Here is a 57,671-nt window from a genome sequence, read left to right on the forward strand (position 1 = left end):
ATCTTCCAAATGGCGATGTTGGAGCCAACCTTGTCTATTTTGGATGAAACTGACTCTGGTTTGGATATCGATGCATTGAGAATTGTGTCCAATGGTGTCAATCAATTAAAATCAGACAAAACAGCTACGATCGTAGTTACCCACTATCAGCGACTATTGGATTACATTGTTCCTGATTATGTACATGTGTTATATAAGGGAAGAATCGTAAAATCGGGTAGCAAAGAGTTGGCCTTGGAATTGGAAGAAAAAGGATACGATTGGATCAAGGAAGAAGTTGAATCTGCCTCTGTATAAATCTAAAACCAATGATGACGACAGCGACAACAAGTAAATTATTTACACAGGTTCAATCTTTGTTTCAGGCTTCGGGAGGTTTTGCTTCCATCCGTCAGCAGGCGGTAGAAAGTTTGGAAAATCAAGGCTTTCCTGTAGCTAAAGCGGAGGAATATAAGTTTACCAATCTTAGCAAGAAACTGGAGAATGGCCTGACTAATGCAAGTTTTGCTGAGCCTTTTTCCATCGATCAAGCAACAGTGGATGCTCATATCTTCGCAGATTTCGATGGGGACGTATTGGTATTTACCAATGGTTCTTGGAATAAAGAACTCTCAAAAGTTACCCAAGATTACTCTGTAGAGGTAATAAGTGAAGATGGCCTGTTAGGAGCTATTTCCAAGCCGGGAAAAGATGCATTTGCTGACCTTAATACAGCTGCTTTCCAAGAGGCTATCAAAATTTCAGTAGCAAAAGGAAAAGTAATTGAAAAACCAGTACTTCTGATTCATTTCAATCAAGCAAATGAAGGTCAGATAGTGATGCCTCGATTGTTAGTGCAGGTGGATGAAATTGCTCAGGTAACCTTATTGGAGTATGCCGTATGTTTGGATGAAGAGGTCTATTTCTCCAATGCCTTGACAGAGGTAAAGGTAGCGGCTGGTAGCTATGTTAAATTTTTCCGTTTGCAAAATCAGTCCTCCAAAGCTATCCTAATGGATACAATGGAAACGGATATTCATAGAGATGCTGTATTTACTTCAGTGAAAATCTCTTTGGCGGCGGATATGATTCGTAATAACCTGACGTTGAATTTGTTGGATTCAGGTTGCGAAGGGAATATGTATGGTTTGTATTTGTTGAATGGCAAAACCCATGTGGATAATCATACCAATGTAGACCATACTATGCCTCATGCAGTTTCCAATGAATTGTACAAAGGAATTCTAACAGATAGTTCGCGCGGGGTATTCAATGGGAAAATTTTCGTGAGACAGGATGCCCAGAAAACCAATGCATTTCAGCAAAATAATAACATTTTGCTTTCCGAAAATGCTATCATCAATACCAAGCCGCAATTAGAAATTTGGGCAGATGATGTAAAATGTTCCCACGGATGTACTACAGGTCAGTTGGATGAGGAAGCTTTGTTCTATTTACAGGCGAGAGGGTTGGATAAGACGCAGGCAAAAGGCATGTTGCTTTATGCTTTCGCAGGAGAGGTGTTGGAATTTATTTCCGATGAGCCATTCAAAGCTCACATTACCAATTTGGTAATGGAGCGATTGGGAACTCAGTTTTAAGAGAAATGTCATTAAATATAGAAAAGTTAAGAGGCTTGTTCCCTATACTTCATCAAGAAGTGCATGGCAAGCCTCTTGTTTATTTTGATAACGCGGCTACCACGCAAAAGCCTCAAGCGGTGATTGATGCCTTGACAGGATATTATCAGCATGACAATGCCAATATTCATAGAGGTGCGCATGCTTTGGCTGACCGATCTACCCAATACTTCGAAAGTACTCGGGAAGCAGTTCGGGATTTTATACATGCCAAAGAAGCCGCTGAAATTATTCTGACCAAAGGAACTACCGAGAGTATCAACTTGGTTGCAGCAACCTTTGGGAGGAAATTTATCGGTGAAGGGGATGAAATTATCATTTCCACCCTAGAGCATCACTCGAATATTGTGCCTTGGCAGATGTTGTGTCAGGAAAATGGGGCTATACTTAAGGTAATCCCTATCAATGATGCAGGGGAGATTGAATATGATGAGTTTCTAAAATTGCTCTCAAAGCGTACCAAATTGGTGAGCATCGTGCATGCGTCCAATGCTTTGGGTACCATCAATCCGGTGAAAGAAATCATTGCCAAAGCTCATGAAGTAGGAGCAAGGGTATTATTGGATGGTGCGCAATCCACTTCTCATTTGACTGTAGATGTTCAGGCATTGGATTGTGATTTCTTGGCCTTCTCTGCACACAAACTTTACGGGCCAACCGGACTTGGCGTATTGTATGGTAAAAGAGAAATCTTAGAATCCATGCCTCCTTATCAGGGTGGTGGAGAAATGATCAAGGAAGTAAGTTTTGATGGAACTACCTACAATGAGATTCCCTTCAAGTTTGAAGCAGGCACTCCCAATATAGGGGATGTGATTGCCTTTAAAAAGGCCTTGGATTTTATTCAGGACTTAGGAAAAGATGCGATCAAAGCCCATGAGGACGAACTGCTTCAATATGCAGCGGAGCAGCTTTCTGAAATAAAAGGGTTTATTCCGGTTGGAGTTGCCAAAGATAAGGTGAGTGTACTTTCATTCTGTATCAATGGTATGCATCCCTTTGATGTAGGGGTGATGTTGGATGCAAGAGGAATAGCCGTACGGACAGGACATCATTGTACGCAGCCTTTGATGAAACGATTGGGCTTGGAGGGAACTGTTAGAGCTTCCTTTGCTGTTTACAATACCAAATCCGAAATAGATGTTTTGGCAGATGCTGTTCAAAAAATCGCACGAATCAAAAACAAATGATGGATATCAAAGAAGTTCAGGAAGAAATCATCAGTGAATTTGACATCCTAGGGGATGATAAGGAATCCACCATCTTCTATATCATGGAGTTGGGAGGTAATTTGGATGCATTTCCGGAGGAACAAAAAACAGAAGAAAATATCATCAAAGGGTGTCAATCCAAAGTTTGGTTGACAGCTAGCGAGGAAGATGGGAAAGTACATTTTCATGCAGATTCCAATACAGATATTACCAAAGGGCTGATCAGTTTATTGATCAGGGTCCTATCTGGTAGGAAACCATCAGAAATTGCCTATGCTGACCTTTATTTTATTGATAAAATCGGTATGGGTTCCATTATAGGTTCACAGCGTTCCAATGGATTGGCCGCTATGATCAAACAAATGAAATTATATGCTTTGGCTTTTGATGCCAAATTAAACGCAGGAATATAAGATGTCAGAAACCGCCACAACCGTAAAAGAGATACCTTCTCAGGAGTTAAAAGAAAAGGTGATTGCCGCAATCAAGCAGGTATATGATCCCGAAATTCCTGTGGATGTATATGAATTGGGATTGATTTATGAAATCAGTGTTTACCCTGTTAATAATGTGTATGTGCTGATGACGCTTACTTCACCCAATTGTCCTTCCGCAGAATTTATTCCTTCGGAGATCAAGGATAAAATACAGCATATTCAAGGAGTCAATCATGTGGAAATGGAGTTGACTTTTGATCCTCCGTATTCTCAGGATATGATGTCTGAAGCAGCAAAATTAGAATTAGGATTTCTTTAAAAATAAAAATACCGTAGCATATGTACCCAGAGGATTTAATTGCCCCTATGCGTTCTGAATTGACCAATGTTGGTTTTGAAGAATTCAGAACTGCCGAAGATGTAGAAAATCATTTGAAAGAGCATAAAGGAACTACCTTTATTGTCATCAATTCTGTATGCGGTTGCGCAGCAGGTGCTGCAAGACCGGGTGTTCGCTATGCGCTAGAACAATCTGACGCTAAGCCTACAACGTTGGCAACCGTTTTTGCAGGAAACGACCGTGATGCCGTAGCAAAAGTGAGAGAGATGCACATGCCATACCCTCCTTCTTCTCCTTCCATGGCTTTGTTTAAGGATGGTGAATTGGTTCACTTCATCGAAAGACACCATATTGAAGGAAGAAATGCTAAAATGATCGGCGACCACCTAGTGGAGGTTTTTGAGCATTTCTGTAAGTAATCAGAGCCCTTCGGGGCTTTTTTTATGCTAAAAAACTATAGCAGTCCCTTAACCTTTTTAAGAGAGATTCGTTGGTTAATTGGTTTGCGTAGCTTATGAAATCAGCTAAATTTCGCTGAAATCAGCAGGTTTGTTGGAGACTCAGCAAAACGTCAAAAATAGGTGAGTTTTATACTTGTACACAGATGTTTGTCACTTGTGTAATTAATCGTGTAAAAAATACCCGATTTTACTAACTTAAGGGCTCAGATTAAGTTAAAGTATCAGGAAAACAATAAACTGTAAATAAACAAAACATATATGTCTGAATTTGCTAAGATATCTTATGCAGGCAAGGAGTACGAGCTCCCTGTTATTGAAGGTACGGAAAATGAAAAAGCGATCGATATTGGAAAGCTTCGTGCACAGTCCGGATTAATCACCATTGACCCAGGTTTCAAAAATACGGGTTCAACTACCAGTTCCATTACTTTTTTGGATGGAGAAGAAGGAGTTTTACGATACAGAGGTTACAGAATCGAGGATTTGGCTGAGAAGTCTTCTTTCCTTGAAGTAGCTTACTTATTGATCTACGGTTCATTGCCTACCCAGCAGGAATACGAAAAATTCAGCAGAGATATTACCACACATACCTTGGTGCATGAGGATATCAAGAAGATTTTGGATGGTTTCCCTTCCAATTCTCATCCAATGGGTGTATTGTCTTCTTTGATTTGTTCCCTGACCGCCTTCTACCCAGAGTCTTTGGATCCAAATAGAAATGAAGACGCAGTGAATCTAAGCATCATTCGTCTATTGGCTAAAATGCCAACGTTTGCTGCTTGGGCATACAAGAATGAGGTAGGTCACCCAGTAAATTATCCAGACAATAGCTTGGACTACTGCTCCAATTTCTTGAAAATGATGTTTGCGTTACCAGCAGAGCGTTATGAAGTAGATCCAGTTGTTGCCAAAGCTTTGGATCAGTTGTTGATCTTGCACGCAGACCATGAGCAAAACTGTTCAACTTCTACCGTTCGTATAGTAGGATCTTCCCAGGCTAGTATTTATGCAGCAATTTCTGCTGGTATCAACGCTTTGTGGGGTCCTTTGCATGGTGGTGCTAACCAAGCTGTAATCGAGATGTTGGAAGCGATCAAAGCAGATGGTGGAGATGCTCAGAAATACTTGAATAAAGCAAAAGATAAAAATGATCCGTTCCGTTTGATGGGCTTTGGACACAGAGTTTACAAAAACTTTGATCCAAGAGCAAAAATCATCAAGAAGGCCGCTGACGATGTGTTAGGTAAACTTGGCGTAAATGATCCAGTATTGGACATCGCTAAAGAGTTGGAGTATGCTGCGTTGAATGATCAATACTTCATCGATAGAAACCTGTATCCAAATGTTGATTTCTACTCTGGAATTATCTACAGAGCTTTAGGTATCCCAACTGATATGTTCACGGTCCTATTTGCTTTGGGTCGTCTTCCAGGATGGATCGCACAGTGGAAAGAAATGAGAGAGAATGGAGAGCCAATCGGAAGACCTCGTCAGATTTATACTGGAGAGACAGAGCGCGATTATGTTTCCATGAACAAGAGATAATAATGCTTTGATAAGCAAGTCTTTCACTTTAAAAAAGAGACCGGTTGAAAAACTTGGTCTCTTTTTTTGTTAAAGAGGTGTTTGATGCCGTGAAAAAATCTTTTTTATGTATATTTGGAAACCCAAAATTAATAAATGAGTTTCTTATGAGCGCAACTAGTTTAGATGAAGCAGTAGCTTTAACCAAAAAATTCACCAGCAAACCAAGTAATGAAGAATTGCTTAAATTATACAGTTTGTACAAGCAAGCTACAGAAGGAGACAATACAAGTGAAAGACCGGGAGGTTTTGACTTCGTGGCAGCTGCCAAGTATAATGCTTGGTTAGCCTTGAAAGGAAAAGAGAAAGATGAGGCTTCTTCCGAGTATATTGAATTGGTCAATACGCTTGCAGGTAAGTACATGTAATCGGAATTTTTCATTTCATGTAATGAGTATATCCAACGATAGCTTAATAAAATTCCACAGAATATTGTATCTCAGTAGCTCTGTGGGATTTTTGGATTAACAGAATAATTTGATTGTTTTTTGCGTGTCTTTCTGAAATTATATTTTGTATTGCTGGAGTAAAAAAGGAGAGAATCCGAATTTTATCAAAAATATTCAGAGATTTTCCCTACATTATTTCAAAAACTTTTAGCTAGGATTTGGTTTTCCAAATTATTTCCCAGATCTTTGCACCCGATTTAAACAATAACATTTTTCTAACCGTGGTTTCCTTACTGTCGCTTGACTTGGGTTACTTCAGGAGCTCATGGTTCAGAAAAGTAAGGCAAATTTCATGGAAAAAGAATTATTATTCTCAGACCTTGGGGTATCTGCAGAGATCCTTAAGGCCGTGGAAGATATGGGCTATACCCATCCTTCTACTATTCAATCACAATCTATCCCTTTGTTGCTTAGTGGCCGTGATGTCATTGGACAGGCGCAAACTGGTACTGGTAAAACAGCCTCTTTTGCGATTCCAATCATCGATCAGGTTGATACTGACTTCAACAAACCACAAGCGCTTATCTTATGCCCAACGCGTGAGTTGGCTGTTCAGGTAGAAGGTGAGATTGTTAAACTAGCAAAATACAAAAGAGGACTTTCTTCTACCTGTATTTATGGTGGAGAAGCCATCGACAGACAAATCAGATCTTTGAAAAAAGGTGTTCAGATTGTCGTAGGTACTCCAGGTCGTATCATGGACCATATGGAGCGTGGTACCTTGAAATTGGATCATGTTGGCATCATTGTATTAGATGAGGCAGATGAAATGTTGGATATGGGTTTCAGAGACGATATCGAAACCATCTTGAGTGAATGCCCGGATGAAAGACAAACAGTGTTTTTCTCTGCAACGATGGCCAAGCCTATCATGGACTTAACCAAAAAATACCAAACTAATCCAGAGATTGTTAAGGTTTTAAGAAAAGAGTTGACCGTAGAGAACATTTCTCAAGTGTACTACGAGGTTAAACCTGCTCTGAAACTGGAATTGATGTCCCGTTTGATCAACTTGAATCAGTTTGCGTTAAGTGTTGTATTTTGTAATACAAAACGTACGACAGACGAAGTTACCGAAGAGTTGATTGCAAGAGGTATTATGGCTGAAGCTTTGCACGGTGATTTGTCACAGGCACAGCGTAGCAAAGTAATGTCGAAATTCCGTAAAGGTCATGTATCTGTGTTGGTTGCTACAGATGTAGCCGCAAGAGGTATTGACGTGGATAACGTGGAGGCAGTATTCAATTTTGATTTGCCTTTGGATGAGGAAAATTACGTTCACCGTATCGGTAGAACAGGTAGAGCAGGTAAATCTGGAGCTGCTATCAGCTTTGCTACCGGTAGGAAAGATATGTTCCGTTTGAGAGACTTGGAAAAGTTTATCAAAACTTCTATCACCAAAATGTCTCCTCCGTCTGTGAAAGACTTGATCGAATTGAAAAAAGATCAGTTGATCAAGGATGTATATAGACAATTAGGCAAAGAAGAAGATAACAGCTTCTACGAAGAAACAATTGGTCAATTATTGGCGGAAGGTTTAAGCATGGAGCAGGTGATGATGGGTTTGATGAAAATCCAGATGGCCGATGCAGTTCATGAGTTAGAAGATCAAAATTTCGAATTGGATCTAGGAAGGGAAAGAAGTGGTAGAGAGCGATCTGAAGGGCGTGGTAGAGAGCGTGACCGATTCGAAAGAGGTGGAAGAGATCGTGATAGGGGTGAAAGAGGTCCACGTCGTGAAAGATCATCCAGTGATCGTGCTGACAGAGGCGGCGAACGCTCCGAAAGAAGAGGTTCACGTGAGAAAGGTGTGAGAGAACCAGGAATGGCTCGCTTGTTCATCAATCTTGGTAAAAAAGACCGTGTAAGACCAAATGATATCGTAGGTGCCATTGCAGGTGAAGCAGGTGTACCAGGAAGAAGCATTGGTGGCATCGATATCTTTGATAACTTCTCATTTGTAGATGTTCCTTCCAAGGATGCAGACCACATCATCAAAGTGATGAAAAACAATACCATCAAAGGTAAGTCTGTAAACATGGAGATCTCCAAAGGCTAAGAAATTCATAATAGGTTAATTAGTTTATAAAGGTTAGTGATGGAAAGCGCAGCTCCGCAGGGGCTGTGCTTTTTTTATCCCTTAATTTGATTGGCACTCCCGACTAGACTATGTAAATTTAAAACTCAATACCTATTATCAATATTAAAACCCAACTTTATACCTGAAATACAGCTTATGCAGCTTTTCTACCACGAAAAAACCTTGGAGAGTACCTTTGACTTGGATGCTGAGGAGTCCAAACACCTCATAAAAGTGCTTCGCAAGAGTAAAGGAGATAAAATACAGTTTACGGATGGAAAAGGCTGCCTTCTTCATGGCGCCATCATCGATGCCAACCCGAAAAAGGCACGAATACAGGTAGAGCAACGCCACTACCAGCCCGAAGATGACTTTCATATTCACTTGGCCATTTGTCCTACGAAGAATCTAGATCGATTGGAGTGGATGCTGGAAAAAATCACAGAAATTGGAGTCCATGAGGTTAGTTTTATAGAATCCAAACATTCGGAGCGGGGATTTCTTAAAATGGACCGATTGGAGAAGAAAGTTATTGCAGCGTGTAAACAAAGTCTGAAATACCATTTCCCCAAGATAAATGGTTTAAAACCCTTGGAGGAAGTATTGAAAGAGGCACGCTTTGATGCATATCAGCGATTTATTGCCTATATTGATGAGGAAAACACGAGACATTTGTTTGAGAAAGCAGAACCAAATCAATCCTATATTGTATTAATTGGACCAGAAGGGGATTTTTCCAAAGAGGAAATAGCGATGGCCTTGGAATATCATTTTCTGCCTTGCTCTTTGGGGAAAGCCCGTTTGCGCACAGAAACTGCGGGCCTCGCAGCAGTGCATTCCTTGCAACTTAAAAACACACTACAAATACCATGAAAAAACTTGTACTCGCAATTATTACGTTGGCGCTTTTTCAATTTTGCCAAGCACCTCAGACCACAGATTCTACATCCTCTCATGGAGAAGATGGATGGCTCACAGGCACCAATGAAGAAAAATTTGATGAGATCGCCCATCAATTGGGTGGATTTAGTAAAACGATGGTGGAGGTTTCTTACCGATATTCAGAATTATACTGGGCCGGTATGGATGAAAATTGGGGTTATGCTGAGCACCAAATTGAACACATCATTGAAGCGATGGAAGATGGCTTGAAGAGAAGACCTGTGCGAGCGGAGTCTGCAGAAACATTTATGGAAGAAGCAATTCCTGCTATCGAGGAGATTATTGAGCAGAAAGATAAAGAAGCGTTTATTATTGGCTTCAGAGCATTTACCTCGGCTTGCAATGCTTGTCATGCCAAAGAAGGGGAGTCATATATTGTGATTCAAGAACCATTGCAAAGACTTTCTCCTGTCAGATTCTAATTGAAAAATTTCACCCAATAGTACTAATTCATGTTGCCAGATAGTCAAGAGCCTATCCATTCTACCGAATTCGAGGGGGGGTCAGCCGATTCCTTGACCATTCTACTTCAAACAGATGAGGATGACCATAGACCTGTTTACCTTTCGGGAAATTTCAATAATTGGCAGACCCAGGATAGGCGTTTTATGATGCAGCGCTTGACCAAAGGCAAGTATAAGTATCAGTTTGCGCCCGATTTCAATTATCCAGAGGAATTGGTATATAAATTCACGAAAGGTGATTGGTCAGAAGTAGAAATCGATCGCTACGGGAACAAAACTCCCAATCGCTTCTGCCAAAAGACTGTAGGGACCCAAGAAGAGTTTGTGCCCCGCTGGAGGAAAAACTGGTTGCCTTACAGGCCTTCACAGTTGCCTCAGGTTCATTTGATTTCGGAGGAATTTGAAATTCCTCAATTAAATAAAAAACGTAAAGTATGGGCCTTGTTGCCGCATGATTACGATACTTCAGATGAGCACTACCCAGTCTTGTACTTGCAGGATGCCCAAAATTTATTCAATGAAAATTCTCCCTATGGAAATTGGCAGATAGACAAAAAACTTGCCGTAATGTCTGATTACGGTATCGGTAAAATCATCGTGATTGCCATAGAACATGCCGAAAAGGAGCGTATTGTAGAGTATAATGTGGGGAAAACACTCCTTGGGGAGGGGCAAGGGAAGAAGTACATGCGTTTTTTGGCAGATACCTTAAAGCCTTTTGTAGATAAAAACTTCCGGACCAAACCTGAACGTGAATACACGGGGATAGGGGGGAGTTCTATGGGAGGCTTGATTACTATTTTCTCTGGGCTGATGTATCCTGAAGTATTCAGCAAACTGATGGTATTTTCTCCATCCTTGTGGGTAATTCCTAAACTGAAATTTTCCTTTTTAGATTTTTTTGAACCCATGGAAACTAAAATCTACCTGTATGCAGGTGGAGATGAATCCGAGACCATGGTCAAGCATGTGAAGAAATTCCGCAAAAAACTGCTCAAACATGAGGCCGCACAGTCAAAAATGAATATTCAATTGTCCATTAATATGGAGGGGAAACATTCTGAAACCTATTGGTCCGATGAATTCCCTAAGGCTGTGGAGTGGTTGTTTTTTGCAGATAGGGCAGGGGACCTTCCGGAAGATTCCGAGGAAGAATAATTAGCTATTCAACTAAAAAAAATTCTATATGAAATTTTCAATTCAGTCGGCAAGTGCCTCTCTCGATATTTCAGGAGTGATTGTGCCATTTTTGGAGTCAGAAAACATTCAGTTTTCTTGGGAAGAGACCTCTTTTGTGATCAATAAAAACCTTTTTGCAGGTAAGAAGGATAGTATGCACGCTTTTGAGTCAGCGGGGAAACTTTTTGTATTGGTTGGCTTAGGGAAAGAACCTGATTTCAAGTCCGTTCAAAATAGTTTTCGAAGATTAACTGCGAAAAATTCCGACTTACTCAACGGAACTCTTTTACTTGATTTGTCTTCTATTTCAGATGCTTGGGTGCTTGAAGCGATCGTAACAGGCCTTAAATTAGGAACCTATCGTTTATCTCACTTCAAAAGTGGAGATCTAGGCTTGAAGGATTGGAACTCCTTGAGTTTTGGGGTCAAAACTCAATTATCGAATGCCAAAGCATTGTTGATTCAAGCAGAAAAGATAGCAGCAGCCCAACTGGAAACTTTTCGAATGGTAGATTTACCTGCGAACACCGTGACTCCACAGTTTTTGGCAGATTGGGCGCTTAACCTTGGTAAGCTGGCAAATGTTTCTGTGCAGGTTTTGGACGAGGTTCAGGCAGCAGAACAGGGCCTGAAAGCTTTCCTTTCTGTGGGACAGGGAAGTAAGCGGGCACCGCGATTTATCATCATAGATTATCATCCCTCCGATGCCAAAAAGCATGTAGGTCTTGTAGGAAAAGGGGTAACCTTTGATACCGGAGGTCTGAATATCAAAACCCAAGGCATGGTCCACATGAAATGCGATATGGGAGGTGCCGCTACTGTTTTGGGGGCGGTGCAATTGGTAGCTTCTTTGCAAATGCCACATCGGGTTACGGCGATCGTTCCTTGTGTAGAGAATGCTGTGGATGCCAATGCTTACCTACCATCGGATGTTATTGGCAGTTACAGTGGAAAAACAATCGAGGTGATAGATACGGATGCTGAGGGGCGATTGATTTTGGCTGATGGTCTGACTTATATGGTCAGGAATTACAAGCCTGAGCTATTGATTGACTTTGCTACCTTGACTGGAAGTGCTGTGGGAACATTTGGATATTCCTGCGCTGCTCTGTTTTCTAAGAATGAAGTATTGCTTAAGCAATTGCAAGAGGCGGGGGATACTGTAGGTGAGCGCATGTGGCCCTTACCGATGTGGGATAGCTATCAATCAGAGATGGACTCGGATATCGCAGATATCAAAAATTACCATGGAAAGCCCTTTGCGGGGGCAATTACAGCAGCCAAATTTTTAGAGTATTTTACGGAAGGTCATGGGGCTTATGCACATATAGACATTGCGGGTACAGCTTTTGGTGATTCAGAATTTGCAAAAACCAAGCATTCAACTGCGTATGGTGTACATTTATTCCTTAAATTGTTGGAAAATCTTTAAACCATGAGTAACAAACCTAAAACCTTTTTGTGCATCTCTAACTATTTTAAAGGGGGTGCCTTCTTGACTTCTTTGAAAAAAGCCGGGAACAAAGTATTCTTGGTGACTTCTGAAAAATTACGCGACAGTGCTTGGCCGCACGAATATATAGATGAGATTTTCTATATGCCCGGTCAGGATTTGGACTGGGATTTGGATCGTCTCTTGATAGGAGTAGCAGGGGTTATGAAGGCCAATAAAATCGACGCCATCGTAGCGTTGGACGATTACGATGTGGAGAAGGCAACTTTTCTAAGAGAAAGCCTTAGGATTCCAGGCATGGGACAAACTACCGGGCGCTATTTCCGTGATAAGTTGGCCATGCGTATGAAAGCCAAAGATGAAGGTGTCTTGGTTCCGCCTTTTTCGCCTTTGTTCAATGATGAAGAAATCAATCATTTCGCAGATACTGTCCCGGCTCCTTGGGTTCTCAAACCTAGATCAGAGGCTTCTGCTCACGGAATTATCAAAGTACATGACAAGGATAGTTTATGGGCCAATATCCATGAGCTGGGAGATAACCGAGTTCGCTATTTAGTAGAGCAGTTTATGCCTGGGGATGTGTATCATGCGGATAGTTTGAATTTGGATGATAAGGTGATATTCTGTGTGGTTTCACGCTATTTGGCGACGCCTATGGAGATTTCGCAGGGTGGAGGTATCTTCCGCAGTGCCAATATACCGTATGGGTCAGCCGATGACAAGGCCATTCAAAAAGCCAATAAGCAAGTGATGAAAGCCTTTGGGATGAAAAGTGGTGCTGCCCATACTGAATTTATCAAAGGTCGGGAAGATGGGAAGATTTACTTCTTGGAAACCTCCTCTAGAGTAGGAGGGGCGCATTTGGCAGAAATGGTTGATGCTGCTTCTGATGTGAATCTGTGGTCCGAATGGGCCTTGATTGAAGATGCCAAAGCAAAAGGTTTAGCTTATCAATTGCCATCCGTGAAAAAAGGCTATGCGGGTATTGTACTAACGCTATCTAAGTTTCAAGATCCGGATCTTTCTGGTTTTAATGATACCGAGGTGTGCTTCAGAGTGCCATTGGACTATCATGCGGGCCTGATTGTCAAGTCGGATTCCAAGGAGCGTGTGCTACAACTGTTGGATGAATATGCAGAGCGATTAAGTAGGGACTTTTCTACAGTAGCGGAGCAAGAAAAAGTGAAGAAGTTTCATTAAAAAATTTGATATAGGCTATTTGAAATATGGGATTCTATAGCGTATTTGAAAAAAAATATGTGCTATGTCAACGAAAATAACTGTTAATCCCAATGGCTCTCTAAAGATTGAGGGAGACTTTGAAGTAGTCGATAATCAAGGAAATGCTTATGGTCTTCAAGGAAGAACAGTCCTAGGTCTCTGCCGCTGCGGACTTTCCAATAACAAACCATTTTGTGATGGCTCTCATCGCAATGGTTTTGAACATACTGCCGTAGCATTCGATTTACCTCCTAAAAAAGTTTGATCAACAAAAAATCCCAAGTTATCAAAACTTGGGATTTTTTTATGGGAATCTAGTAGACCGCTCAGTCAAACTTCATTTCAGGAATTTCTCCTTCTATAATCAGTTTGCCTTCTGTCTTGGCAATGATTTCTTCTACGCTGATCCCAGGTGCTCGCTCCAATAATTTGAAACCTCCCTCAGGAAGTACATCAAGCACTGCTAAATCGGATACAATTTTCTTTACACAACGGATACCTGTAATTGGAAGGCTACATTCTTTCAGTAGTTTGGATTTACCGTCCTTACTGCAATGCTGCATGGCTACGATGATGTTATCCGCAGAGGCTACCAAATCCATAGCTCCACCCATACCTTTGACCATTTTTCCAGGGATTTTCCAGTTGGCAATATCTCCGTTTTCAGAAACTTCCATTGCTCCTAAAATCGTCAACTGTACATGACCACCACGAATCATAGCAAATGACTCCGCTGAACTGAACAAAGCAGAGCCTTTGACCATGGTAATGGTCTGCTTCCCTGCATTGATCAAGTCTGGATCTATTTCAGCTTCCGTAGGAAATGGACCGATACCCAATAAGCCATTTTCTGACTGTAAAACTACCTCTAAGTTTTCAGGAATGTAGTTGGCAACCAAGGTAGGGATTCCAATGCCAAGGTTGATATATTGTCCACCCTTCACCTCTCGGGCGATGCGCTGGGCTATTTGATCTTTTGATAACATGGCTCTTAGGATTTTCTGATGGTTCGTTGTTCGATTCTCTTCTCGTAGTTTACACCTTGGAATATGCGTTGTACATAAATCCCAGGGGTATGGATTTGATTAGGATCCAACTCGCCAGCAGGAACCAATTCTTCCACCTCTGCTATCGTTATTTTTCCCGCAGCAGCCATCATTGGATTGAAGTTTCTGGCTGTTCCTTTGAAAATCAGGTTGCCGGAGGTATCTCCTTTCCAAGCTTTCACAAATGAAAAATCGGCTCTCAGCCATCTTTCCATCAAATATAATTTTCCATCAAACTCACGAATTTCTTTTCCTTCAGCCACTTCTGTACCCACACCTGCCGGAGTAAAAAAGGCAGGAATGCCAGCACCTCCTGCACGTACTCGTTCTGCCAGCGTGCCCTGAGGAATCAATTCCACTTCTAATTCTCCACTCAGGAGTTGACGTTCAAATTCAGCATTTTCTCCCACATAGCTAGAGATCATTTTCTTTACCATGCGTTTTTTGAGCATCAGACCGATACCAAAATCATCCACGCCGGCATTATTGGAAATACAGGTAAGACCGTTGAGGTCTTTTTCTAGGAGTGCAGCTATGGAATTTTCCGGGAGACCGGACAATCCAAAACCGCCAAACATCAGCACAGCGTCGGAGAAAACATCTTTCACCGCCTCTGCTGCATTCGCTACAGTTTTATTGATCATGTGTTATTTGGATTTAGTTAAATGATTGGTCAATACTTGCAATGCTGCTATCCTGTCCTGCTCCAATTGAGCTTTTAATGAATCCAATCCTTCGAATTTAACTTCAGAGCGAAGATAAGCTTTTAAAAATACGCTTACACGTTTATCATACAAATCTCCGCTAAAATCAAATATATTTACTTCAATTGTCCGTGTATCTCCGCTGACTGTTGGACGGTTACCGATATTCAGCATGCCTTGAAAGCGTACACCTTCTATGCTGACCTCCACCGCGTATACTCCATCGGCGGGGATTAGCTTATAATCATGGGGGATATGGATGTTGGCTGTAGGAAAACCAATCGAACGGCCTAATTGCTGTCCTTTGATGATGATGCCATTGAGCTCATAATCTCTTCCTAAGTATTCATTGGCGATATCCACCCGCCCGGATTCCAAGGCTTTTCGGATTTTTGTGCTTGATACCCCTACATCATCCACATCTTCTCTCGCAATTTCCTCCAGTTCAAAAGGATACTTTGCCAAGTTAGCTTTCAAATAATCAAAGCCACCTTCTCGGTTTTTTCCAAATCTATGATCATATCCTATCACCAATCGCTTGGTTTGGATTCCTTCAATCAATACTTTTTGAATAAATTCCTCAGAAGAAAGATTGGAAAACTCTTTGGTAAAAGGAATGGTAAGTAAATGGTCAATCCCTGCCTCTCGGAGTAATTTCGCCTTCTCTTCAAATGTGCTGAGCAAGCGCAGCTGATGATCATCGGGCTGTAAAACCAAGCGTGGATGAGGCCAAAAAGTAATCATGACCGTCTCACCCTGAATCTCATCTGCGATGTTACGGATGCGTCGAAGGATTTTTTGATGACCTAAATGAACACCATCAAAGGTGCCACTAGTGACCACAGCATTGGTGACCGGAGAGAAATCAGCTAATCCTTCGTATATGTTCATGCAGTGCGTTCCTTAATTTTTGTTATCAGTTCGGGTAATTCTTCACTATCTTCCAAAAGAAATTCTCCTATTCTTGTTCGGCACAAAGAGGCCATGTAAGCACCCACCCCCAACAATTCTCCCAAATCCCTGGCAAGGCTTCGAATGTAGGTTCCCTTGCTGCATACAATACGAAAATAAATAACAGGGTTTTCAAATTTGGTGATTTCGAAGACTGAAACTTTGACAGGTCTAGCTTCAATGATCACTTCTTGTCCTTTTCGGGCTGCTTCATATACACGCTTACCACCTACTTTGATAGCAGAGTGCATAGGGGGAACTTGCATGATGTCACCAGTTAAGTGAGCAGCGGCATCTATTACTTTTTCTAAGGTAATATGAGCCGGATTTGCAACAGGGATCACTTCCTTTTCCAAGTCAAAACTCTCGGTAGTGCTCCCAATGACGAAGGTGCCTGTATATTCCTTTTCTTGCCCCATAAAAGTTTCTATGGATTTGGTCATCTTGCCGGCGCATACGATCAGTAAACCTGTTGCTAAGGGATCTAACGTTCCCGCATGCCCCACTTTTTTAATTTTGAGGGCATTGCGTACTTTTTTGACCACATCAAAAGAAGTCCATTCCAAAGGTTTATTGATCAAGAAAACTTCTCCGTAGGGGGCTTGTTCCATTAAATAGGGGAATTGAAATTAGTTGAAATATCCGGCTGCAATCGCAATCAAACCGACAATAGTACAGTAAATGGCGAAGTAGGTCAATTTGCTTTTGCGAACCAAGGCGATCATGACCGTACAGGCAAAGTAGCCCGAAATAAAGGCAGCCACAAATCCAACGGAAAGATATCCAAAGCTATCACTGTTATAAGCAAGTGCACCATCCAAAATATCCTTGGCCATTTTGCCCAAAATCAAGGGGACAACCATCAGGAAAGAAAATCGGGCAGCTTTGCTTTTATCAATACCCAGCAATACGGATGCTGAAATGGTTGCACCCGAACGGGAAATGCCTGGAAGCATAGCAACCGCTTGTGCAAGTCCTACCAAGACCGCGTTCTTGAAACTGACGTTTTTATCGGTATTCTTGGCTTTATCCGCCAAAAATAAGAGTGTCGCTGTCACCAACAACATAAAGCCAACAAACATGACCTGACCACCGAAAAACTGTTCCAATTGCTCCTCAAAGAACAATCCTATGATGACAGCGGGAATCATAGACAAGATGATTTTTACAGAGAATTGGGTTTCTTCATTCCATTGGAACTTTAGCAAACCGCTTAAAATCTCTCCAATGTCTTTTCTGAAAACAACAATCGTAGCCAAGGCTGTGGCAGCGTGTAGCACAACCGTGAAGAGCAAACTCTCTTCTGGTAATTTACTTTCTCCGAGCAGGGCACCGGCTAATTCGAGATGGCCACTGGAGGAAACAGGCAAAAACTCAGTCAATCCTTGAATAATTCCAAGGATGATTGCATCGATTAAATCCATGACTATTTGTTACTCGGTTTATGGAAAATAGCGTAAAACTGAAAGATAAATCCAGCTAGTGTCACAATTGGTCCTAGGGTCAATCCCAAAAATCCAAACCCATGGGGTTCTTTGTCCAAACCGATGAGGACGAAACCCAAGGAAATGATCCCAAGTCCAATCAACATCAATTGGTAATTCTTTTTTGAAAAAGGCATGTGTGAATTTTCCATCTTAATATAATTCGTCCAAAGACATGTTTAAATACTTATTAACTGCTTGTAAGGTACTCAATACCGATAATACTGCACCTATCACTACCAACCCCCCAAATAAGGCATAGAGCAAGGTGTAATCCTGCAATAAAGCAAAACCATCAATATTCGCTTTGGTGTACTCAATGATTCCATATAGGAAGGCAGATGCCAATACTCCGGAGGCGATGCCAAACAAAAATGCTCTGGAAATAAATGGCATACGGATAAATCCTCTTGTTGCTCCTACAAGCTGCATACTTCTGATGAGGAATCGCTGTGAAAATAGCGCCAATTTGATGGTATTATTGATTAACATGATCACAGTAAATATCAGAATCAATACAAAGCCACCCAATACCAAAGCTACTTTTGTAAGGTTTTGATTGATGGAATCAACGAGGTCAGCCATATAGGTGACTTCAAAAATACCTTCGATGAGTCTCAACTCTTCTACAATATCAGCTATAAGCTCTGATGTTTGGTATTCCTCTGCAATGGCCAATGTAAATGAATCCCTCAGTGGATTATCATCCAAAAACTTGGTAAAATCTTCCCCTGTGTTTTCTAAAAATTCTTTAGCGGCTTCCTCCTGTGAAATGTACTTAAATCCTGAACCATCTTCCTTTTGGATGATATAGGGCTTGTTTTTCAGCGTATTGCTGATGCGTGTGATGTCTTTTTCTTCTAGGTTTTTGTTTAAGAAAACCTGAATCTCAATGTTTTCTCGGATGATTTTGGTCAAGGTCTTAGCCTGTATGACAATCACTCCAAATAAGCCCAATATAAAAAGTGAGAGCGTCGTGCTAAAAAGCACAGAAGTGAATTTGAATCTACCTAGTTTCGTTTTCTTCCGTTGGTTGCTGCTCATGGTTTACAGATATAAATGTCAAAATTACTCAGCACAGGCGATTAAACAAATGCTATGACTTGAAATTAGCTTCCATCACCTGACTTCCTGTTACAACGTAAGTCTTATCATTTTTGGTGCATGAAAGCAGATGGAGTCCAGTAAATCGGCCAAAAGCAGGGAGTATCAGCTGATTTGGCCGCATAAAGTAACATGGTAAGGATATTTTTTGTCGTCCATTTCCATGGAGCCGGATACCCGGATGAATATGACCACAGAGGTTAAACTTTGTTAACGGAATATTTTCTAAAGGTTCGTGTGTCAGCAGTAAGTTGCCCAATTCCAATTGTTCCGGGATAATTTTCCAATTGGAGGCTTGATAGATGGCAGGAGGGAGGATGTCATGATTTCCCTTGATCAAGATAAATTGCACGCTTGGAAATTGTGCTAAAAAATCCTCTAGAGTAAACCAGGATTCATTCAGATCACTGTGGAACAAATCTCCTAAGAAGTACACTTTCGAGGGATTCCATTGATGAATAAGGGATTGTATTTTGATCAAATCCTCATCATGCAAGGTTTCGGGAATAGGGATTCCTGCCTTTCGGAAATGTGCGGCTTTACCAAAATGAGCGTCTGCGATCAAGAGACTTTTTTCCTGAGGTATGAAAATAGCTTTCTCGGGCAATAAATTAAATGCTATTCCCTCCCACGTAACTGTTTGCATGCTTTCGAACTTCTTATGGGGAACTTCCTGTTTTTCCTTTCAACAATTTGAATAGTTATCCGTTTGAAAGGAAGTAAAACTTCTTTTTTTACACCACAAACTTATGCATATGTTTAAGAAAATTGCTTTTACACTCTCATTCTTTTTGGTACAATTCACGATTTCCGCTCAGCAGGCGGATGCTATCTTAGGAGAATGGTACACCACTGAAAGGGATGCTAAAATTGAAATTTACAAGGAAGGGAACACCTATGCAGGTAAGATTGTATGGTTGGAGCAACCAACGGAGAATGGAAAGCCTATTTTAGATGCTAACAATGCAGATAAAAGTAAGCGCAATCAACCTATTTTGGGTATTAAGCTGATTGAAGGTTTTAAGTATAAAAATGGGGTATGGGAAGAAGGCAAGATCTATGATCCCCGCAACGGAAAATATTATTCCAGTACCATCAAAAAAAAGAATGCGGAGGTATTAGAAGTAAGAGGATTCGTAGGCTTTTCCATGATTGGAAGAACCGTGGAATGGTATAAAGTAAAATAAACTTTATCGACCACCTATGAATCGCTTTTGACACCTATCTCTTATTTTAAAAAATAAGTTGGAGTGCTTCAAGTGAAATTAAAGGTTTTTTAGAGAGCCTTAGTTTTCAGAGTCTTCTTGCAAGGCTTGATTGATTTCTTCTTCGGTCATGCGCAGCTTTTTTCTACAAAACTTCATCAACTCGGACGCTTCCTTAACCAAGGCTGTTAACTCATCCATGCCCTTTTCACCTTTTTCCAATGTTTCTACAATTTCTTGGACCCGCATCATTGCTTGGTCATAACTTAGTTCCTGTATGTTCATCGCTGTCAATTTTTTGAATGATACTTTCTATAATTTGTTTACCGGTAAAGGTTTGCATCTGATCTCCTGCCGAAGGTTTTGATTGGTGTAAAGGGATACCTTTGATTTCTGTACGGGTATATCCTCTTTTGAAGTGCTCTTGCGGATCTAGGCGGGCTATGTCTTTTGCCACCTGAGCAAGTGTTTTTTGCTCCTGATCGATGATCCGATTCCAGGATTTTTGAAGCGAATTTTTCAGCTCTGAAATTTTGTGCTTCTCCATTTTCAATCCATGCCCACTCCAAGATTTGATGGAATGCTGCAACTGGTCTAGCTGCTGATCACTTCGCTTGAGCTCTTGCCGGATGTGATTTCTTAGCCGTAGTTCTTGCTGATCCAATAGCTTCCCTTGATGTTGGATATGCAGAAAGACCGTACGCTCCATGCGTTTGTGTAGCATCAACAGATTTTCCTCAAACTCCAAGAACCCATCCAAGAGGAAGGCAGCTACTGCGGTTGGTGTTTTTAGTTTGGTGTGTGCAACCAAGTCAGCCACTGTCTCATCCCGCTCATGTCCAATGCCTGTCAATACCGGAATCGGGCATAGCGCTAGCACTTTGGCTAATTCGTAATCATCGAAACACTCTAAGTCTAAAGCCGCTCCCCCACCACGTACCAGTACAATGGCTTGAAATGCCTGAGTTTGGACTGCTTCTTGGACAGCATGACGAATGGAATGAGCGGCTTCTGCTCCTTGCATGACAGCAGGAAAGAGGGTTGTGTGTAATCGGTAGCCGTAACTATTGTTGATGAGCTGATTGATGAAATCTTCGTAACCCGCTGCATGGGGAGAACTGACGACTGCTATCCGCTGTGGAACACTAGGTAAGGCTAGTTGCTTATTTAGGTCCATCAACCCTTCTCTTAAGAGACGGTCTATGGTTGCCTGTCGTTGCTTAGCCCTTTCTCCCAAGGTAAAGGCAGGATCAATATCCTTAATGTTGAGGCTGATACCATAGACTTCATGAAAAGTCACCGTTACCCAAGCCAAGATTTTCATGGATGCCTGCAAACGCTGTCCGGTGGCTTGTTGAAACTTGGCAGCAACAGTTCGGTAGGTGTAGGACCAGATGGTTCCTCTGATTTTTGCTAAGGTTTGATTTCCTTCTTTTTCCAATAAATCCAGGTAGGCATGCCCATTTGGACCGGCCTTCAGTTCCCCGATTTCAGCGATCACCCAATAGCTGGGTTCCAACTGTGTATTGAGCGTATCCCGAATGATTTTATTGAGTGTTACCAGTGAAATAGCCTCTTGCATAGAACAAAAATATGGTCTTTTATTCGTAACTTGGAAGTCTTAGGGGAAGGATTTTGTTGCAGGAGCTTAGATTTCATTAAATTTTCAGTACCCAAACCCTAGTCTAGGGTTTTCCCGTAGGTAAATAAGGATATCCAATATCTTGCTAATTGGCATTGATAGAAAAAAGATGACTGCTTATAGATTTTATCAATCGAGTTTTAAATTGGATACAGGAAAATAATTAATATTTTAGCATACATAAACCCTTTATAAATAATACAACTTATGGAAAAACATCATGATTATGCCACTCATGCAGGCAATGGAGCAGCTGGCAAATGCCCTGTGATGCATGGATCAAACACCAAAGTAGGTACTGGCGGTACCATGAATAAGGATTGGTGGCCCAATCAGTTGAATTTGAATATTTTGCATCAACACACGCCTATTTCCAATCCACTTGGAGAGGATTTCAATTATGCAGAGGAGTTTAAGAAATTGGACTTGGCTGCATTGAAGAAGGATATGGAGGAAGTGTTGACGACCTCTCAGGATTGGTGGCCAGCGGATTTTGGACACTATGGACCATTTATGATCCGTATGGCATGGCATGCAGCGGGTACCTATCGTACCGGTGATGGCCGTGGAGGTGCCAACACGGGTAATCAGCGTTTCGCACCCTTGAATAGCTGGCCGGATAACGGAAACTTGGATAAGGCCAGAAGACTTTTGTGGCCGATCAAGCAGAAATATGGTAACAAGATTTCTTGGGCTGACCTATTCGTTTTGGCAGGTAACGTTGCTATCGAGTCAATGGGGCTACCTACCTTCGGATTCTCTGGCGGTAGAGCAGATATCTTCCAGCCAGAAGAGGATATCTACTGGGGTGCTGAAGATACCTGGTTGGGCAATAAGCGCTACACAGGCGAAAGAAACTTAGAAAATCCATTGGCAGCAGTGCAAATGGGTTTGATTTACGTAAACCCAGAAGGTCCGGATGGTAATCCTGACCCGTTAGCTTCCGCAAAAGATATTCGTGAGACATTTGCCCGTATGGCGATGAACGACTATGAAACAGTAGCTTTGACAGCGGGTGGACATACCTTTGGTAAAGCCCACGGTGCAGGTGATGCTGCCTTAGTGGGGCCTGAGCCAGAAGGAGCGCCAATGGAGCAAATGGGCTTCGGTTGGAAGAGTTCTCATAAGAGTGGAATGGGTAGAGATACCATAACCTCTGGAATTGAAGGTGCTTGGACACCAACTCCAACGACTTGGGATATGAGTTACTTTGATGTCTTGCTAGGTTATGAGTGGGAATTGTCCAAGAGTCCAGCAGGTGCACATCAGTGGGTTCCTAAAAACCTGAAGCCTGAGCATCATGCGCCAGATGCAGAAGATGCATCGTTGAAAGTAGGTATTATGATGACTACTGCGGATATGGCCATGCGTGAGGATCCTGCTTATCGCAAGATTTCTGAGCATTTCCACAAAAATCCAGAGGAGTTTGCCGATGCTTTTACAAGAGCATGGTTTAAATTGACACACCGTGACATGGGACCTAAAACCCGATATATTGGTCCTGAAGTGCCAGCTGAAGATTTGATCTGGCAAGATCCGATTCCTGCGGTTGATTTTGAAGTGATCAATGATGCAGACGTAGCGGCATTGAAAGGAAAAATCTTGGCAACAGGTTTGTCTGTTTCCGAACTAGTGTATACTGCTTGGTCTTCTGCTTCTACCTTTAGAGGTTCTGACTTGAGAGGTGGTGCGAATGGTGCTCGTATACGCCTTGCACCTCAGAAGTTCTGGCAGGTAAATATGCCGGAGCAATTGAGTAAAGTGTTGGGTGCTTTGGAGAAAGTCCAGCAAGAGTTCAATGCTTCGCAGTCCGGCAACAAAAAAGTATCCATGGCAGATTTGATTGTCTTGGGTGGTTGTGCAGCTGTAGAGAAAGCAGCGAAAGATTCTGGTTTTGATGTAACCGTGCCATTCACAGCTGGTAGAAATGATACTACACAGGAATTGACCGATGTAGAATCCTTTGCCGTTTTGAACCCGGAAGCAGATGGTTTCAGAAATTACAGAAAGGCTTCCTTTACAGTTCCTGATGAGGAGATGTTATTGGATAAAGCGCAGTTGCTGACCTTGAGTGCACCTGAGATGACGGTGTTAGTTGGCGGTATGCGTGCCTTAGGAGCGAATTATAATGGGTCTACCCACGGTGTATTTACCAGCAGACCAGGTCAATTGACCAATGATTTCTTCGTAAACTTGGTGGATATGGGCATTGCTTGGAATCAGTCCAGCAAAGAAGCCGATACCTTTGAAGGAAGAGACAGAAAAACCGGTCAGGTAAAATGGACAGGTACCCGAGTAGATTTAGTATTCGGTTCCAACTCTCAATTGAGAGCCATCGCCGAAGTCTATGCACAAGACGATTCCAAAGAGAAATTCGTCAAAGATTTCATCAAAGCATGGGATAAAGTGATGAATTTGGATCGATTTGATGTGAAGTGATTCAATGAGAATAATTGATAATGAAAAAAGACGGCTGAGAGGCCGTCTTTTTTATTTTGTTAAGATCTCAAGGGGATTAGATGTTTATTTTCCGAAATACGTATTGGGTAGGTGCGACCCCGACTGGGGTCGAATGAGACTAGTTGGGTTGATGTTAGCTATAAGCATGTGACCTCTTTGAGGTCGGGTATATGTTTCATTTATTTTATGAGCTAATTTTTCTTTTTTCTCTCGATCCCAACGGGATCACATGTTTATAGCAAAAAATGCGTCTAGGGTAGTGTACGACCCCGACTGGGGTCGAATGAGCCTAGGTGAGTTGATGTTAGCTATAAACATGTGACCTCTTTGAGGTCGGGTACATATTTCATTCATTTTATGACGCTAATTTTTCGATTTTCTCTTGATCCCAACGGGATCACATGTTTATAGCACGGAATGCGTCTAGGGTAGTGTACGACCCCGACTGGGGTCGAATGAGGTTAGGTGGGTTGATGTTAGCTATAAACATATGACCTCTTTGAGGTCGGGTACATATTTCATTTATTCTATTACGTTAATTTTTCGATTTTCTCTCGATCCCAACGGGATCACATGTTTATAGCACGGAATGCGTTTAGGGTATGTGCGACCCCGACTAGGGTCGAATGAGGCTAGGTGAGTTGATGTTAGCTATAAACATGTGACCTCTTTGAGGTCGGGTACATGTTTTATTTATACTGTTACGTTAATTTTTCGGTTTGTTCTCGATCCCAACGGGATCATATGTTTATAGCATAGAATGCGTCTAGGGTAGTGTACGACTCCGACTGGGCCTGCCTGCCTGCAAAAGGCAGGGTCGAATGAGGCTAGGTGAGTTGATGTTAGCTATAAACATGTGACCTCTTTGAGGTCGGGTACATGTTTTATTTATACTGTTACGTTAATTTTTCGGTTTGTTCTCGATCCCAACGGGATCATATGTTTATAGCATAGAATGCGTCTAGGGTAGTGTACGACTCCGACTGGGCCTGCCTGCCTGCAAAAGGCAGGGTCGAATGAGGCTAGGTGAGTTGATGTTAGCTATAAACATGTGACCTCTTTGAGGTCGGGTACATGTTTTATTTATACTGTTACGTTAATTTTTCGGTTTCCTCTCGATCCCAACGGGATCACATGTTTATAGCAAAAAATGCGTCTAGGGTAGTGTACGACCCCGACTGGGGTTGAATGAGGCTAGGTGGGTTGATGTTAGCTATAAGCATTTGACCTCTTTGAGGTCGGATACATATTTTATTTATTCTATTACGTTAATTTTTCGATTTTCTCTCGATCCCAACGGGATCACATGTTTATAGTTTAAAATTCGTCTGGGGTTAGGTACGACCCCGACTGGGGTTGAATGAGGCTAGGTGGGTTGATGTTAGCTATAAACATGTGACCTCTTTGAGGTCGGATACATATTTTATTTATTCTATTACGTTAATTTTTCGATTTTCTCTCGATCCCAACGGGATCACATGTTTATAGTTTAAAATTCGTCTGGGGTTAGGTACGACCCCGACTGGGGTTGAATGAGGCTAGGTGGGTTGATGTTAGCTATAAGCATTTGACCTCTTTGAGGTCGGATACATATTTTATTTATTCTATTACGTTAATTTTTCGATTTTCTCTCGATCCCAACGGGATCACATGTTTATAGCACGGAATGCGTCTAGGGTATGTGCGACCCCGACTGGGGTCGAATATGGCTAGTTGCAAGGATGTTAGCTATAAACATGTGACCTCTTTGAGGTCGGGTTTATAAATCATCAATCCATTCAAACAAATATTTTTCATCGTATTGAATTTGAAATTTTTTTAAAAATCCCATGTACTCTTGTTTAAAGGTTTTTTTCTTATGATGCTCTTTCTGATTTTGAATATAGGCAATTACATTATCCAATGCTGATTGAGAATAAGAAAAGGCACCATAACCATCTTGCCAATCAAATTTGAATTTTGTAAATCTCTTTTCTTTCACAAAAGCGTTGGAAGATTTTTTAACTTCTCTGATGAGGTCTGAAAGGCAACAAGATGGTTTCATTCCGATTAGGATATGAATGTGGTCCGCAACTCCATTTATTGCGATTAATTTTTGATTTTTACTGCTAATGATACCCGTTATGTATTTATAAAGCTCTTCTTCCCATGTTTGGGAAATCAAACTATTCCTGCCCTTGACGGCCATCACCACTTGAATATAAATCTGAGAATAGGTGCTGCTCATATTCAATAAGTTTAACTGAAAATTATAAAAAGACTTCTCAAATTGAATTGTATAAAAATAACAAGCCCTTGGCAGTCATGCCAAGGGCCAATGTAATATTAAGTATTTAATTTCCTGATTTGATTAAATCAACTCCCCCTTTATCCTCTCCTTCAAGGATTCCGAAGCTCTCAATAGTGGCAATCTAACCTGATCTCCGCATAGTCCTAAGATTGACATCAAAGCTTTGATACCAACTGGATTGGCTTCTTCGTACATCAATGGATTGATGTCGAGCATTTGGAAGGCCGCCTCATTGGCTTCTTCCAAGCTTCCATGTGCAATCGTTTTGAATAGGGCAGGGTAGGCGTTCGCCAACACAGATATTACTCCTGCTCCGCCCATCAAACGCATAGCAGGTGTTAAGATATCGTCACCGGAAATCAATAAGAAATCCTTGGGCATCTTGGAGGCAATGCGCATGCACTGGGACATGTCACTGCTCGCCTCTTTCATTCCAATGATATTTGGGTGAGCTGATAGTTTCACTGTGGTATGCCAACTCAAATTAGACATGGTTCTGCCTGGAACGTTGTATAAAATTACTGGAACAGGACTAGCGTCAGCTATTGCTGTATAATGAGCAATAATTCCTGCCTGCGTAGGTTTGTTGTAGTAAGGGCTAACAGAAAGAATGGCGGCAATACCTTCAAAATCAATGCTTTTTAAGTCTTCCAATACCGCTTGGGTATTGTTTCCTCCGCATCCGTAAACTAAGGGGACTCTACCTGCATTACTCGCTTTAACGGCCTTGAGTACTTCCTTTTTTTCTTCTTTGGTAAGGGTAGCACTTTCTCCGGTTGTTCCTAACACGACCAAATAGTCTACGCCTCCATCAATTACATGATTGACCACTCGGTCCAATCCCGTGAAATCTATGCTATAATCCTCGTTGAAAGGGGTGATAAGGGCTACTCCTGTGCCTCTTAGTGTTAACATGCTTGTTTTATTTTTAATAAATACTGAATGACTAAATTTAAATTTTCTGACAAACGCTTATTTGGATCAAAGGCCAACATCAAATCTAAATACGGTTTATTCGTTTCGGAAAAGAAGCCCACTTTGAAAGATGCTTGTTTTCTCAACAGCAAATAACGCATATATGGATTGAGCTTGGAAGCAGAAACCAAGATAAAATCCAAGGGTTCATCCAAAAACTCATTGAAATAAGCCGATGGCAGTCCAGACCAAGTGAAATGTGTATGATTGATTCCTTCATTTACTTCAACCTTTTCAGTCGTGTAGAAGTAGGCAATGATCCGTACTTTCAGCCCCCACTGTGTTCGTATGCTAGCTTTAGCTTCTTCGTATTCTTCCAATGAACTTGCCAAGACCCCGATCGTTTGAATGTTACTGGGGATTTTGACTTCCTGCGATTTCTTGGACACTTTTTTCAAGAGTTTCCGCAGTTGCGAGTTAACCAATTGGTCTTTGATCCACTTCATCGGCTTAGTTTTTACCAACCATTTGTAAAAACTCCTCCTCTGAAATCAACTTGACACCAAGTTTCTCGGCTTTTTCCTTTTTGCTCGGGCCCATATCTTCGCCTTCAATGATGAAGTCCAAAGCCTTGGAAACAGACTTGACATAGGTTCCCCCATTAGCTTCTACAAAGTCTATAATTTCATCCCGCTTGAAATGGTTCAATTTACCGGAGGCCAAGATCTTCATTCCTTCCAATGCATTACTGGCCAAAATGCGTTCTTCCTCTTGTAACTCAAAATTCAATCCATGGGTCCGCAGACGCTCGATATTGGTCAAGTTTTCCTGATCCTCAAAAAACTCCCGGATACTCTGCACCAAGGTTTCTCCCACACCATTCACAGCCAACAACTGCTCTGCTGTAGCACTTTTTAGCGAATCTATGGTTTTGAATTCCTTGGCCAAAATTTGTGCGGTGTTTTCTCCGATATTGCGAATCCCTAGTGCAAACAACACTTTGGGAAAGGCTTGCTGCTTGGATTTTTCTATCCCTTCCATCATATTAGAGATCACTCCCTCTTGGAAAGTATTGGCTTTGAGTTTCTTGATTCGGTCTTCGACTTCGGAAGGCAAGTCGAGATTGAGTTCAAGTAAAATCGCATGAACGGTTGAACAATGAGCACTTACCCGTAGCAACTCTTCCAAACTCACGCGCGATCCCAACAATACTTTTAAAACAGCACTTACTGGAACATATTCTTCCAAAGTGGGAAGGCCTGCGTAGTGAATTTGATCTTTCAGTAAAAGCAAATTCCCAGTATTTTGAGCTACCTTTTTATTGCTTTTGCGGATAAATAACTCGAAGGATTTAATGGTTTCATCCAAGCTCTTTTCCTGTTCTTCGGCTAGGAATTTTTGGATAGCACTGAGGGATATTCCTTCTGTTAACGCAAAAAAGGCTTTTAACAAAGAAATGTACAGATATCTTTCCTCTGTTTTTTGATATTGATCTTGGGACATTTCCAAACCGAGTAATCGGTCTTTTTGTGTCTTCAATTCATATAAATCAGCATAGTTTTTAATATATCCTTGATCAATGAGCGTTTTGATGCGCTCTGTGCCCAAGGAATCAATATCCATGGCCCGCTTATGCAAGAAGTGTTCGATTCTTCCCAAAATCTGTGGAGGACATCCGGCATGATTGGGGCAATAATGCTTGGCTTCTCCTTCTTTTCGGGTCAGTTCGGTGTGACATTCGGGGCAATGCTGAATATAGGCAATAGGCCTCGCAGCTGCTTTCCGCTTTTCGGGAATAACCGCGGTGATTTTGGGGATGATTTCTCCACCTTTTTCAATGGATACCCAATCTCCTTCATGCAATCCCAAGCGCTCAATTTCATTGGCATTGTGCAAGGAAGCACGCTTGACCGTTGTCCCAGCTAAATACACAGGTGCCAAATTTGCTACGGGCGTGATCGCCCCAGTTCTTCCAACCTGATAGGTGATGGAAAGCAATTGACTGATGGCTGACTCCGCTTGGTATTTATAAGCAATCGCCCAACGAGGGATTTTTGCCGTAAAGCCTAATTCCTCTCGCTGATCGTAATTGTTGACTTTTAACACCACACCATCGGTGTCCAAGGGTAATTCGAAACGCTTATCCTGCCATTCGTTGATGTAGGACAAAACATCCTGAACGCTTGCGCACTTGGCATAGGTGGGGGAGACATTGAAACCCCATTGCTCCAAAAGATGAATGGCCTTATCATGTTCTTCTACGCCGATTTCTTCCCCTAACAATTGATAAAAATAGCAATTGAGTCTTCGCTTGGCTACGATACTGCTGTCCTGCATTTTGACAGTTCCGGAAGCTGCATTTCTAGGATTCGCCAAAAGCGCTTCTCCGTTTGCTTCTCGTTCTGCATTGATTTTATCGAATTCCTTTCGGGGAAGGAAAATTTCGCCCCGGACTTCAAATTTATCCGGTACATTTTCTCCGATCACATGCAAAGGGATATTTCGGATGGTTTTGATGTTCTCCGTCACAACATCCCCTTTGGTACCGTCTCCACGGGTTACTGCACGGATAAGCCGCCCATTTTCATACACCAAACTGATCGCAACTCCATCAAACTTCAATTCACAGAAATATTCATAATTTCTATGCCCCAAACCTTTAGCTACCCGCTCATCAAAAGCTATCAGTTCCTCTGGAGAATAGGTATTACCCAAGGAAAGCATGCGATACTCATGTTCTGCTGTTTCAAATTCCTTGGTAATTGTACCACCTACTCGTTGGGAAGGGCTGTCAGCATCCAAGAATTCAGGGAACTGTTTTTCCAAATCAATCAATTCCTGCAACAACTGATCAAATTCGAAATCAGAGATTTCCGTTCGGTCCTCGTTGTAATAGAGCTGATTATGATAGTTGATCTGCTTGCTGAGTTCGGTAATTCGATGCTGCGCCTCTTGTGGGGTCATAAATTGGGTGTGTTTGTACCAACAGTAAACTCCAAAATTAGCGTGTTGGATTACAAAGGCAAAAGATTTCTTATGGATGATCAAATAATTTGATACCACAGAAATCAAGCTCATTTGCTATATTTGCCCACTTCCCAGATACCATGAGTAAAAAGACGGACATAGAATCCAAAATATTAGATGTTGCCTACAAGCTTTTTTTGAAGCAGGGGTATAAAAATACGACCATGGATGACATTGCTCAGGAACTTTCCATGAGCAAAAAAACTCTTTACAAGTATTTCCCTGGAAAGCTGGAATTGTTGGCGGCCTCTTTTGAAATTCTCAAAAACAGACTCTCTTTAAAGGTAGAAACCTTATTGGAAAATAAGTATATTCCCTTCACAGCAAAGTTAAAGTCTTTATTAACCATCGTTGCTGCGGATTTAGCTCCTATCAATCCCGAGTTATTGGCAGATTTACGGGAGCATGCTACAGAAATCTGGGCAGAATTGCAGACATACATCAGGGAGTCTGCTTTTCTTCGTTTTCAAAAATTGATTGAAGAAGGTGTCAGGCAAGGCTACATTTTACCTAATGTTAATATTAGTTTGGTAGTTTGCTTGTATGCAGCAGCCATTCAAAGTTTGATAGATACCCATTTTCTGGAACAATTTCCTGCGGAAATGCAAAAATCCATGAAAATGAGCACCGCAGATAAATACGATCAAGCAATACATATTATTTTCCAAGGAATACTTACCGATGAGGCTCGAAAGGAGTTTCAGGCTACTGAGTAGGATTTTGCGATTGAATAACCATCCATTGAATCATGAAAACATTTAAACGATATACCATTACCTCTGCTTTACCTTACGCCAATGGACCCTTACATATTGGGCACTTGGCTGGGTGTTACATACCGTCCGATATTTATGCCCGCTACCTGCGTTCCCGTGAGCGAGATGTGGCCTATATCTGTGGTTCGGATGAGCATGGGGTAGCTATAACGATCAAAGCAAAAAAAGAAGGGATCAGTCCTCAGGATGTAGTGGATCGCTATCATGAAATGATGAAAAAAAGTTTCCAGGAGTTTGGGATCAGTTTTGATCATTACAGCCGAACCTCTGCACCGATTCATCATGAAACTGCTTCTGAGTTTTTCAAGGATTTGTATGAAAAAGGGGAGTTTTTGGAGCAAATCACGCAACAGTATTATGATGAGGAGGCTGGTCAGTTTTTAGCAGACCGCTACATCGAAGGTACTTGTCCTAAGTGTGGATACGAACATGCCTATGGAGATCAGTGTGAGAAATGTGGGTCTTCTTTGAGCCCAACTGATTTGTTGAATCCTAAATCCAAATTATCCGGTAGCAGCCCAGTGTTGAAGGATACCAAGCATTGGTTTTTGGATTTGGCCCGTTATACTGATTTCTTGAAAAACTGGATTTTAGAAGAACATCAGGGAGATTGGAAAAACAATGTTTTGGGTCAGTGTCGCTCTTGGTTGGAAGCTGGGGATGGTCTGCAAGCGCGTTCCATGACCCGAGATATGGAGTGGGGGATTCCTGTTCCAGTAGAGGGTGCAGAAGGAAAAGTACTATATGTGTGGTTTGATGCACCCATTGGTTATATCTCATCCACCAAAGAGTGGGCGGCGGAGCAAGGAAAAGATTGGGAGCCTTACTGGAAAGATCAGGATACCAAATTGGTGCACTTTATTGGGAAAGATAATATTGTGTTCCACTGCATCATTTTCCCTGCTATTTTGAAAACACACGGAGGCTATGTATTGCCAGATAATGTACCTGCGAATGAGTTTTTGAATTTGGAGGGGGATAAGATCTCTACTTCTAGAAACTGGGCTGTATGGTTGCATGAGTACTTGGAGGAGTTTCCGGGAAAACAAGATGTGCTGCGCTATGTGTTGACCGCTAATGCACCGGAAACCAAGGATAATGATTTCACATGGAAGGATTTTCAGGGGAGAAATAACTCTGAGTTAGTGGCCATATTTGGGAATTTTGTCAACCGAGCGGTGGTATTGACGCATAAGTTCTTTGATGGAAAAGTTCCGGCTTTGGGCAAATTCGAAGCAGTGGACAGAGATGTCTTGGAAGAAATGGCTGATTTCCCTGAGCGGATTGCAGATTCTATTGAGCGTTATAGATTCCGTGAGGCTTTGTCTTTGGTGATGGATTTTGCTAGAATGGGTAACAAATACTTGGCAGAAACAGAGCCTTGGAAATCCATTAAAACTGATCCGGAAAGAACAGCCACGGTCTTAAATATTGCCTTGAATATTGCTGCGAACTTGGCTGTGGTGGCGGAACCTTTCTTGCCATTTACGGCGAAAAAGATATATGACATGTTTGAGTTGAATGGACTTACTTGGAAAGATGCAGGAAAGTCTGATTTGTTGTTGGAAGGAAATGTGTTGAATCAAGCTGCCTTATTGTTTGAAAAAATCGAAGATCAAACAGTTGAGCAGCAAGTGAATAAATTGTTGGAAACAAAGAAGAAGAATGCCATGGAAACAGCACCTGCTGCACCGATGAAGGAGTTGATTACTTACGATGACTTTGTGAAATTAGATATGCGCGTAGTAAAAGTGTTGACTGCTGAGCCTATGCCAAAATCCAAAAAATTATTAAAATTGACGGTAGATACAGGACTTGGACAGCGCACAGTACTGAGTGGTGTTGCAGAGCATTTCAAACCAGAAGATTTGGTAGGCAAGCAGGTGGTGATGTTGATCAACTTGGCGCCTCGAAAGATGATGGGAATAGAGTCTGAGGGGATGATTTTGATGGCAGAGGACAAGGATGGTAGCTTAAAGCTGTTGCAGCCGCATGAAGCAGTTGCATCTGGCTCCACGATTTCATAAATTACTGAAAGGATGAAGATTGAGGGAGGATGGGTAAAAGCTGTTCTCCCTCTTTTTTTGTGGGTCCACGAATGGCACTAATTACACGAATGATTTTGGTTGGATGTTAATGTGGTAGCCATTCCTAATTAGCTTGAAAAACTTTGTGATCTCTGCGTAAAGCTTTGCTTCCTTGGCGGTTGATAAAGTCCACAGATTTCATAGATTGGCACAGAATGATGGAGTGCATGGGCAATACTGATGCCAAGGTTGATTTAATTAAATGGATAGTTTTTAAATTTACTCGCAGGGCTCGGGGATTTGCACGAATCCACAACTAAAACCTAAAATGAACAGGTCCACTAATTACAGGAAGGTTTTCATGGGAGTTTGGTTTTAAATAGCTAGCTATTGCTTGTATTTGATTGTCTTTGTCTATAAATTTCAGCTCGCTAGCTCGCGATTTCACGACACAATCCCGATAAGTGTGTAAACTTTAAATTATGATTTTATGGTCAGGTTTCAAGAAGCCTGACCCTATCACCAAATATAAGCAGGAAACTGTTAAGAATAGTACCCCAGTCTCGAATGGGCATAGTCCATTTTTTCGATGCTTCTCTTGCAGCGAGAAAAACAGACTTCATAACAGCATCATCTGTAGGAAAAGAGAGCTTGTTTTTGGTGTATTTTCTGATCTTGCCATTGAGATTTTCAATCAGGTTAGTAGTATAGATGATTTTACGGATTTCAACCGGGTAATCGAAGAAAACGGTTAGTTCATCCCAGTTGTCCCTCCAGCTTTTGATGGCATAGGAGTATTTGGAGTCCCATTTTTTGGCAAAATCGTTGAGTGCGGCCCATGCAGCCTCCTTGGTAGGGGCAGTATAAATTTCCTTCATATCCCTTGTAAAGGCCTTACGATCTTTCCATACGACATATCTACATGCATTTCTGATCTGGTGGACGACACATATCTGGGTGACTGACTGAGGGAAGGAGGCCTTTATAGTATCAGTAAACCCGTTCAGGTTATCAGTTGCTGTTATGAGTATATCTTCAACCCCTCTGGCTTTCAGGTCAGTGAGTACCCCCATCCAGAAAGCGGAAGATTCATTCTTGCCAAGCCAAAGGCCGAGTATCTCTTTGAGGCCGTTAGTTCTGAGGCCAACAGCAATATAAACGGTCTTATTAACTACTTTAGAGTTCTCCCTGACTTTGAAGGATATACCATCCATCCAAACGATCAGGTATACAGGGTCAAGCGGCCTGTTTCTCCATGCAACAATATCCTCCGCTACGGCACTGGTAACCCTTGAGATGGTGGAAGTGGATACATTGATGTCATAAAGCTCTCGGATCTGCTCTTCGATGTCCTGGTTTGACATTCCCTTGGCATACATGGATATGATCACGTTTTCAACGCCCTCTGCCATGCTTTTTCGTTTAGGCACAAGAGCAGGCTCAAAGCTACCCTCCCTGTCTCTTGGAACTTTGATTTCAGCTTCTCCAAATGTATTTTTTATTGTTTTGGTGGAATAGCCGTTTCTTGAATTGGGATTGTCGGAATTCTGATGCTTTCCATACCCAAGATGAGCATCTAACTCGCCTTCAAGCATTTTCTCGACAGCTCTTTTCTGAAGCTGTTGAAGGAAGGAATTCAACTCCCCCGCAGTCTTAAACTGCTTGAGGAAATCATCATTTAGGAGATCTTCTTTTTTCATTTTTGTAATCTGTGTGTTAAAGATAAGAAATTGTCCACACACAGATCGGGTATTCGCCTACCGCGGGTTCCTCAAATTCTCTGTGCGATTTCTTCTAAATCACACAGAGAATTTCGAGGTATAACTTTAACTTCGTAAGTAGTGAAATCAACTTACACAGTTTTTGTCATAGTCCCCGATTTCACTAATTTTCTGCCATTGTTTTTTCTGCGCTTTCTGTGTATTCTGCGAGATTTCTACATCTAAAAATCCAAAATCCGTTTCCAATCCGCGCCTGCTCGCATCCGTATCATCCGCGTTCCCACCACGGAGTGGCTTTAGAAAATAACCAATTATCAAAAAGTATTACATTCCAATCAGGGTTTTAGGTAGCTTTCCGATATGTTCTTATCTTAAGCATTCCAATTGATAAATAAATACCCATGATACACCCACAGTACTTTCAAAAGATTCTTTTCCTTGTTGCTGTTTTTTGTTGCTCATTTGCTTCCTTCCCTAGTCTCGCCCAATTGTCGGATTTGCAGCGATGGGAGCGCAGGGCTTCGCAGGTGGAAATTTTTAGGGATGGTTTGGGGGTGCCTCATATTTATGGGAAAACAGATGGAGATGCAGTTTTTGGGATGATCTATGCGCAGTGTGAGGATGATTTCAACCGGGTGGAGATGAATTACATCACAGCCATGGGCCGCATGGCCGAAGTGGAAGGAGTGAAGGAATTGTATGCAGACCTTCGCATGAAGCTCTACATCGATGAAGCAGTAGTCAAAAAAGAGTATCAACAAGCACCGAAATGGTTAAAGCAATTAATGAGCGCTTGGGCGGATGGGATTAATTATTTTCTACATACCCACCCAGAAGTTAAGCCTAAACTGATTACCAAATTTGAACCATGGATGGCATTGACTTTCTCCGAGGGAAGTATTGGAGGAGATATTGAAACCATTTCCGTGAATCAGTTAAAGGCTTTTTATGATAAAGAATTTCAGGCTTCATTAGTTTATCAGGAACGCAACTTTGACGAAGAGCCCAAAGGTTCCAATGGTTTTGCTATCGCACCTCAATTATCCGCTACTGGCAATGCCTTATTGATGATCAATCCTCATACATCTTTCTATTTTAGGCCGGAAGTTCATATGGTGAGTGAAGAAGGTTTGAATGCCTATGGAGCAGTGACTTGGGGACAGTTTTTTATCTATCAGGGCTTCAACGAGTACAATGGATGGATGCACACTTCTGCCAAAGCAGATGCTATCGACCACTTTGCCCTGACAGTGGAGCAAAGAAACGGTAAGTATCATTACAAATTTGGAGAAGAGTGGAGACCATTTACTGAAAAAACCATTCAGTTGACCTACAAAGAGGATGGACAATTGTTGAAGAGAAGCATCACGGCTTACTACAGTCATCATGGTCCGGTTATCAGGGAAGAAGATGAAAAGTGGGTGGCTATTGCATTAATGGTTGAGCGAGAAAAGGCTCTGACACAATCGTATCTGCGTACCAAAACCACCAATCACCAAGAGTTTCGGGCAATCATGGACTTGAAAACCAATAGTTCCAATAGTACCATGTATGCGGATAGAGATGGAAACATCGTGTATTACCATGGCAATTTTGTACCTAAAAGAGATCCATCATTCGATTGGAGAGGGGTAGTAGATGGAAGTAATCCAGCTACTGATTGGAGAGGTTTACATGATGTAGAAGAATTGATTTATCTTGAAAATCCTGTGACTGGTTGGATTCAGCATTGCAACTCTGATCCATTCAATGCTTTGGGCAAAATGAGCCCGAAACGGGAAGATTTTCCTCCCTATGTAGCCTGGGATGTGGAAAATGCGAGGGGAATCAATGCTGTAAGAATTTTAGAACAGCCCCGAAAGTGGACCTTAGAGTCTATGATTTACGAATTAGCTTACGATCCACATATTTTGGCTTTTGAGCCATTAGTGCCTGTTCTAAAAAAAGCTTTTGATCAATTGCCGGCAACTGATCCAAGAAAATCACAACTTCAATCAGCAGTTGACACCTTGGTAGCTTGGGATCTAAAAACGCATGTAAACTCGGTAGCCACATCAGTAGCAGTATTTTGGGGCAATCAATTGATGGGTATGGGAAGAGGTTTGGACAGACCTTGGGATGCTTATGTATTTGATTATTTGGCGGAGCATTTAACTCAGAAGCAATTGATCGATGCATTGGATAAAGCTGTAGCCAAATTAGGTGAAGATTTTGGTCAATGGAATACGCCTTGGGGAGAGATCAACCGATTTCAACGGGTGACGAATGCCATTCAGGGGAAGTTTTATGACGAGTTGCCAAGTTTACCTGTAGGATTTAATTCATCCATGTGGGGTTCTTTAGCCGCTTATGGGAGTCGGGCTTATCCAAATACCAAACGCTTTTATGGGAATGTGGGCAATAGCTTTGTAGCAGCTGTGGAGTTTGGTGAGAAAGTAAAAGCCAAATCCATCTTGGCAGGGGGACAGTCAGGGAATCCTTTTTCTCCTCATTTTGTAGATCAGGCGGAGATGTACACCCAGGCCCAATTTAAAGATGTCTTATATTATCGGGAAGATGTGGAGCAACATGCCCGTAAAAAATACAAGCCTGGACAACGGTAGTCCAGGCTCTCATGTATTTATCGTACCGGTTCAACAGTGTAACCTGCATTTCGGAGGAGTTGGATGACTCCTTTTTCGGAGGGGAAATGGCCTGCGCCTACAGCAATAAATGTTGTCTCTGCTTTGATAAATTCTTCGATTTTTGGGATCCAATTTCTGTTTCGCTCATTGAGCAAGATTTCTCCATATTCTCCTGTTAGGCCATCTGCTTGGATCATCTCTTGGAGTTTGTTTAAGTCCTCTGCTAAATACGCTTCAATCATGCCCTGAAATTCCTTTTCAGTCGCATCGGTCAAAATCATTTTGGATAAATCAGCTACCTGCCTTTCCATAGGGATTCGATCAAAAATACTGATTTGATAGGCGGCTGTTTCCAAGCCTTCCATGGGTATTTTCCATTCCTGTGATTTGTTGGTGAAAAATAGTTCATAACTATCCGGCGTTTCACAGGGCAGTTGCTTCATCAATACCATGGTGGATAGAATGAACGGTTTCATAATTCCCATTTGCGCCAAGCCCATACCATAATTGCTGGATAAAAATTCGTCCAAAGCCTCTTTGGCTTCGGGTTCGAAATCATTTTGAATATTGTAAAAATCCTTGTTGATGGAATTTTGTTGCATTTCCTGGGCAAGCATGGGGTCGGACATATTCAATTCCAAGACGATTTTTTTGCTTGATTGTAAAGCCGAAAGTATACGCTCGTCCATTTTAAAGTCCTCCGGACAAATGACATGGATGGTGCCAAAAAGATAGGATGGTTGCTCCAGTCCATTCTCGGAAATTTTCCACAATAGGGAGTTTTCCAATGACTGTTGAGCAAAAGCAGGGGATAGTTGGATCAAAATAAAGATCCAGAGTAAAACAGATTTTCTCATAATTTCTTGGCTCTCGCGGATAAAACGGATATGACAGATTTAACGTAGATATAAATCTAAGAAAAAAATTGGAGATGGAACGTGGATGCTTTGTATCGGGGATTTTTGCCAGAAAGGTTTGGTCCACGAATGGCACGATTGACACGAAGGATTTTACTTGAACTAAAGGCTGGAAAACTCTGTGTTCTCTGCGTAGATCTTTGCTTCCTTGGCGGTTAAAATGGTCCACAGATTATTCAGATTGGCACAGAAGGAGGTATTTATAGGGAGATGGTGAGGATAAGGTTAAATTAATTAAATGGATAGTTTATTAATTTACTCGCATGGCTCGTGGATTTCCACAAATCTAAAATCTGAAATCTTAACTCTAAAATAAAAAGGTCCACGAATGGCACGAATGACACGAAGGATTTGGCTTGGATTAGGGGCTGGAAAAACTCTGTGTTCTCTGCGTAGACCTTTGCTTCCTTGGCGGTTAAAAAGGTCCACAGATAACTCAGATTGGCACAGATATAGGCTTAAAGAGTAATAGTATTAGTTGAAATTAATGGGTTAGATTTGTTAAGTGGAATTCCTAATATAGCTCATGAGTAGATCAAATCTAAATTCTAACGTCTAAAATCTAAAATTCAAAATCTGTTCAAATCCGCTTAGATCTGATCCATCTGTGAGAACCTTGTAATTTTTGTCACAGAAAAGCTCACTGAAAAATTAGACTTTTGAATTATCACCTAATTTGGGGAAGTCTATGGTTGTACTTGCAGCATGGATTTTCCTGAAAAGGTATTAAATTCAATTAAAATCATTAACAACACCCACGTATGAACCTAACCAAACGATCATTTCTCAAAAAACTAGGTGCACTGAGTGCAGGAACAGGATTGATAGGCGCAGGAGCATTGCAATCTTCTTGCAGTAAAAGTACTGATAGTTTGACAGTTTCAGGAGAAATGGATCCACCTGCTGCATTTAAAGTCACCATTTTTCAAACCACCGATGTGCATTGTCAGATTCATCCTCACGATGAACTGTATTGGGAGAATGGAGAAAAAGTCTTTAAAAAAGCTGGAGGCTATGCCAATATGCATGCCTTTATTCAACAGCAACGAGCACAAGCAGCGCATTCGTTTTTGGTAGATACAGGGGATATGTTTCAGGGATCTATGCTTTCTGTCAAAACCAAAGGCGAAGCGATAGTACCCATTTTGAACGCTATGTCTTATGATTTGTATTCGCCTGGCAACTGGGAGGTTGTGTACAATAAAAAGCCCATGCAGAAACTCATGGGTGCTTTGACAGCAGGGAAAGTTTGTGCCAATATGTACCATGATTTGGGTAATGGAGAGCGTGGAGAATTGATTTTTCCTCCCTACCATATCTGGACCGTGAATGGGGTGAAGTTTGGTTTTATTGGATACAATGATCATTTGGTTCCAAGAAGACAGTCTCCAGGATACAGCGAAGGAATTATTTTCACCAGACCAGAAGCTAACTTAGCGCATTATGTAGATGTATTGAGAAATCAGGAAGGATGTGCTTTTGTAGCGATTATGTCTCATATCGGACTTTCTCAAGAAATAGCACTTTCAAATAATCCAGCTTGTGAAGGGGTAGATTATATTTTGGGAGCGGACACCCATGAACGTGTTCGCAAGCCAATTCAAGGAAAATATGCTAAGGTAGTCCAACCAGGAGCTTTTGGGTCATTTGTGGGAAAATTGGAGTTGCAGATAAAAGATGGAAAAGTTGTTGGTGAGACTTACGAATTATTGGATGTCTTGGCGGATGCCATTGAGCCTTCCTCTCGGATTAGTAGAATTGTGGAGGAAGTAGAAAAACCATTTAAGGAGGAAATCAATCAGGTTGTTGGATACAGTACCATCCCGCTTTACAGGTATTTCGTTATCGAAAACCCTATTGACACCATGGTAGTGGATGCCGTGAAATGGCAGTTGCCTGATGTTGATATTGCTTTGTCCAATGGCTTCCGATTTTGCCCACCAAATGTCACTCCGGATGAAACTGGCAATATTCCAATTACTAGAGGCTTTATCTACGATATGTTGCCTGTTGATTCTATCGTACGCACAGGTGAAGTAACGGGTCAGCAACTGATGGATTGGATGGAAGTGGAGTTAAATAATGTGTTTGCAGAAGATGCTAATAGACGATTTGGCGGTTGGGTGACCAAATTCAAGGGTATGAAAATTACCTTTAATGCTTTTGGTGAAGCTGGTCAACGTGTACAGTCTATGCTTATCAAGGGCGAACCGATAAATTTGAATAAAACCTATACAATATCTGCTTGCGAACGAGAAGGCGATCCTGCGGATATGATTTGCCGCATGAGTAATGTGAAAAATGTAAAAAATACCGAATACACTTTGCATGGAGTAATGTTGGCCTATTTAAAAGAAAATTCGCCCGTAACTCCAACTCCAAGAGGAGATGCGCGTGCATTGGATGCTCCAGCTACCTTGCTTTCCCAAGTGACTGGAGTGGATTATGAGTTTCATTGATGCATATAATTTCTCTATCTAAAGCGGCTTTCTAAAAAATAAAAATTCAGTTTTGTAGCCCAAGCAAATTACTGATTTAGGTTTTATCCTTTGTGGCTTAGTGCTTTTGTGGTAAAAAATGCCACGAAGGCTCTAAGGCACAAAGCCTCATATCATATAGTTTAAAGTGTATTTTGATTGATATGCTGAAGGGAAAGTTTCCTGGATGTTGAAATAATTGATCCTCCTATTTTTGATATCTTTTTAATCTGAAAATCCAGAGTTTTCCAGTTTTGATTTTTTTACATTATCTTTTGTATTTAAAATCAAGACATTATGATACAACAATTGACCCAGAAATTTACCATCGCCTTTGTTCTTTTATTTTCTTTTTGGGCATGTACCAGTAAGGTTGATGTTATCCCCAGTGCTTCCGTGGATGGCTTTAGTTTATTGGAGGCCTACGTGATGGCAGATGACCCCGCTTTTTCCTATGAATTGGTGTATTCTACCAGCAGCGAGACCTATGATTACCATGTGGTACGCATGGTGTCCCAAACATGGTTGACTGCTGAGGAAGTCAATGAAACGGAGTGGTGGCATTATGTTTCTTTCGTAGTTCCCAAAAATACCAGTTTTGAAACAGGGTTTTTGTGGATTGGGGGAGGAGCGATAGAATCACCTTTGCCAGAAGAACCCAACCCGATTATTTTGGAAGTAGCCCTTCGTACGAATTCGGTGGCTGCGGAAATTCATAACGTCCCTTTTCAGCCACTCACATTTTTGGATGATGACAAGGGGCCACGCTATGAGGATGATATCATTGCGTATGGTTGGCGGAAATTTATGGAAGGAGGAGCGAAGGATGAGGATGCCAGGTGGTTGCTTCGGCTACCTATGACCAAAGCTGCCAAGTTGGCTATGGATGTGGTAGTGGAAGTAGTGGAGGAGAAGTACGAACTTCCATTGAATCATTTTGTGGTGTCTGGTGCGTCCAAAAGAGGCTGGACAACCTGGACTACCGCTGCTGTTGATAAGCGGGTGGTAGCCATGGCGCCTATTGTAATTGATCTTTTGAATTTGGAGGAATCATTTCAGCACCATTGGAGGAACTATGGGTATTGGGCTCCGGCGGTCACTTCTTATGTCAATGAGGATATCATGGATTGGCAAGGTTCCATGGAGTTTGAGCGCTTACTTTCTATTACAGAACCCTATGCTTTCAAGGAGAAATTTGCCGATATTCCCAAGCTAATTGTCAATGCAGCTGGTGATGAATTTTTTCAGCCGGATAGTTGGAAGTTTTACTGGGATGAGTTGCCCGGTGAAAAGCACTTGATGTATGTGCCCAATTATGGACATGATTTACGTAATTCGGACGCCTTAGCAAATGTATTATCTTTCTATGCCTCTATTTTGAATCAATCCTCGAGACCTACCTATGAGTGGGCTATCAAGGATAATTCCATTTTGCTGCAAACTGACCCCAATCAAAAGCCAGTCTCCATCAAGTTATGGTCGGCGACTAACGAAGAGGAACGTAATTTTATGATTGATCGCTTTGGACCTCATTGGTCAGCTTCTGAGGTCTTGATCAATGAAAGTGGTCGCTACGAAATTCAGATTCCTACACCTGAAAAAGGCTATACAGGATATTTCGTAGAAGTCACCTACCCAGGTCAGATTCCTATAAAAATTACCAGCGGGGTAGAAGTTTTACCAAGGGAATATCCCTTTGAATCGTATGTTCCGTCCAAAGCTTTGGGGACTCCTCGAGAGTAGCCCAAATTTTTGCATGATTCTTTACCAATTAACCCTTATTTTATCCGATTAGCAGGGCTGATTTTGAAGAAGCCTTTGTGGGTTGTACCTTCGGATATACCTAATTTGATACGCTATGAGAAAAATTTACCTTTTGGGTTTCCTCTTGTTTTCGCTGTATTGGCAGCAGGCAGTGGCCCAACAAATCCCCACTCCAAAAGAGCACTTTGGTTTCGAAATAGGAGATGATTATAAATTAGTGACATTTACGGATATGGATGCTTATTTCCGTAAAGTTTCCGCCCTTTCCGATCGGGTACAATATGTAGAAATCGGTGAAACAGAAATGGGCAAGCAAATGCCGATGATGATCATCACTTCTCCTAAAAACCATCAAAATTTAGCCCGATACAAAGAGATTTCTCAAAAATTGGGTAGGGCAGAGGTTACCCCTGAAGAAGCCAAAGCGTTGGTAGCCGAAGGAAAACCTGTAATTTGGATTGATGGAGGTTTGCACAGCACAGAGACTGTGGCTTCCCACCAATTGATTCCTACGTTTTATGAGCTAGTTAGCAGCAATGATCCGGAGGTACTACGCTTTTTGGATGATCTGATCATCCTCATGTTGCAGGTAAATCCTGATGGTCAGGATATCGTAACAGATTGGTACATGGGGCCAAATGATGTGACCAAGCGAAATATGAATACTCCCTACATGTATCAAAAATATGTAGGGCACGACAATAACCGTGATTTTTTCATGAACAATATGAAGGAAACTACGAATGTTTCCCGTCAGATGTATATAGAGTGGATTCCTCAAATTGTGTTTAATCACCACCAAACATCCCCTGCAGGTACAGTCGTGGCAGGCCCTCCTTATCGTGATCCTTTCAACCATGTCTTTGATCCCTTAATTATGACTTCGTTGGATGGTGTTGGTTCTGCGATGATCAACAGGCTAAATGCAGAGAATAAGCCGGGGTATACCCGTTTGGGAGGTTCTGTTTTCTCTTCCTGGTGGAATGGTGGATTGAGAACCACTCCTTATTTTCATAACATTATCGGGATTTTGACCGAAACTACCGGTGGTCCGACACCTTCATCCATTCCTTTAGTACCTGAACGCTTGATTCCTACCCATGCGACTCCTTTTCCGATCGAGCCGCAGCCATGGAACTTCAAACGTTCAATTGATTACTCGGTTTCCATGAATATGGCAGTATTGGATTATGCGAGTAGAAACGCGGATGCCTTGTTGATGAACATTTACACCATGGGTAAGAATGCCATTGATCGAGGGAATATGGACCATTGGACGAAGTACCCGAAAAGAGCAGCGGCTGTTCAAGAAGCGTTCAATAGAAGCCGTCAGCAAAGACAGGCCGATGATCCTGAAGCTGCCTTTTATGGTATGAGAAGTGGATTACCGGTGCAGTTTTTCGACTCTGTGTATAGAAATCCGGAATTGCGTGATCCTAGAGGGTTTATTTTACCGGCTAATCAGGCGGATTTTCCTACAGCTACTCGCTTTGTGAATGCCTTGATTAAATCAGGTGTTCAGGTACATAAAGCTACTGCTGCTTTCACTGTTAATGGGAAGCAATATCCAGCAGGTTCGTATGTGGTCAAATCAGCTCAGGCTTTCCGTCCACATGTGTTGGATATGTTTGAACCCCAAGATCACCCCAATGATTTTGAATATCCGGGAGGGCCTCCTAAAAGACCGTACGATGCAGCAGGTTGGAGTTTAGCCCTGCAAATGGGCGTTGAATTCGATCGTATTCTAGAAGGATTTGATGGGCCATTTGAAGCCATCGCCTATGGTGAAGTGCAGTCGTTTACGCCTACACGGGTTCCTGCTGGATCAGGCTTTTTGATTGATGTTCGAGGAAATAATGCCTTTATAGCTGTTAATGATTTGTTAAAGGCGGGTGTAAGTGTTTCCAGAACTACCACTGCCCATGCAGGTTTGCCGGCTGGAAGCTTCTTTGTCAGTGGCAATAGGGCGGCGGTTGAAAAAGCTGCGACTGCTTATGGAATCCATGTAGTGTCAGCTTCAAGGCCATCCGGTATGGTTGCGATCAAACCTGCCCGAGTTGCTCTCTTTGACCATTATGGAGGCTCTATGCCATCAGGATGGGTTCGTTGGATGCTCGAGCAATATAACTTTGCCTTCAATGTGGTCTATCCTAAAGAATTGGATGCGGGGAATTTGAAGGCGAAATACGATGTCATTTTATTCATTGGTGCGGGATCTCCGGGAACAGTCAGAAACTGGGGTGGTGCTGTGAGAGAAGAAGACGTCGCAGCAGAATATCATGCTTTGATTGGAAATGTGACCAAAGAGAAAACCGTACCTGCTTTAAAAGCATTTATGGAAGCAGGAGGTTCTATCGTTGCAGTTGGAGCTTCTACTGCTTTTGCGTATGAATTCCAGTTGCCGGTTAGTAATGCCTTGGTAGAGAAGTTACCTGATGGCCGTGAACGAGCATTGAGTGGTGATAAGTATTACATTCCTGGAAGTATACTGAAAGCTCATTTGGATGGCGCACATGCAGCCAACTGGGGCATGGGAGACTCAGCTAATATGGTGTTTAATAATAGCCCAGTATTCAATCTCGCACCAAATGCCTTGCTTCAAGGTGTGAAACCTTTGGCTTGGTTTGGAACAGAGTCTCCACTAGTGTCCGGTTGGGCATGGGGTGAAGGATACCTAAGAAATGGGGTAGTTGCTTTTGAAGCACCGGTTGGAAAAGGGAAATTCTATGCTTTCGGTCCAGAAATCACCTTCCGAGCACAAGCACACAATACGTTTAAGATGTTGTTTAATCAGCTGTATGTGAAGTAGTTGAAAGTGAATAGTTGATTGAGTGACTAGTGATTAGTTGATTGAGTGAGTAGTGAGGGGAGGTGGAAGTCCTTAATCCTCTTAATTCCTTACTAGTTTTCCTCCTTTGACACTCTTCACTTAGTAAATGATTAGTGACTAGTTGATTGAGTGATTAGTGTTGGGAGGTGGAAGTCCTTAATCCTCTTAATTCCTTAATGGTTTTCCTCCTTTGACACTCTTCACTTGGGATCTTGCTTCTTGGTTCTTGTCTTCCCGATTCTCGGGACAGGCTTTGATTCTTAGAACATTGTCTTTAATCCACGCTTAGTGATAAATTAGGCCCGGCAGGTTTTAAAAATCAGCCGGGTTTTTCTTTTTAAAATAATATTCAATTAATTTTTTGCTGACGAAAGTCATGGTTTGAGATGATATGTTAAAGGTAAGATACAAATAGACCTGTTTAACTTTGGAAGACAACCAATTCTCAAGATGATGAAATACGCTATCCTTTTTTTATTCTTAATAAACTCTTGTTCTGAAAAAACGATTTCCAATGAAGAAATTTTGGCTAGGTATAATACCGTAGAGGCAAAAGCGTTCATCAATCCTTTCAGTTTTGAAGCGGATCCGATGGAAAGATTACTTCTGGTAAATTTTGAAAAGGATCCCGATGAGCACTATGTTGGTTTAGAACCTCAATTTTTCAATGATTCTATCAATGGAGTGGGTTTGCTGGTGATCGCTTGGAGAAAGGATATGCATATTGATGTATATCATGCAAAAAGTCTAAATCCAAACCTGGCAAAATTTAACATAGCAGGAAAAGGACTGGGTGATATGGTAGCAGTAGATTTCCAAGAGGATTTGTTTGAAATTACTGATCATGGAGTTCAGGTAGCAATCAATTTTATGGATAAATGGGGAAGAGCGATTGCCATCCATTTAAGAGAGAGTAATTCGAAATCGAGAAAGCCATTTGGCTTGTTGGCTCCAATGGGAGATGCTGCTATCAATCCTTCTTCCATGCCTTTAGTATGGCTGGAGGATTTTTATTTCATCAGGCGAAAAGCCACTGAGCAGCAGGTGTCTATTGATGGAGAAGAAAGAAAGCTAGATAAGTTACCCATACCTATGGATGGAACTTGGATGTATTTTGCAAGATATTCGGAAAATCCATGGATTCTGATGTTAAATCCTGATCAGCATGGGAATGAGCTAAAACCCCAAGAACATCATGCGTTAGAATTAATACTGCGTAATGGACAAGAGGAGCTGAAAAGTTTGGTTTTTTATAATGGTGAAAAGCAAGTTAGGTTAGCTTTTGAACCCTCTTTTCCAAATATTTTAGCCATGGAACTGGGTTCCACAGCCAAAGGTACTTTCTCTTTAGAGCCACACCACAAAGGCTTGGGAATGATAGCAGGGAACTATGAAGTGAACAAATCCTCAACCGATGCAATGATTAAACTAAATCCCTCAAAAGGATGGATTCCAAATCCTGACAGGTGGGAACTGAAGTTTCTGTACAAAGTCGGGAATGTGTTTAAAGACTGGCCCATCAACTACGAGTGGGATGCTCGAATTGATTTTTCGATGGACACACCCATAATTTATTCAACCTGGCAAAAGAGATAAGCATCAATGAAACACTATCCCATTCAATAATTGTTCTGCCGAGAGCGCTGAATCATTTTCGGGTGCAGAGTCCCAGAAACTTTCTAGATTTTTGGTAAAAAGTCCTTGATTGGTAGCTGCAAAAACTTTTCCTTGGAATTTTTGAAGAGCAAACAATTGAGAAAAGTTGATCCCTTCGGAATTCAATAATCTGATTTTAAATAGTTCAGGATCTAAGCTGTCGAAATTCTCAACTTCCGATAAAATAGATGATCCTGATAACCATATTGCTAAGCGGTCCTCATGAATAAAGAATTCGATTAAACTGTTAAAGGTAACCCTCAGCTCCAAGTCATCTATGCTACCGCTAGGTGATATGAAAAGATTTCTAAATGTCTTCACGAGTAATCTTCTATCAGATGTGAATACATGTCCGTAGTAGGGGGCGAAATTACCGTTGGCATCCTTTAATTCAAACGGAGTGGTATTTCCGTCAGGGTCAACAAAGAAATTTTGATTGATTGTAGAAACCAGCCATCCATCTTGAAAAGCGTCTATCTGCTGAATTATATTTAATCCTTCAATTGTGGAGTTTTCAACGGCTGGTGGAGTAATCTTGATTACAGTTGTGTCAGGGACTACTCCAACAAAATTTGTATTATTCTCGATGTCAAACAGATAAATAGCCCTTTCAAATGTCTCTCCAATCAAATCAACAGCAGCTAATAATTTCCCATTATTGATATCGAAATTTTTTAATCGATTTGGAAGTGAGGATACTTTTGCTCTGCCTCCTAGTACTTTTATCAGGCGATTTAAATCAAGAAGCCCCACACCTCCATTGCCTTGATTTCGGAAAATGTAAAATCCAAATAGATTCCGGTCTACTGCACCAATGTATTGTTTGGTTAAACTTTGTCGGAATTCCATTTGATTTGGTCGTGCACAGCATAGTTGATTTACATCCATGTCAGGGTTAATGAATCCCGGATTACTTACATGACTAAAAAACAATTGATTATCAATTACTTTGATGTTGTTTACAATGGAACTCCGAAAGTTGAAGTGTGGGTCTCCAAATCGTTCAAACTTTTCAAGTTCTATGATTGGTTCTGCTGGATTTTCAGGCTCTTGGCAGGATGAAACTATTCCGAGAATTAAAAGTAAAATAATTGGGTAGTTGGCTTTCATTTGACTTTAAAATTTTTTGAATTTAAATATGAAAAAAATAGTTGGATTTACAACTGTATTTATTGTTAAGTTTTAGTTACCAAAATCGAGGGTATAAAAAAAAAATCATAGTGCCATTAGGTTCCTAGTCCAATTATTTCATTAGTGTCCTAATTTTTAATTTTCTCTTGAGGTATGAAAAACAGCCTAAAAAGATCTCACCAAGCCCAACTTGCTGTTCCTCGTAGTAATCGATTGCTTCCTGAATATCGATGATAGCCCTATTGTCAATAAAAATAGTTTACAATTAGTGAGATGTAACCCAAGCTTCACTTCATAAAATACTTACCAAGCCAATTTTTGGGTGTTTAATGTAAAAGGTTTTTGCCCAAAATCGGATCTACCAATGTTCCACGCAATTTGCTTTGATTAGCTACTAAGATGTCCCAAGGCTCCATCCGAGGCTCATCAGATAAATCAAAGGTGCCATAGTGCATAGGGATGAAGTAGGAGCCACCTAAACTATTGAACGCTTCGATAGCATCCATAGGGCTGATATGGGCTTGGTTCATAAACCACTCAGGACGGAAAGCACCCACGCCCATCAGGCAATAATCAGGTTGTCCCATAACTTGTCTGATATCCTCGAAATGTGGGCCAAAACCTGAATCCCCCATGAAGTAAATGCTTGTATCTTCAGATTGAATCCAAAAACCACCCCAAAGATTTTCATTCAGATCCCAAAGCCAACGTCTCGACCAGTGCCTTGACGGAACATAGACAATTTGTAGGGAACTATCCGATGTATTGTATTCTTGAAACCATCCAGCTTCCTGAATACGGCCAAAATCTCCCCACTTTCCAATCACATCACCTACTTTCAATCCTGTCAATACCTCTACACCAGGCTGTAATTTCAATAGCTTTTGAATAGTAGCTTTGTCGATATGATCCCGATGGTTATGAGATAGTAACAAATAATCAATTGTAGGAAGGTCTTCAACCTGGAGTACCTCAGGAGATTCTCTTTTTAAAAACGTGTTCTTTTCTAAGAAAGGGTCAATTAATAACACTTTTCCTTTTACCTGAATCAAATAGCTGGCATGCCCCAACCAAATGAGGTAGTCTTCTTGGGATGTGAGGATAGCTGGGTCAAAATCCTTTCTTAAGCGTCTTTCTTCATTTTTCTTTGCATCCTTCAATGGGTTTTTTGATAACTGCCATTTGATGAGGTCAGAAAAACTATCCTCAAAGGGTTGATATAAATTAACGAAATTACCTTTGGCATCCATTGGTGTGCCTTTCCAAGTAGTAGGGACTGTAGGCACGGTTCGTAATGTTGTGTTTTCGATGTACTCGATTTGTTCATCTATGCTTTGATTCATCATTGCTAGAATAAGAATGGTAGGTATAAGCGTGAAAAAAGCAATGGCTCTCTTTTTTGGTTTTGTTTTCATGTGTATCACAACTTGGATCTCCTGACTCGAGGGAATTTCTTTGCTCTAGGTACGTATATCCTCTGTGAGGGTTTATGATGAACTTCCTGTCCACAGGATTGTTTGTTGCAAAATATTTTGAAAGATTAGGTCCATATTTCAGAATATTCCTTCTGTATTTAGTGTTAAATTTTGAGATTGAAATAAGTTTTTGGTAAAAAGGTTTGAAAACCATCGAAAAAATCTCCTTATTTCTTAAAAAAATGTAGACATGAGTAGTAGAAGAAATTTTATTCGAAACGTGGCATTGGGATCAACACTAGTAGCAATGCCACATGTAACCTTTGCGGGTAGGTCCGAGCAACCTATGATTCATCAAGTCTTTTTTTGGTTAAATCAGGAGGTGGATGTACAGGAATTTATCCAAGAAGCTCAAATACTTTCCCGGATTGATACAGTAAAGCGGTTTTACATAGGTACACCTGCTGCTACTGTAGAGCGAGACGTTATTGATAGTTCATATTCCATTGCATGCACATTTTTTTTTGATAGTGTGGCAGATGAACAAAAATACCAAGTGGACCCTCAGCATCTTGCTTTTATTGAAAGAAACAGTAACAAATGGAGTAAAGTTGTTGTTTATGATTTTACGATTTAATCTATTCCTGAAATATTTACGTATTTAAAGAAAAATAATTCCGTGGTATGAAGCTTATGAAATTATGGTCAGTTTGGGTTTTACTAATAGTTACATTGTTTGCATGTAACTTAGGAGATGAAACTCCAGTGCTCAGTGAAGAAGATCAGGTAAAAGAAGCGATTTTTGAATCCATGCAAGAGTGGTATTATTGGAGCAACTTACTCCCTGCAAGAATTAATCCTTCTGATTTCAATTCCAATAGGGAGCTATTGGACTTTCTTGTATTCGACTCTTTGGATAGATTTACAACATTTACCACTCAAGAACAGCGATCGAATTTAATTGTTGGGAATGTTACTGGGGTCCATGGTTTCCGTTTGGCTTTCAATCAGGAGGATAGGGCATTCATTGCTTCTGTCATAAAATCTGGACCTGCTGGCCAAGACGGATGGCAAAGAGGTTGGGAGATAATTGAAGTTAATGGTCGAACTATTCCATCTTTTAGAAATTCTAGTGGAGGATTCACAATAGATTTGGGACCAAATGAAGTTGGGGTAACAAACACTTTTAAGTTTAGACTCCAAGATGGTTCTGAGACAACTAGAACTATACCAAAAGCAGCTTTCACCGCAACTTCTGTAGCTCATGAAGAAATCATTGAAATGGGTGGAAAAAAAATTGGATATTGGGTGTATGAAAATTTCAGAGCTTCTCAAGGAACAGGTAACAGAAGAAGTTTTGAAGTTGAACAATCATTTTCCAGATTCCAAAATGAAAATATCAACGAGTTAATAATTGATTTAAGGTATAATGGTGGTGGTCTGGTTAGTATAGCAGAGCAATTGCTTAATTATATCGTCCCTTCCTCAGCAAATGGACAAATAATGTACACTTACAGGTGGGGGCCGAATCAGACACAAAGAAATGAATCGGAAAGATTTTCTAAAGTGGGTTCTTTAAATTTAAATAGAATTGTCTTTATTACCTCCCGTTCATCAGCCTCTGCATCCGAACTTGTGATTAATAGTTTGCGTCCTTTCATGGATGTTGTAATTGTTGGTGATAACACTTTTGGAAAGCCTGTAGGCTCAATAGGAGTTGGAGGTAATAACAGAGTTCTCGTAGCTAACAATATTTTGATTGAGATGATAACCTTTTCTATTGCCAACGCCGCTGGAGAAGCTGATTATTTTGAGGGATTTGAGCCTGCGATAAGAGCGGGTGATGATTTGACCCGTAATTGGGGAGATCCTCGAGAATTCAGATTAGCAGCAGCATTGAATTTAATTACCGAAGGTTCAGTTAGCGGTAGATTGAAGGATACGTATTACAGACCTTCATGGCATATGCATGAGCAGTTTAAAGGTTTGGAACAAGAATATTTTATGTATTAAGATTTAAGCGGGTTTAGGCCCGCTTTTTTTATGTCATTAATTGGAGTTTGCTGTAATCTTCAATCAATGTGTTATGCCCTGATTCTAATTCTAACCGTTGTATTTGAGGGATTTTGGAACTGAATTTTTCGAGATTCTCCGATGTGACCATTTTGTCATATTTCCCTGTCACCAAAGTGATAGGAGTTTTGCTTAGTTTTAGTTGCTGGATAATTGTACCTAGTTCAGGTTGCAAGGTTTTAAAAACATTCCAAGTGAAATAGACTTGTGCCCGCATCGTACGAGTCTGCATTTGAGATTTTACAAATTTGATAAAACTGGATTCCAATAATCCCAAACGATATAGGATATCCATGATCTTGAAAAATCGCTCAGGATGGAATACTACATGCTTGAATAAGCGATTGAAAATCCCGGGAAAGGTGGCCATATTGTACCAAAATCCTGTTTTAATTCCATCAGGAGCCATCAACAACAAGGACTGTACATAGTTTGGGAATAATTCGTAACTCACTAAGCTAAACTTTCCTCCCATGCTGTATCCTACTAAGTGGAACTTTTCAAAATTTTCCTGTTGCATCAATTGCAAAAAAATTGATCTCCAGATTTCCTTGGTTAATTTTTGGTCTACGCTATTCCAACTACTCTGCCCATGATAAAATATATCGATAACAAGAAAAGTTTCATCGGCTTTTCTAAGAGGTAAAAATGACTGATAAGCTTTGCTACTTTGACCAAAACCGTGGAATAGCAAATAGATGTTTTTCCCGTTGCCATGTTTGTAGTAAACCAAGTCACCAAAACTTGTCTGTAGAAATAAGGTTTTCATGATTCAAAATTAAAGGAATTATTTCATTTTCATAGTGAAATTTATCTAATAAATATTGTGTATACATGGAATTTAATTTGGTTAAATTCGTTTTTTAGTTATTTTTCGATCATGTTATGAAGGCTAATTTTTGTTTTTCAGAAATTTTTTTTGAAAAAAACTTAAGAAACTTTGAACTCACGTATAGTTTCCTGAGTTTAATTTTTCAAATTTGCACCCGAATGGAGACCAAAGAAAAAATAATAGAAACTGCCGAAGACTTGTTTATGAAGTTTGGAGTCAGGTCGGTTACCATGGATGATATCGCAAGACAAGCGGGTATTTCAAAAAAAACGATTTATCAGGAGTTTGCAGATAAAAACCAATTGGTATTTGAGACCTTTTCCCAAGCCTTGGAAAAAGATAAGTGTAGGCTAGAAGAGTATCCAGGAATCGATCAGGGAGTGATTTCCCATATGGTCGGTATGAGTGCTTATATCCGTAAGCGATTTGCCGATTTTAATCCTCTCGTAATGAATGAAATCCAACGGTATTTTCCCCAATGTTGGCAATTGTTTGAAGATTTCAAGCAGGAGTTTGTCTTCAAAGAGATTGTGGAAGTTTTGGATAAGGGAAAAGAAGAAGGTGTTTTCAGAGCGGAAATCAATTCTGAAATTTTGGCTTACCTACGGATGGAACAAATGGATAGCTTATTTGATCCGATCAAATTCCCTCCTTCAAAATTTAATTTAATTGAATTGCACCTGGAAGTATTCGAACACTTCCTCTATGGCATATTAACAGAATCAGGAAAACAAGCATATCTAAACCAAAAACACACCATCGCATGAAAACCGTGATAAAAGGGCTTGCAATAACCTTGTTGTTGCTTTTCCAACTTGTCAGTCCTCCACAACTATCGGCTCAAAACACCGTGGTTTTTACCCTTGAGGAGGCTATATCCTATGCCTTGCAAAACAACCCAGATGCCAAAAATGCAGCCTTGGAGTTGTTGGCATCGAAGGCAATTATTCGTCAAAACTTGGCATCGGGTTTACCGCAAATCAACGGTACGCTTGATTTTACATACAACGCCGCTATTCCTGTAATCTTTCTACCTAATATTGAAGGAACTCCATTTTTTGACCCAAATAATTCAGCAGATGTTGTAGAATTAAGGTTTGGGGTTGATTTTCAATCTGGATTAGGAGTGAGGGTAGATCAGATGATATTTGATGGGTCCTATTTTGTGGGCTTGAAGGCAGCCAAGACATTGAATATTTTGACAGCGTTTGATAAGGAGAAGGCTGAAATTGATGTTCGTGAGACTATCAAAAAAGCGTATTTCACAGTCTTGGTCAATGATGAGCGCAGACGCATTTTTGAGGTTAATTTGGAGAGAGTTGAAACGTTGTTGAGAGAAACTGAAGCACTTTACGAAGCTGGTTTCGTTGAAAAAATTGATGTCAGTAGAACCAAAGTTCAGCGGAATAACCTAAAAACTGAATTGGATAAAATTGTAGCTGCTACTGCAATCAGCGTGGAGGTATTAAAGTTACAAATGGGACTTCCAACAGATTATATACTCGAAGTGGCAGAAACTATCCGAGATTTCAATAATCTAGCCGAGGTGACAGAGCTCCTGACTGCTGACATGACCCGGAGAGTAGAATTGGATCAGTTGAAGACGAATATGGATTTGACCCGTTTGGATCTAAAAAATAATCAAATCCAATACATGCCTAATTTGAATGCTTTCTTGACTTACAACCGATCAGGTGCTTCTTTGGCTTTACCAGAGCTGTATAGAAATGATTGGTTTACGGCTGCCTTTATAGGTTTCAACCTAAGTATTCCAATTTTTGATGGCTTTTCCAAAGCTGCACGTATTCAGCAAAATAGAGTGCAATTGAGGCAGTTAGAGAATCAGCAGAACTTCCTTAAGCGCTCTTTCGAAGTAGAGGTTTACCAGGCTAAAGTGAATTTGAGAAATTCAGTTGCTTCTCTACAGTTACAAGCAGAAAATATGGAGCTCGCTTTAGAGGTATTTGAAATGGCAAAAATCAAATTCCAAGAAGGAGTGGGGTCCAACCTCGAAGTGGTAGATGCCGATTCTGCGCTCAAAGAAGCCGAAACAAACTATTTCGCAGCGCTATATGATGCCTTAATTGCTAAAGTGGATTTGGAAAAGGCACTTGGACTATTATAATGAAAACTAACACAAGCATTTACACCAACAGATATATGAAAACCTATTCATCACTTATTTTGATACTACTGACAGTGGTAGCTTTCTCTTGCGGGAAAAAAGATGAGCTCACTGTAAAGAAAGATGAGTTAGCATCCTTGAAAAAAGATGCCAATGAGCTTCGATTAAAAATTGAAGCTTTGGAAAAGGAAATTTCTTTGCTAGACCCTGAGTTTGGTCTTGCCAATAGAAAAGCAGTATTAATTTCTACCATTCAGCCTACCGTTGGAAAATTTGAAAACTATGTAGAGGTAGCTGGTTCGGTCCTTTCCAAGAAAAACGTGAATATCTCAGGAGAGGTATCGGGAAGAGTGACAGAAGTGATTGCTATTGAAGGGATGCAGGTGGCTAAAGGTCAAGTAATGGCCCGAATCGACTCTGAGTCCATCCAGAGAAATATGGAAGAAGTTCAAAAGCAATTGGAGCTTGCCACTATTGTATTCGAAAAGCAAGAGCGCTTGTGGAATCAGCAGATTGGTACAGAGTTACAGTTTTTGGAAGCAAAAAACAGAAAAGAGACATTGGAAAAAAACTTGGCATCTCTACGCACCCAGGAGTCTAGAACCTTGGTCAGAGCACCATTCAATGGAACAGTGGAGTCCGTACAAGTTCGTTTGGGTGAATTGGTACAGCCAGGGTCTCCTATGTTCCAATTTGTAGGCGTGAGCGAATTGTATGTGGAAGCAGATGTTTCCGAGCGCTACATAGGAGTGATTAGCAGAGGTGATTCTGTGGAGATTTCTTTCCCATCTATCAATGAGTCTTTTAGAACGAAAGTATCAGCCGTGGGTTCTATCATCAATCCAAACAATCGTACCTTCAAAGTCGAGGTCTTTTTGCCTAATCTTCCTAACGTAAAGCCAAATATGGTTTCAGTATTGAAAATCAAGGATTACGAGGTGGATGAAGCTGTCAAAGTTCCTAATTATTTGATTTTGCAGGATAACAGAGGTGAATATGTATTTATCGTAGAAGATGGCTTGAGTAAAAAACGCTATATCAAGCGTGGAAGAACGTATAAAGACCGCTCTGAAATCGTGGAAGGATTGACGGGGACAGAAACCTTGGTTGATAAGGGATTCAGAGAGGTAGGTGATAATTTTTCAGTAACCATTGCAGCTTAAGTAAACATGTCTCAAGAAAACCAACCCAAGAAAGTCGTCCGTGAGTTTGGGCTGAGCTCGCTTTCGGTAGACAATCAGACCTCTGTGGTCATTTTGGCAGTCATCATTACCGTGTTGGGAATTTTGGCTTATCGCACCATGCCCAAAGAGTCATTTCCTGAGATTGTGATTCCTACAGTCTACGTAGGTACAGCCTATCCTGGTAATTCTCCTGTGGATATGGAGAATTTGATTACACGTCCGATTGAAAAGGAACTGAAGTCTATCAATAACATCAAAAATATTAAATCCACATCCGTTCAGGATTTCTCTTCTGTGGTGGTGGAGTTTAATCCAGGTGTTGAAATTTCCAAAGCGATTCAGGATGTGAAAGATGCAGTGGATAAGGCTAAAAGTGAATTGCCAACTGATTTGGATCAGGATCCTGATGTGATTGAAGTGAATACTTCTGATTTCCCAATCATGAACGTGAACCTTTCGGGAAATTACACAGAAGAAGAGTTGAAGAAATTTGGGGAGTATTTGGAAGATGAAATCGAAAAGCTTCCAGAAATCTCCAAGGCTGAACTTCGTGGTACTGTAGAGCGGGAAATCAGAATTGATGCAGATATTTTCAAAATGGAGGCCTTAGGAGTTTCCTTTTCGGATATCTCAGAAGCTGTTTCCCAAGAAAATGTAACCATTTCCGGGGGTAATATTTTGGATGGGGAGTTTAGACGATCGCTTCGTATCACGGGAGAGTTTACGGATCCAAGTGAATTGAATGGCATTATTGTCAAAACAGAGAACCAAAAAATTGTTTACTTGGAGGATGTGGCAGAAGTTCGGGATACCTACAAAGAACGCGAGTCATATGCCCGTAGCAATAAGCTTCCTGTGGTCACGGTAAATGTGGTCAAAAGAAGTGGAGAAAACTTACTAGATGCTGCTGACAAGATTAAAGGAATCATAGAAAATGCAAAAGCCAATCGATTTCCGCCAGACCTGGAAGTAAGCATTACCAATGATCAGTCCAAAAATACCCGTTCCCAGGTCAATGACTTGGAAAACTCCATCATCTTCGGGGTAATTCTCGTGGTATTGGTCTTGATGTTCTTCTTGGGTTTTAGAAATGCCTTATTCGTAGGGATTGCTATTCCGCTTTCCATGTTTATTTCATTCTTGGTTCTGAATTCTTTTGGCATTACGCTCAACTTGATGGTATTGTTTGCCTTGATTTTGGCTTTGGGGATGTTGGTGGATAATGGAATTGTGGTAGTAGAAAATATCTACCGTTTGATGCAGGAAGGCTTAAGCCCCATCCGTGCAGCAAAAGAAGGGGTAGGAGAGGTTGCTTGGCCAATCATTACATCTACAGCTACAACATTGGCAGCTTTTATGCCATTGGCTTTTTGGGATGATATCATTGGAGAGTTTATGAAGTACTTGCCTATCACCTTGATCATCGTATTATCATCCTCCTTATTTGTTGCTTTGGTCGTGAATCCTGTTCTAACATCATTGTTTATGAAAATACAAGATGTGGAATCAGTTAAACCCAAAACGAAAAATCTAATTGTAGCAGTTGTTTTCGGGGTGATGTCGATTATCAGTTTCTTGGCAGGTTCGATCACTTTCGGGAATTTATTTGGTATTGTAGCGATTCTGACGGTATTCAATGTGTATGCCTTAAGACCTGCCATCCGCTGGTTCCAAAATGTATTTTTGGTCAGATTAGAAAACTTGTATGAGAGTACCTTGAAGTTTGCTCTGAGGGGCTACAATCCTTATTTCTTCTTTGCAGGCGTTAATTTATTGTTGGTTTTATCCATTGTGCTATTGGGTGTAAGAGCTCCGAAAGTGCTGTTTTTCCCTGATAATCAACCTGCTCTT

General features: G+C 41.1%; 49 protein-coding genes (2 of these 49 cut by a window edge). 30 read left to right on the forward strand and 19 right to left on the reverse strand.

Translation table 11 applies throughout. The annotated features are described in order from the left end of the window. The 15 genes from sufC to IE080_RS13100 form a co-directional block, all read left to right on the forward strand. On the forward strand, window positions 1-297 hold the final stretch of the coding sequence (gene sufC / locus IE080_RS13030) for a Fe-S cluster assembly ATPase SufC (protein WP_189583268.1). Its footprint begins 465 nt before the window's first position; only the last 297 of its 762 coding nucleotides appear in the window; the start codon falls outside the window, past its left edge; its stop codon occupies window positions 295-297. 11 nt (window positions 298-308) lie between these two features. Next, entirely contained in the window at window positions 309-1,580 is a 1,272-nt protein-coding gene (sufD, locus tag IE080_RS13035; RefSeq protein ID WP_229800634.1) for a Fe-S cluster assembly protein SufD, read from the forward strand. A 5-nt stretch (window positions 1,581-1,585) separates the two neighbouring features. After that, on the forward strand, window positions 1,586-2,809 hold the full coding sequence (locus IE080_RS13040; RefSeq protein WP_189583270.1) for a cysteine desulfurase: 1,224 nt from the start codon (window positions 1,586-1,588) through the stop codon (window positions 2,807-2,809). Then, window positions 2,806-3,243 carry a SufE family protein gene (locus tag IE080_RS13045; protein ID WP_189583273.1) on the forward strand — a complete coding sequence of 146 codons (438 nt, stop codon included), beginning with the start codon at window positions 2,806-2,808 and terminating at the stop codon, window positions 3,241-3,243. Before IE080_RS13040 ends, IE080_RS13045 begins: the two co-directional genes overlap by 4 nt. Window position 3,244: 1 nt before the next feature. Further along, on the forward strand, window positions 3,245-3,586 hold the full coding sequence (locus IE080_RS13050; protein WP_189583276.1) for a DUF59 domain-containing protein: 342 nt from the start codon (window positions 3,245-3,247) through the stop codon (window positions 3,584-3,586). Between the two features lie 20 nt (window positions 3,587-3,606). Then, window positions 3,607-4,026 (forward strand): BrxA/BrxB family bacilliredoxin, encoded by a 420-nt coding sequence (locus IE080_RS13055; protein WP_189583279.1) that lies wholly within the window; start codon window positions 3,607-3,609, stop codon window positions 4,024-4,026. A 300-nt stretch (window positions 4,027-4,326) separates the two neighbouring features. Then, on the forward strand, window positions 4,327-5,613 hold the full coding sequence (locus IE080_RS13060) for a citrate synthase (protein WP_189583282.1): 1,287 nt from the start codon (window positions 4,327-4,329) through the stop codon (window positions 5,611-5,613). A gap of 146 nt (window positions 5,614-5,759) precedes the next feature. Next, window positions 5,760-6,020, forward strand: a complete 261-nt coding sequence (locus IE080_RS13065) for an acyl-CoA-binding protein (protein WP_189583285.1) — start codon at window positions 5,760-5,762, stop codon at window positions 6,018-6,020. Between the two features lie 373 nt (window positions 6,021-6,393). Continuing rightward, on the forward strand, window positions 6,394-8,160 hold the full coding sequence (locus tag IE080_RS13070; protein WP_189583288.1) for a DEAD/DEAH box helicase: 1,767 nt from the start codon (window positions 6,394-6,396) through the stop codon (window positions 8,158-8,160). A gap of 177 nt (window positions 8,161-8,337) precedes the next feature. Continuing rightward, a complete protein-coding gene (locus tag IE080_RS13075) occupies window positions 8,338-9,054 on the forward strand; it encodes a 16S rRNA (uracil(1498)-N(3))-methyltransferase (protein WP_189583291.1) in 717 nt (238 codons plus the stop codon). Further along, the gene (locus IE080_RS13080) at window positions 9,051-9,545 is read left to right on the forward strand and encodes a hypothetical protein (RefSeq protein ID WP_189583294.1); all 495 of its coding nucleotides are present in this window, start codon (window positions 9,051-9,053) and stop codon (window positions 9,543-9,545) included. Before IE080_RS13075 ends, IE080_RS13080 begins: the two co-directional genes overlap by 4 nt. Window positions 9,546-9,575: 30 nt before the next feature. Next, window positions 9,576-10,745 carry an alpha/beta hydrolase gene (locus IE080_RS13085; protein ID WP_189583297.1) on the forward strand — a complete coding sequence of 390 codons (1,170 nt, stop codon included), beginning with the start codon at window positions 9,576-9,578 and terminating at the stop codon, window positions 10,743-10,745. Between the two features lie 28 nt (window positions 10,746-10,773). Further along, on the forward strand, window positions 10,774-12,198 hold the full coding sequence (locus IE080_RS13090) for a leucyl aminopeptidase family protein (RefSeq protein ID WP_189583300.1): 1,425 nt from the start codon (window positions 10,774-10,776) through the stop codon (window positions 12,196-12,198). Between the two features lie 3 nt (window positions 12,199-12,201). Beyond that, entirely contained in the window at window positions 12,202-13,419 is a 1,218-nt protein-coding gene (locus IE080_RS13095; protein ID WP_189583303.1) for an ATP-grasp domain-containing protein, read from the forward strand. 64 nt (window positions 13,420-13,483) lie between these two features. Further along, a complete protein-coding gene (locus IE080_RS13100; RefSeq protein ID WP_189583306.1) occupies window positions 13,484-13,705 on the forward strand; it encodes a CDGSH iron-sulfur domain-containing protein in 222 nt (73 codons plus the stop codon). A gap of 61 nt (window positions 13,706-13,766) precedes the next feature. On the opposite strand, the gene IE080_RS13105 is transcribed toward IE080_RS13100, so the two are convergent. Genes IE080_RS13105 through pdeM form a run of 8 tightly spaced genes read right to left on the reverse strand, consistent with a single transcriptional unit; the run spans window position 13,767 to window position 19,375 of the window. After that, on the reverse strand, window positions 13,767-14,426 hold the full coding sequence (locus IE080_RS13105) for a 3-oxoacid CoA-transferase subunit B (RefSeq protein WP_189583309.1): 660 nt from the start codon (window positions 14,424-14,426) through the stop codon (window positions 13,767-13,769). 5 nt (window positions 14,427-14,431) lie between these two features. Continuing rightward, the gene (locus IE080_RS13110; protein WP_189583312.1) at window positions 14,432-15,130 is read right to left on the reverse strand and encodes a CoA transferase subunit A; all 699 of its coding nucleotides are present in this window, start codon (window positions 15,128-15,130) and stop codon (window positions 14,432-14,434) included. 3 nt (window positions 15,131-15,133) lie between these two features. Further along, window positions 15,134-16,081 (reverse strand): bifunctional riboflavin kinase/FAD synthetase, encoded by a 948-nt coding sequence (locus IE080_RS13115; protein ID WP_189583315.1) that lies wholly within the window; start codon window positions 16,079-16,081, stop codon window positions 15,134-15,136. Next, entirely contained in the window at window positions 16,078-16,752 is a 675-nt protein-coding gene (gene truB / locus IE080_RS13120; RefSeq protein ID WP_189583318.1) for a tRNA pseudouridine(55) synthase TruB, read from the reverse strand. The genes IE080_RS13115 and truB overlap by 4 nt, the downstream gene beginning before the upstream one ends. 18 nt (window positions 16,753-16,770) lie before the next feature. Then, on the reverse strand, window positions 16,771-17,565 hold the full coding sequence (locus IE080_RS13125; RefSeq protein WP_189583321.1) for an undecaprenyl-diphosphate phosphatase: 795 nt from the start codon (window positions 17,563-17,565) through the stop codon (window positions 16,771-16,773). 2 nt (window positions 17,566-17,567) lie between these two features. Next, a complete protein-coding gene (locus tag IE080_RS13130; RefSeq protein ID WP_189583324.1) occupies window positions 17,568-17,777 on the reverse strand; it encodes a DUF3098 domain-containing protein in 210 nt (69 codons plus the stop codon). Window position 17,778: 1 nt separating this feature from the next. Then, entirely contained in the window at window positions 17,779-18,669 is an 891-nt protein-coding gene (locus IE080_RS13135; protein ID WP_189583327.1) for a cell division protein FtsX, read from the reverse strand. 52 nt (window positions 18,670-18,721) lie between these two features. Then, on the reverse strand, window positions 18,722-19,375 hold the full coding sequence (gene pdeM / locus IE080_RS13140) for a ligase-associated DNA damage response endonuclease PdeM (protein WP_189583330.1): 654 nt from the start codon (window positions 19,373-19,375) through the stop codon (window positions 18,722-18,724). A 109-nt stretch (window positions 19,376-19,484) separates the two neighbouring features. On the opposite strand from pdeM, the gene IE080_RS13145 reads away from it, so the two are divergent. Further along, window positions 19,485-19,916, forward strand: a complete 432-nt coding sequence (locus IE080_RS13145) for a DUF2147 domain-containing protein (RefSeq protein ID WP_189583333.1) — start codon at window positions 19,485-19,487, stop codon at window positions 19,914-19,916. 99 nt (window positions 19,917-20,015) lie between these two features. Here IE080_RS13145 and xseB read toward each other — a convergent pair whose 3' ends face one another. Both xseB and xseA read right to left on the reverse strand, forming a co-directional pair. Then, on the reverse strand, window positions 20,016-20,219 hold the full coding sequence (gene xseB, locus IE080_RS13150) for an exodeoxyribonuclease VII small subunit (protein WP_189583336.1): 204 nt from the start codon (window positions 20,217-20,219) through the stop codon (window positions 20,016-20,018). Then, a complete protein-coding gene (xseA, locus tag IE080_RS13155; RefSeq protein ID WP_189583339.1) occupies window positions 20,194-21,516 on the reverse strand; it encodes an exodeoxyribonuclease VII large subunit in 1,323 nt (440 codons plus the stop codon). The genes xseB and xseA overlap by 26 nt, the downstream gene beginning before the upstream one ends. Before the next feature lie 267 nt (window positions 21,517-21,783). Between xseA and katG the strand changes: the two genes are divergently transcribed. Further along, window positions 21,784-24,015, forward strand: coding sequence for a catalase/peroxidase HPI (katG, locus tag IE080_RS13160; protein ID WP_189583341.1), 2,232 nt, complete (start codon window positions 21,784-21,786; stop codon window positions 24,013-24,015). Window positions 24,016-25,795: 1,780 nt separating this feature from the next. On the opposite strand, the gene tnpA is transcribed toward katG, so the two are convergent. The 4 genes from tnpA to ligA all read right to left on the reverse strand — a co-directional run bounded on the left by tnpA (window position 25,796) and on the right by ligA (window position 30,205). Continuing rightward, a complete protein-coding gene (gene tnpA / locus IE080_RS13165; RefSeq protein WP_189583344.1) occupies window positions 25,796-26,263 on the reverse strand; it encodes an IS200/IS605 family transposase in 468 nt (155 codons plus the stop codon). A 123-nt stretch (window positions 26,264-26,386) separates the two neighbouring features. After that, complete coding sequence (gene dapA / locus IE080_RS13170) at window positions 26,387-27,241, reverse strand: 4-hydroxy-tetrahydrodipicolinate synthase (RefSeq protein ID WP_189583347.1); 855 nt, start codon at window positions 27,239-27,241, stop codon at window positions 26,387-26,389. Then, the gene (locus IE080_RS13175; RefSeq protein WP_189583350.1) at window positions 27,235-27,747 is read right to left on the reverse strand and encodes a DUF6913 domain-containing protein; all 513 of its coding nucleotides are present in this window, start codon (window positions 27,745-27,747) and stop codon (window positions 27,235-27,237) included. The genes dapA and IE080_RS13175 overlap by 7 nt, the downstream gene beginning before the upstream one ends. Before the next feature lie 4 nt (window positions 27,748-27,751). Continuing rightward, window positions 27,752-30,205, reverse strand: coding sequence for an NAD-dependent DNA ligase LigA (gene ligA, locus IE080_RS13180; RefSeq protein ID WP_189583411.1), 2,454 nt, complete (start codon window positions 30,203-30,205; stop codon window positions 27,752-27,754). A gap of 143 nt (window positions 30,206-30,348) precedes the next feature. Here ligA and IE080_RS13185 point away from each other — a divergent pair, with 143 nt between their 5' ends. Continuing rightward, window positions 30,349-30,984: a TetR/AcrR family transcriptional regulator gene (locus tag IE080_RS13185; protein ID WP_189583353.1), complete on the forward strand. Its 636-nt coding sequence runs from the start codon at window positions 30,349-30,351 to the stop codon at window positions 30,982-30,984. Window positions 30,985-31,016: 32 nt separating this feature from the next. After that, the gene (gene metG, locus IE080_RS13190) at window positions 31,017-33,071 is read left to right on the forward strand and encodes a methionine--tRNA ligase (protein WP_189583356.1); all 2,055 of its coding nucleotides are present in this window, start codon (window positions 31,017-31,019) and stop codon (window positions 33,069-33,071) included. Between the two features lie 494 nt (window positions 33,072-33,565). Here metG and IE080_RS13195 read toward each other — a convergent pair whose 3' ends face one another. After that, window positions 33,566-34,771, reverse strand: a complete 1,206-nt coding sequence (locus tag IE080_RS13195; RefSeq protein ID WP_189583359.1) for an IS256 family transposase — start codon at window positions 34,769-34,771, stop codon at window positions 33,566-33,568. Between the two features lie 422 nt (window positions 34,772-35,193). On the opposite strand from IE080_RS13195, the gene IE080_RS13200 reads away from it, so the two are divergent. Beyond that, window positions 35,194-37,395: a penicillin acylase family protein gene (locus tag IE080_RS13200; RefSeq protein WP_189583362.1), complete on the forward strand. Its 2,202-nt coding sequence runs from the start codon at window positions 35,194-35,196 to the stop codon at window positions 37,393-37,395. 17 nt (window positions 37,396-37,412) lie between these two features. On the opposite strand, the gene IE080_RS13205 is transcribed toward IE080_RS13200, so the two are convergent. After that, window positions 37,413-38,273 (reverse strand): TraB/GumN family protein, encoded by an 861-nt coding sequence (locus IE080_RS13205; RefSeq protein ID WP_189583365.1) that lies wholly within the window; start codon window positions 38,271-38,273, stop codon window positions 37,413-37,415. An 821-nt stretch (window positions 38,274-39,094) separates the two neighbouring features. On the opposite strand from IE080_RS13205, the gene IE080_RS13210 reads away from it, so the two are divergent. The 4 genes from IE080_RS13210 to IE080_RS13225 all read left to right on the forward strand — a co-directional run bounded on the left by IE080_RS13210 (window position 39,095) and on the right by IE080_RS13225 (window position 47,000). Next, window positions 39,095-40,792: a bifunctional metallophosphatase/5'-nucleotidase gene (locus tag IE080_RS13210; protein WP_189583367.1), complete on the forward strand. Its 1,698-nt coding sequence runs from the start codon at window positions 39,095-39,097 to the stop codon at window positions 40,790-40,792. Window positions 40,793-41,107: 315 nt separating this feature from the next. Then, window positions 41,108-42,553, forward strand: a complete 1,446-nt coding sequence (locus IE080_RS13215) for a PhoPQ-activated pathogenicity-related family protein (protein WP_189583369.1) — start codon at window positions 41,108-41,110, stop codon at window positions 42,551-42,553. 115 nt (window positions 42,554-42,668) lie between these two features. Continuing rightward, a complete protein-coding gene (locus IE080_RS13220; RefSeq protein WP_189583371.1) occupies window positions 42,669-45,383 on the forward strand; it encodes a M14 family metallopeptidase in 2,715 nt (904 codons plus the stop codon). A 471-nt stretch (window positions 45,384-45,854) separates the two neighbouring features. Further along, the gene (locus tag IE080_RS13225) at window positions 45,855-47,000 is read left to right on the forward strand and encodes a hypothetical protein (protein WP_189583373.1); all 1,146 of its coding nucleotides are present in this window, start codon (window positions 45,855-45,857) and stop codon (window positions 46,998-47,000) included. Window positions 47,001-47,003: 3 nt separating this feature from the next. On the opposite strand, the gene IE080_RS13230 is transcribed toward IE080_RS13225, so the two are convergent. Further along, window positions 47,004-48,170, reverse strand: coding sequence for a hypothetical protein (locus IE080_RS13230; RefSeq protein ID WP_189583375.1), 1,167 nt, complete (start codon window positions 48,168-48,170; stop codon window positions 47,004-47,006). Between the two features lie 347 nt (window positions 48,171-48,517). Then, a complete protein-coding gene (locus IE080_RS13235; protein ID WP_229800635.1) occupies window positions 48,518-49,606 on the reverse strand; it encodes an MBL fold metallo-hydrolase in 1,089 nt (362 codons plus the stop codon). Window positions 49,607-49,856: 250 nt separating this feature from the next. On the opposite strand from IE080_RS13235, the gene IE080_RS13240 reads away from it, so the two are divergent. Together IE080_RS13240 and IE080_RS13245 are read left to right on the forward strand one after the other, a co-directional pair. Next, window positions 49,857-50,243, forward strand: coding sequence for a Dabb family protein (locus tag IE080_RS13240; protein ID WP_189583377.1), 387 nt, complete (start codon window positions 49,857-49,859; stop codon window positions 50,241-50,243). Between the two features lie 47 nt (window positions 50,244-50,290). Further along, a complete protein-coding gene (locus tag IE080_RS13245; RefSeq protein WP_189583380.1) occupies window positions 50,291-51,619 on the forward strand; it encodes a S41 family peptidase in 1,329 nt (442 codons plus the stop codon). Window positions 51,620-51,647: 28 nt separating this feature from the next. Here IE080_RS13245 and IE080_RS13250 read toward each other — a convergent pair whose 3' ends face one another. Next, the gene (locus IE080_RS13250; RefSeq protein ID WP_189583382.1) at window positions 51,648-52,448 is read right to left on the reverse strand and encodes an alpha/beta fold hydrolase; all 801 of its coding nucleotides are present in this window, start codon (window positions 52,446-52,448) and stop codon (window positions 51,648-51,650) included. Between the two features lie 221 nt (window positions 52,449-52,669). On the opposite strand from IE080_RS13250, the gene IE080_RS13255 reads away from it, so the two are divergent. The 4 genes in view from IE080_RS13255 to IE080_RS13270 are tightly spaced (at most 35 nt apart) and all read left to right on the forward strand, a layout consistent with a single transcriptional unit that may run on beyond the window. Next, window positions 52,670-53,278: a TetR/AcrR family transcriptional regulator gene (locus IE080_RS13255; RefSeq protein ID WP_189583384.1), complete on the forward strand. Its 609-nt coding sequence runs from the start codon at window positions 52,670-52,672 to the stop codon at window positions 53,276-53,278. Further along, entirely contained in the window at window positions 53,275-54,636 is a 1,362-nt protein-coding gene (locus tag IE080_RS13260) for a TolC family protein (protein ID WP_189583386.1), read from the forward strand. Before IE080_RS13255 ends, IE080_RS13260 begins: the two co-directional genes overlap by 4 nt. Window positions 54,637-54,671: 35 nt before the next feature. Next, window positions 54,672-55,799 carry an efflux RND transporter periplasmic adaptor subunit gene (locus IE080_RS13265; protein WP_189583388.1) on the forward strand — a complete coding sequence of 376 codons (1,128 nt, stop codon included), beginning with the start codon at window positions 54,672-54,674 and terminating at the stop codon, window positions 55,797-55,799. Window positions 55,800-55,805: 6 nt separating this feature from the next. After that, window positions 55,806-57,671, forward strand: partial view of an efflux RND transporter permease subunit gene (locus tag IE080_RS13270; RefSeq protein ID WP_189583390.1) — the 5' portion only. The gene runs 1,539 nt beyond the window's last position; only the first 1,866 of its 3,405 coding nucleotides appear in the window; the start codon lies at window positions 55,806-55,808; its stop codon lies off the right edge, out of view.

Origin of the sequence: Mongoliitalea lutea (genome assembly GCF_014652135.1) — a bacterium.
Lineage (GTDB): Bacteria > Bacteroidota > Bacteroidia > Cytophagales > Cyclobacteriaceae > Mongoliitalea > Mongoliitalea lutea.

Bases quoted from the DNA above. Each gene is read 5' to 3' on its own strand.
- IE080_RS13095 (WP_189583303.1), top strand. From the start codon at position 12,202: ATGAGTAACAAACCTAAAACCTTTTTGTGCATCTCTAACTATTTTAAA.
- truB (WP_189583318.1), bottom strand. From the start codon at position 16,752: ATGGAACAAGCCCCCTACGGAGAAGTTTTCTTGATCAATAAACCTTTG.
- IE080_RS13045 (WP_189583273.1), top strand. From the start codon at position 2,806: ATGATGGATATCAAAGAAGTTCAGGAAGAAATCATCAGTGAATTTGAC.
- IE080_RS13245 (WP_189583380.1), top strand. From the start codon at position 50,291: ATGAAGCTTATGAAATTATGGTCAGTTTGGGTTTTACTAATAGTTACA.
- xseB (WP_189583336.1), bottom strand. From the start codon at position 20,219: ATGAACATACAGGAACTAAGTTATGACCAAGCAATGATGCGGGTCCAA.
- IE080_RS13145 (WP_189583333.1), top strand. From the start codon at position 19,485: ATGTTTAAGAAAATTGCTTTTACACTCTCATTCTTTTTGGTACAATTC.
- IE080_RS13125 (WP_189583321.1), bottom strand. From the start codon at position 17,565: ATGGATTTAATCGATGCAATCATCCTTGGAATTATTCAAGGATTGACT.
- IE080_RS13225 (WP_189583373.1), top strand. From the start codon at position 45,855: ATGATGAAATACGCTATCCTTTTTTTATTCTTAATAAACTCTTGTTCT.
- IE080_RS13100 (WP_189583306.1), top strand. From the start codon at position 13,484: ATGTCAACGAAAATAACTGTTAATCCCAATGGCTCTCTAAAGATTGAG.
- IE080_RS13080 (WP_189583294.1), top strand. From the start codon at position 9,051: ATGAAAAAACTTGTACTCGCAATTATTACGTTGGCGCTTTTTCAATTT.
- IE080_RS13085 (WP_189583297.1), top strand. From the start codon at position 9,576: ATGTTGCCAGATAGTCAAGAGCCTATCCATTCTACCGAATTCGAGGGG.
- IE080_RS13130 (WP_189583324.1), bottom strand. From the start codon at position 17,777: ATGGAAAATTCACACATGCCTTTTTCAAAAAAGAATTACCAATTGATG.
- xseA (WP_189583339.1), bottom strand. From the start codon at position 21,516: ATGCAAGAGGCTATTTCACTGGTAACACTCAATAAAATCATTCGGGAT.
- IE080_RS13205 (WP_189583365.1), bottom strand. From the start codon at position 38,273: ATGAGAAAATCTGTTTTACTCTGGATCTTTATTTTGATCCAACTATCC.
- katG (WP_189583341.1), top strand. From the start codon at position 21,784: ATGGAAAAACATCATGATTATGCCACTCATGCAGGCAATGGAGCAGCT.
- IE080_RS13230 (WP_189583375.1), bottom strand. From the start codon at position 48,170: ATGAAAGCCAACTACCCAATTATTTTACTTTTAATTCTCGGAATAGTT.
- IE080_RS13105 (WP_189583309.1), bottom strand. From the start codon at position 14,426: ATGTTATCAAAAGATCAAATAGCCCAGCGCATCGCCCGAGAGGTGAAG.
- tnpA (WP_189583344.1), bottom strand. From the start codon at position 26,263: ATGAGCAGCACCTATTCTCAGATTTATATTCAAGTGGTGATGGCCGTC.
- IE080_RS13240 (WP_189583377.1), top strand. From the start codon at position 49,857: ATGAGTAGTAGAAGAAATTTTATTCGAAACGTGGCATTGGGATCAACA.
- ligA (WP_189583411.1), bottom strand. From the start codon at position 30,205: ATGACCCCACAAGAGGCGCAGCATCGAATTACCGAACTCAGCAAGCAG.
- IE080_RS13195 (WP_189583359.1), bottom strand. From the start codon at position 34,771: ATGAAAAAAGAAGATCTCCTAAATGATGATTTCCTCAAGCAGTTTAAG.
- pdeM (WP_189583330.1), bottom strand. From the start codon at position 19,375: ATGCAAACAGTTACGTGGGAGGGAATAGCATTTAATTTATTGCCCGAG.
- IE080_RS13250 (WP_189583382.1), bottom strand. From the start codon at position 52,448: ATGAAAACCTTATTTCTACAGACAAGTTTTGGTGACTTGGTTTACTAC.
- IE080_RS13220 (WP_189583371.1), top strand. From the start codon at position 42,669: ATGAGAAAAATTTACCTTTTGGGTTTCCTCTTGTTTTCGCTGTATTGG.
- IE080_RS13090 (WP_189583300.1), top strand. From the start codon at position 10,774: ATGAAATTTTCAATTCAGTCGGCAAGTGCCTCTCTCGATATTTCAGGA.
- IE080_RS13255 (WP_189583384.1), top strand. From the start codon at position 52,670: ATGGAGACCAAAGAAAAAATAATAGAAACTGCCGAAGACTTGTTTATG.
- IE080_RS13065 (WP_189583285.1), top strand. From the start codon at position 5,760: ATGAGCGCAACTAGTTTAGATGAAGCAGTAGCTTTAACCAAAAAATTC.
- IE080_RS13075 (WP_189583291.1), top strand. From the start codon at position 8,338: ATGCAGCTTTTCTACCACGAAAAAACCTTGGAGAGTACCTTTGACTTG.
- IE080_RS13175 (WP_189583350.1), bottom strand. From the start codon at position 27,747: ATGAAGTGGATCAAAGACCAATTGGTTAACTCGCAACTGCGGAAACTC.
- IE080_RS13135 (WP_189583327.1), bottom strand. From the start codon at position 18,669: ATGAGCAGCAACCAACGGAAGAAAACGAAACTAGGTAGATTCAAATTC.
- dapA (WP_189583347.1), bottom strand. From the start codon at position 27,241: ATGTTAACACTAAGAGGCACAGGAGTAGCCCTTATCACCCCTTTCAAC.
- IE080_RS13055 (WP_189583279.1), top strand. From the start codon at position 3,607: ATGTACCCAGAGGATTTAATTGCCCCTATGCGTTCTGAATTGACCAAT.
- IE080_RS13110 (WP_189583312.1), bottom strand. From the start codon at position 15,130: ATGATCAATAAAACTGTAGCGAATGCAGCAGAGGCGGTGAAAGATGTT.
- metG (WP_189583356.1), top strand. From the start codon at position 31,017: ATGAAAACATTTAAACGATATACCATTACCTCTGCTTTACCTTACGCC.
- sufD (WP_229800634.1), top strand. From the start codon at position 309: ATGATGACGACAGCGACAACAAGTAAATTATTTACACAGGTTCAATCT.
- IE080_RS13060 (WP_189583282.1), top strand. From the start codon at position 4,327: ATGTCTGAATTTGCTAAGATATCTTATGCAGGCAAGGAGTACGAGCTC.
- IE080_RS13235 (WP_229800635.1), bottom strand. From the start codon at position 49,606: ATGAAAACAAAACCAAAAAAGAGAGCCATTGCTTTTTTCACGCTTATA.
- IE080_RS13040 (WP_189583270.1), top strand. From the start codon at position 1,586: ATGTCATTAAATATAGAAAAGTTAAGAGGCTTGTTCCCTATACTTCAT.
- IE080_RS13070 (WP_189583288.1), top strand. From the start codon at position 6,394: ATGGAAAAAGAATTATTATTCTCAGACCTTGGGGTATCTGCAGAGATC.
- IE080_RS13265 (WP_189583388.1), top strand. From the start codon at position 54,672: ATGAAAACCTATTCATCACTTATTTTGATACTACTGACAGTGGTAGCT.
- IE080_RS13185 (WP_189583353.1), top strand. From the start codon at position 30,349: ATGAGTAAAAAGACGGACATAGAATCCAAAATATTAGATGTTGCCTAC.
- IE080_RS13115 (WP_189583315.1), bottom strand. From the start codon at position 16,081: ATGAACATATACGAAGGATTAGCTGATTTCTCTCCGGTCACCAATGCT.
- IE080_RS13260 (WP_189583386.1), top strand. From the start codon at position 53,275: ATGAAAACCGTGATAAAAGGGCTTGCAATAACCTTGTTGTTGCTTTTC.
- IE080_RS13210 (WP_189583367.1), top strand. From the start codon at position 39,095: ATGAACCTAACCAAACGATCATTTCTCAAAAAACTAGGTGCACTGAGT.
- IE080_RS13050 (WP_189583276.1), top strand. From the start codon at position 3,245: ATGTCAGAAACCGCCACAACCGTAAAAGAGATACCTTCTCAGGAGTTA.
- IE080_RS13200 (WP_189583362.1), top strand. From the start codon at position 35,194: ATGATACACCCACAGTACTTTCAAAAGATTCTTTTCCTTGTTGCTGTT.
- IE080_RS13215 (WP_189583369.1), top strand. From the start codon at position 41,108: ATGATACAACAATTGACCCAGAAATTTACCATCGCCTTTGTTCTTTTA.